The following is a 56027-nucleotide window of genomic DNA, read 5'->3' on the forward strand; positions in this document are numbered from 1 at the left end:
CGGCGCTGTATTGAGTGTGCCGAGTGGTCATCGGCCGGCGCCCGGAGCCGGGGTTCCCCCCGTCCCTAGGGCTCGTCCCCCTGCGCGCGGGCGGGACACGTCCCCCCGGTCCCGCCCGCGCCCCATCTTCCTCTCCGCGCCGTCACCAGGACACGACGACCTTGTCGCCGTCGCGGACCTGCGCGTAGAGCGCCGCGATCGCCGCCTCGTCCCGGACGTTGACGCAGCCGTGCGAGCCGCCCGCGTAGCCCCGGGCGGCGAAGTCCGCCGAGAAGTGCACGGCCTGGCCGCCGCTGAAGAACATCGCGTAGGGCATGGGCGAGTCGTAGAGCGTCGAGACGTGGTCGCGTGACTTCCAGTAGACGGAGAAGACACCCTCCCGGGTCGGGGTGCCGCTCGACCCGAAGCGGACCGCCATCGTCGACACCGTCCGGCCGTCGATCATCCAGCGCAGGGTCCTGCTGGTCTTGTCGATGCACAGCACCCGGCCGCTGCGGCAGCGCGCGTCCGGCGGGTCGGCCTGCTGGCCGCCCATCAGGTACAGGTCCCAGCGGCCCGGCTCGCGCGTCATGGCCAGCAGCCGCTGCCAGGTGACGGTGTCGGTCCGCCCGGTGCGCGGCAGCCCGCGCTTGCCCTGGAAGCCGCTGACCGCCCGCTGCGTCGGCTCGTCGTACGTCCCGGTCGGCCCCTCGAAGAGCCAGGCGACCTGGCGCAGCCGGGCCTGGAGCTCCCGGACGTCCCGGCCGGTGTCGCCGCGCGACCACAGCACCCGGGACGGGGTGGGAGCGGCAGGGGGCTTGCCGTCGTGGGACGGCGGTGCGGAGCGCGGCTCCGCACCGCCACCCGCGGGCGTGCGGCCCGGGGCCGGGGTGTCGTCGGGCCGCTCGATGTGCACCGGCGAGCGGTGCTCGCCCTCGCCGCCGGGGGTCTGCACCGTGCAGCCGGCCAGCGCGGCCACCACGGCGAGCCCCGCCACGCACGCTCTCCCCATGCCCGTACTACGCACACGGCCCCCCGCTCGTCTCACCGGCACCCCCGGATGTCACCTGAGATGTTCCCCGGGCGTGACCCGCGCCGAACCAGGGGGCATGGTGGTGAGCGAGGTCACTGCTCTGCGGGAGGCAATCCACCATGGCGCGTGAGTCGGAGTCCGGACTGCCCATCGAGCCGCTCTACGGGCCGCGGGACCTTCAGGGCTGGGATCCGGCTCAGAAGCTGGGGGAGCCGGGGGCGTTCCCGTACACCCGCGGCGTGTACCCGTCGATGTACACGGGTCGCCCCTGGACCATGCGCCAGTACGCCGGTTTCGGCACGGCCGCGGAGTCCAACGCCCGCTACCGGCAGCTGATCGCCCACGGCACGACCGGGCTGTCGGTCGCCTTCGACCTGCCCACCCAGATGGGCCACGACTCCGACGCGCCGATCGCCCACGGCGAGGTCGGCAAGGTCGGGGTGGCGGTCGACTCGATCGAGGACATGCGGGTGCTGTTCGGCGGGATCCCGCTGGACCAGGTCTCGACGTCGATGACGATCAACGCCCCGGCGGCCCTGCTGCTGCTCCTGTACCAGCTGGTGGCCGAGGAGCAGGGGATCCCGGCGGACCGGCTGACGGGCACGATCCAGAACGACGTGCTGAAGGAGTACATCGCCCGGGGCACCTACATCTTCCCGCCCAAGCCGTCCCTGCGGCTGACCGCGGACATCTTCCAGTACTGCCGGGCCGAGATCCCGAGGTGGAACACCATCTCGATCTCCGGCTACCACATGGCCGAGGCGGGCGCCTCGCCCGTGCAGGAGATCGCCTTCACCCTGGCCGACGGCATCGAGTACGTGCGCACCGCGGTCGCGGCCGGCATGGACGTCGACGACTTCGCCCCCCGCCTGTCGTTCTTCTTCGTGGCCCGCACCACCCTCCTGGAGGAGGTCGCCAAGTTCCGTGCCGCGCGCCGGATCTGGGCCCGGGTCATGCGCGAGGAGTTCGGCGCGCGCGACCCGAAGTCGCTGATGCTGCGCTTCCACACCCAGACGGCCGGGGTGCAGCTGACGGCCCAGCAGCCCGAGGTCAACCTGGTCCGGGTCGCCGTGCAGGGGCTGGCCGCGGTGCTGGGCGGGACGCAGTCGTTGCACACCAACTCCTTCGACGAGGCCATCGCCCTGCCCACCGACAAGTCCGCCCGCCTCGCCCTGCGCACCCAGCAGGTCCTCGCCCACGAGACCGACGTGACCGCCACCGTCGACCCCTTCGCCGGGTCCTACGTCGTCGAGAGAATGACCGACGACGTCGAAGCCGCCGCCGTGGAGCTGATGGCCAGGGTCGAGGAGCTGGGCGGCGCCGTCGACGCCATCGAACACGGGTTCCAGAAGGGCGAGATCGAACGCAACGCCTACCGCATCGCCCAGGAGACCGACTCCGGTGAGCGGGTCGTGGTCGGCGTCAACCGCTTCCAGCTCGACGAGGAGGAGCCCTACGAGCCGCTGCGCGTCGACCCGGCCATCGAGGCGCGGCAGGCCGAGCGGCTGGCGGAGCTGCGCGCGCGGCGCGACCAGCCGGCGGTCGACGCGGCCCTCGCCGCGCTGAAGAAGGCCGCCGGGGGCGAGGACAACGTCCTCTACCCGATGAAGGAAGCCCTCAGGGCGAGGGCCACCGTCGGCGAGGTGTGCGACGCCCTGCGCGAGGTGTGGGGCGCGTACGTCCCGTCCGACGCCTTCTGACCGAGGTCCCGGGCGAGGGTGCCGGATCCGCGTGCGAGACTCTTGCGCATGTTCGGTGTCGTCGATCTGCCCACCTACCTGGCGGGCCTCGTCCTGATCGTCCTGCTGCCCGGTCCCAACTCGCTGTACGTGCTGTCCGTGGCCGCCCGCCGCGGTGTGCGCGCCGGGTACACCGCCTCGGCCGGGGTCTGGTGCGGGGACGCGGTCCTGATGACGCTGTCCGCCGCCGGGGTCGCCTCGCTGCTCCAGGCGAACCCCGTGCTGTTCGCGGTCGTCAGGTACGCGGGGGCCGGATATCTCAGCTGGCTGGCCGTCGGCATGCTGCGGGCCGCGTGGGGCATGTGGCGGACCCGTGCGAGCCGGGCCGCCGCCGCTACGGAGACGCCCGCGCCCGCCGGGGAGCGGCCCTTCCGCCGCGCCCTCGTGGTCAGCCTGTTCAACCCCAAGGCGATCCTCTTCTTCGTGGCCTTCTTCGTGCAGTTCGTGGACCCGGGCTACGCCTATCCGGCTCTGTCCTTCGTCGTGCTCGGGTCCCTCGCCCAGCTCGCCAGCGCGCTCTACCTCAGCGCGCTGATCTTCGGCGGCACCCGGCTGGCCGCCGTCTTCCGCCGCCGCAGGCACCTGTCGGCGGGGGCGACCTCGGCGGCGGGCGCGCTGTTCCTCGGCTTCGCGGTGAAGCTGTCCCTGGCGAGCTCGTAGGCGCCTAGCCCTGGCCGAAGCGGGCCAGGTGGCCGGCGAGTGCGGCCGCGGTGTCCCCGGCCCAGCCGATGTGGCCGTCGGGGCGGACGAGGAACAGGCCGGGCCCGTACGGCCCGGGTGCGGGGCCCCGTACGACCGGGATCCGCGGGCCGAGGTCCGGTGCCTGCGCGTCCCCGAGGGCCAGCAGGGTCCAGTGCGGGCCGCGGAACGCGTCGAAGAGCCGGACGCCGGCCACGGACCCGTCGGGTGCGCGGTCACCCGCCCGCAGGGGACCGGGGGCGGTCCGGGTCTCGCGGGTGAGCGGTGAGCGCCGGTAGCCGATGCCGAGCTGGCCGGTCGCCTCGCCGCGCCGGGTCTCGCCGCGGTGCACACGGGTGGACAGCCCGAGCATCTCGGCGGCGACGGGCCGGCGTTCCTGCTCGTAGGAGTCGAGCAGGGCCGCGTCCGCGCCGTCGCGCAGCACCGCTCCCAGCTTCCAGCCCAGGTTGTAGGCGTCCTGCACGCTGGTGTTCAGGCCCTGGCCGCCGGCGGGGGAGTGGACGTGCGCCGCGTCACCGGCGAGGAGGACCCGGCCCGAGCGGAAGCGGTCCGCGAGTGCCGCCCGGGGGCGGAAGTCGGAGGCCCACCGCAGCTCCGTCACGGACTCCGGCGCGAGGTGCGACCGTGCGGCGACGACCTTGCGGACGCCCTCCAGGGAGAGGTCCGGTGCGGTGCCCTCCGGGAACCGGGCCACCAGCTGGAAGTCCTCGGTGCCGGCCAGCGGGCAGATCGCCAGGAAGCCGTCGCCCGCGCCGGGCGGGAAGACGTGCCAGTTGTCCCGGTCCAGGCCGGTGATCCGGACGTCCGCGACCAGGGTCGGGTGCGGGTCGACGGTCTCGCCCGCCATGCCGATGCCGAGCAGCCCGCGCACGGTGGAGCGGCCGCCGTCCGCCGCCACGGCGTACCGGGCGGTGACGGCCTCGCCCTCGGTGAACTCCGCGCGCACGCCGTCCTCGTCCTGGCTCAGCCCGACCACCTCCCGGCCGAAGGCGACCTCCCCGCCCAGCTCCTCCAGACGCGCCCGCAGGATCTGCTGCGTACGCCACTGCGGCACCATCCACGGCTCGGTGTACGGCGCGTCCTCGCTGGGCTCGACGGCGTCGAACATGCGGTGCTCGCCCGCCGGCCTGCCGTCCTGCCAGATCCGCCCCACCGGGTAGGGGCCGCCCGCCGCGCGGATCGCGTCGAGCACGCCCAGGTCGTCGAAGACCTCCATCGTGCGCGGCTGGATGCCCTTGCCGCGCGAACCGGGGAACAGCGCCCCGGCCCGCTCGACGACCAGCGCCGGCACGCCCCGCCGGGCGAGGTCGACGCCGAGCGCCAGGCCCGTCGGACCCGCGCCCACCACCAGCACGTCCGTGTCCATCACGCCACCCTCTCCTTAACGCTGTTAAGTACTCCTCGTTCCCGAGGGTCGCCTTAACGGTGTTAAGTTGTCAAGCGTGAGTACGGACCGACGCGAGCCCCTGGACCGCCGCCGGGTCGCGGACACCGCGCTGCGGCTGCTGAACGAGACCGGCCTGGACGGCCTGACGCTGCGGGCCATCGCCCGGGAGCTGGACGTGAAGGCGCCCGCCCTCTACTGGCACTTCAAGGACAAGCAGGCGCTGCTCGACGAGATGGCGACGGAGATGTACCGCCGGATGGTCGCCGGGGCCGCCCTCGACCCCGCCGACACCTGGCAGGACCGGCTGCGCAAGGCCAACCGGGGGCTGCGCGCGGCGCTGCTCGGCTACCGGGACGGCGCGAAGGTGTTCAGCGGCTCACGCTTCACCGGCATCGAGCACGCCGGGCAGATGGAGGACAACCTGCGCCTGTTCACGGCCGCCGGGTTCACCCTCGCCCAGGCGGCCCGCGCGCTCACCACGGCCTACCTGTACACGCTGGGCTTCGTCACCGAGGAGCAGGGCGTGCAGCCGCTGCCGGGCGAGCGCCGCGAGGGCTACGACATGGACGAACGCGCCCGCCTGATGGCCGACTTTCCGTTGTCGGCCCAGGCGGGCGCGGAGATCTTCGAGGATTACGACCGGCACTTCGAGGAGGGACTCGCCCTCGTGATCGGGGGGATCGGGGCGCGCTACGGGGTCTCATGACGCCCTCCGGCGCGTCAGGACCGTTTCGCGCGGGCCCGCCGCACGGCCCGGGTGACCACCGGCGGCAGCAGGTCCTTGGCGAGCCTGCGGGCCAGGGACGGGGCGGGCCGGGCCGGGCGCGCCGCACCCGGCACGCGGGCCTCGGGAGCGGCGGGGGCCGGCGCGGGTGCGGGCTCCTGGTAGTGCCGCGAGAGCGGGAAGGGCGGCGGCTTCATGCCCCGGGAACGGGTCCGGATCAGCCGGTGCCCGGCCGCCTCCTGCACGCTGAGCCCGACATCGGTGCGCAGCCGGAGCATGGCGAGCAGTTCCTCCTGGAGCGGCTCGGGATCGCCCCAGGTCGCGTACATCTTCTGCGTGCTGAGGCAGATCGGGCGCAGGCCGCGGTTGAGGACGGCCTCCCAGGCGGCGACCGAGACGCCCGGGGTGTGCTCGGAGCGGAAGTCGTCCAGCACCACGACGCCCTCGGGCAGCAGGATGTCGTGGGCCGCGCCGATGTCGCCGTGCACGTGTTCGTACAGGTGCGAGGCGTCGATGTGGATGAAGCGGCAGGAGTCCGGGGAGACCTTCTCGTCCACCAGCGAACTGGGGCCGGTGATCACCGTCGGCAGACGGTCGTGGAAGGAGAGGTAGTTCCGCTCGAACGCCTGCTGGGTGAGCGAGGCGTACGACTGGGAGGACTCCGCCTGGTTGGCGTCGTCGGGGGCGTCGCCCTCGAACAGGTCGCAGACCGTGAACCGCTCGCCGTCCTGGAGGTGGTGGCCGAGGAGGATCGCGCTCTTGCCCAGGTAGACGCCCAGTTCCAGCAGGTCGCCCTTGAGGCCGGCCTTCGTCTGCTGTTCGAGGAACCAGGTGAACAGCGTCTGGTCCAGGGCCGGGAACCAGCCCGGTACGTCGGCGAGTTCGCCGGGGTGCTTGTCGGTCGCTTGTGCGTGGGTCATGAGACGAGCCTTCTCTCGGAGCATTGCCCCGGTCGACGGCCGGTTGAACAGCCCGTGAACAGCGTCAGCGGGTCTTCGACAGGGCCGCCCGCAGCCGGGGCGTCAGCGGCTTCTCCACATACTTGTTCAGCAGCCACGCCAGCAGCAGCATTGACGCCACCGTCAGTGCGAAGGTCACCCCGGACGCCAGCCCCAGATTGCGGTGCAGGGCCTGGATCACCACCCAGCCGAGATGCTCGTGGACCAGGTAGAAGGGGTAGGTCAGCGCGCCCGCGACCGTCAGCCACCGCCAGTTCACCCGGCCCAGCAGGCCCAGCGCGATCGCGGCGACCGCCACGAACCCCAGGGTGACGACGGCGATGATCCCGAACGACGAACGGTAGGAGAAGGCCTGCGGGTCCGGGGCGTGCCACAGCGACTGCACCGCGTAGTGCTGGCCTATCAGCCAGCTGACGGCCACGATGCCCCAGCCGTACACGTCCCGCCGGTCGCGGTGCACGAGGTAGAGGCCGACACCGCCGATGAAGAACGGCGCGTACTCGGGCATCAGGACGATGTCGAGCAGCGGCATGTCCGCGTTCTCGGCGACCACGGCCGCCAGCATCCAGCCCGCGCAGAACATGATCACCCGGCGCCGGTCGGCCCCGGGCAGCACCACGCACAGGGCGAACAGGGCGTAGAAACGGACCTCGGCCCACAGGGTCCAGCACACACCCAGCACCCGGTCGACGCCCAGCGGCATCTGCATCATCGTCAGGTTGACCAGCGCGTCGCTCGGCGAGACGGCCCGGTAGGCGACCACCGGCAGCGCGAACACCGCCGTGACGAGGAGCACCGCCGCCCAGTAGGCGGGCAGCAGCCGGGAGGCCCGGGAGGCGAAGAACGACGTCAGGGGCCGGCCCCAGCCGCTCATGCAGATCACGAACCCGCTGATCACGAAGAACACCTGGACACCGAGGCAGCCGTAGGCGAACAGCGTGTGCAGGGTGGGGAACTGGTCCCGGGGCGAGGTGCCCCAGGCCTGGGCGACCTCACCGCCGCGCCCGCCGTAGTGGTACAGCGCCACCATGAGCGCGGCCACCAGCCGCAGTCCGTCCAGGGCGCGCAGCCGCCCGGCGGAGTCCCTCGCCCGTCGTGGGACGGTCGTGGCGCCCGATGGTTCGGCCGGCACGACGACGCCGGACTGTGCGACGCCGGACTGTGCGACGCCGGGCTGTGGCGTGCGGGTGCTGACGACCGTCTCGGTCACGCTGGAAACCTCTGTGTGGCTCGTATGTCCTTCGCCTGAGCCGCCTGTGGGCGGGCGCGCCTGTCACCCTAGGACGAGAGTTGACGCAATAACGTTCGATGGTGACAGGCTTCGCCTGACGGTCCCCATGGGTTCATCCGGACGTCACCGGAGCGGCCGGGCCGCCGGACGGGACCGGCTCAGCGGCGCACCGCCTTGCGCAGGGCCCGGGCCCTGCGGACCACCCGGCGCGCCGTGGAGTTGCGCGGCAGGAACGCCAGCCGCTGCGGAATGCCCCCGGGCAGCCCGAGCGCGGTCAGGCGGCGCTTCTTGAAGTAGCGCCGGGTGCGCGGCCCGAGGTGCCGGGCGAGGAACTGCTCGGCCTGCGGGCGCAGATCCGGGTAGATCTGCGGCTGCATGGTGAACCCGAGGGCCGTGACGAGCTCGGACCGTTGTGCGGCCGGCAGGACGTCACCCTCCGCGCCGCTCTCCAGGCCGGGCAGCAGCGCGTCCGCCAGGGCGGTCGGGACCCGGTTGCTGTTCTGGTACGGCGTCAGCCGCTCCAGCAGCAGCTCCGTTCCGATGCGCGCGACCGGCAGGTCGTAGAAGGCGGAGGCGGTGAACAGGGCGGTCGAGAAGCAGCCGACGACCAGCGCGGGCCGGGTCCGGTCGAACAGCACCTCGGCGAGCACGGGCGTGTCCAGGACCGTGAGGTCCACGCCGAGCTTCCCGGCCTCCGTCTCCAGGGCCCGGCTGTAGCGGGCCGGGGCGGTGGGGTGGGGCTTGAAGACGACGGTGCGGTGGCCGCGGGCGACGGCGCCCCGCATCATCCGCACGTGCAGGTCCTCTTCCTCCTCGGGGGAGAGGATGTTCAGCGCCGAGAGGTACTGGCCGAGCAGCAGCGCCGAGTCGCCCGGCAGGTCCGGCAGCTCGGGCACCGTCTCGGTGACCTCGCCGAGCACCTTCAGGAACGCGGGCGTCGGCACCAGGTGCGCGGGCACGCCGAACTCGGTGAGCAGCATCGGAGTGAGCCCCGGCACCAGATCCAGGTGCAGCAGCCGCCGCACCCGGGTGCCGACCAGCGGGTCGAGCTTGTTGCGCGTGGGGCCGTAGCTCATCAGCCCGTCGGCGTAGACGTCGACGGGCGCGTCGGTGAACAGCTGGGCCACCGTCAGGGCGGGCGCCACCTGGATGGACTCCAGGACCAGGCTCACCCGGTCGTCGCCGAGCCCCCACAGCAGCCGCAGATAGCGCTCGAAGAGCGGGATGTCGTCGGCGCGCGGCGTCCAGGCCCCCGGGTGGAAGGGGCGGATGGCCTCGTTCCAGGACAGCACCTCGTCGAAGTGCTCGCGCAGCGGCGCGAAGCCCGGCATCTCGTCGAGGGCCGGAGTGGTCTCCGGCGTCGCGGAGTTGTTGAACACCAGCAGCACCCGGCGGTCCGTCTCCTCGAAGAGGTCGGAGTCGATCGCGGCGGCCAGGGTGGCGACGCCGTACAGCGTCGAGGCGCAGAAGATCTGAGTGGGCATCAGGCGGCCGCTCCCGTCGTGGTCACCCGGCGCCGCAGCCGCCGCAGCTTGGACGAGCGGTCCATGTCCATGGCCTCCAGTGCGTCGGCGAGTGCGTCCTGCGGCATGCGCTTGATGGCCGCCGCGCTCATCGACCGCAGCTGCCTGGCCACGGCCGGTTCGAACCTGTCCTCGTTGGAGAGGTGGTGGGCGATGATCGCGCAGTAGGTGCGCACCGCCTTGGGCAGCAGCCGGTCGGCGTCGCGGTCCGCGGCCGTCTCCTCGATCACCTGGTCGAAGGCGCGGATGAAGTCGAGCTGCCGGACATCGCCGATCTGCGTCAGCGACGAGGCCACCCCCCGCCGGTAGAACACGCCCAGCAGGCTCACCACGGCGAACGACTCCGCCTCACGGTGCAGCTTCCAGATCCACGGCCGGTCCTCCGCCGTGCGCAGCCCGTGGGTGAAGTGGAGTACACCCTTGTCGACGAGCCGGCGGTGGTACGCGCCGGCCCAGGCGTAGGCGTAGTCCACGGAGGTGGAGCGGTGGGCGGGCAGGATCGCCTCCCGCGGGTCGAACGCCTCCCAGCGCCGCCCGACCGGCACCCGGTGCACGGAACGGGCGCGCGCGGTGGCCTGGACATGGTCGGTGCGCACGAAGTCGCACCCCAGGTCGTCCATCGCGGACACCAGTTCGGCGAGGTAGCCGGGGGCCAGCCAGTCGTCGCCGTCCAGGAACGTCAGGTACTCGCCCTGCGCCGCGTCCAGGCCGGTGTTGCGGGCGGTGGCGAGCCCACCGTTCTGTTCGTGGCGGATGTACCGCACCTGGGCGACATCCGACAGTTCCTCGGCCGCTCGTTCGAGAATGGCCGGGGTTTCGTCCTTCGAATGGTCGTCGACCAGGATGAACTCGAAATCGCGGTCGGCGTTCAACCGAAGGCTTCTGAGGGTGTCCGGGGCATATTGCTGCACGTTGTAGAACGGCACGATCACGGAAAGCTTAGGCACCCGCAAAACGTTAGGAGGCCGCCCGGCAGCGGAACTTTACGGTGAAGGTACACCGGGTGAACTCGATGTGTCAGAACGGTGCACCCCGTGTACTTCCCGCTTTCCGGCAGGCCAGTTCGGCTCTCGGTGGGCTGTTGTTAACTTTTCGTTGAGTCGCGGTTCCGCCATACCTAGGATTCGCTTCCTAGCGTCTTCGACGTGCCAGTAAGTACACCGAAGCGCCCGCGAATCGCCGTCCTCGCGGACTCCGACACCCGCTGGAAATGGGGTGCGCTGACCGCGGACCGCATCGCCCCGGAACCGTCCATGGAAGCCGCATCGCGCGACGCCGCGCAACCCGGCCCCCTCCTCGACGGCTTCCTGCTGCGCGGCCGGGCCACGCCCACCCCGCGCCAGCTGAGGGAAGTGGGCGTACGCGCCGACTCGCTGCGCGAGGTCACCGCCGTGGAGTTCCTGCGCGCCATGGCCGAGGAGTCCTACGACATCGTGCTCCTCTCCCTGGTCGGCGGCGGCGTACAGGCGATGCTGCACGGCCTGGCACGCGTCTGGGAACACCGCACGCAGCGGCCCGTCGTCGTCACCGGCTACGTCGGAGTCGTCTACGAGAAGCTCGCCGACGGCCTGCTGCTGCGGCACGGCGCGGACCTGGTCCTCGCCAATTCCCGCCAGGACGCGGACCGTTTCCGCGCCGTCTACGAGGGCGTGGGCGCCGACGCCTCCGCGGTGACGGAGGTCGCCCTGCCCTTCCTCGGCGGCGCGCCGTACGAGGGCCAACGCGAGCCCTGCACGGTCGTCTTCGCCGCCCAGCCGTCCGTCCCGGACAGCCGCAAGGACCGTACGTACCTGCTGAACCGGCTGGTCCAGCACGCCCGCCGGCACCCCGAGCGCGAGGTGCTGCTGAAGCTGCGCTCCAAGCCGGGCGAACACACCACCCACATCGAGGAGCTGCCGTACCAGAAGCTGGTGCAGCGCCTCGATCCGCCCGCCAACTTCCGCCTGGTGTACGGGAACATGGGCGAGGTCCTCGACCGGACCGACCTGCTGGTGACGGTCAGCTCCACCGCCGCCCTGGAGTCGCTGCACCGCCGCATCCCGACCGTCGTGCTGACCGACCTCGGCATCCGCGAGTCGCTCGGCAACCACCACTTCGTGGGCTCCGGCTGCCTCGCCTCCTGGGACCAGCTCGACGCCGGGCACCGGCCCGTGCCCGACGAGGAGTGGGTCGCCCGGCAGGGCGTCGCCGCCGACGGCTCCTACGACTCCGCCTTCGACGCGGCACGGGGGCGCATCGCCGAGCTGCTCGGCCGGCCCGGTGGCCTGCCCCCGCTGACCCCGTACTACACCCCCGTCACCGCGCCCGGTTACCTGCCCGGGATCCTCGCCCGCCACCACCTCGGCCCGGACGGCACCCCGCTGCCCGGCGCGCCCGCCGCCGACAAGGACCCCGGACCGGTCCGGCAGATCGTGCGCCGGGCGGCGCGCGGCGCCTACCGGCACGGCGTGCAGCGCGTGGCGCCCGTCATCCGGCGGATGGGCGAGCTGTGAGCCGCCCCGACCCCCCTGCCCAAGGAGTAGACCCCATGTCCCACCCGGAAGCGGGCCGAGGCGCCTCGGTGCGCCGCGTGCTCGCGGTGATCCCCGCGCGCGGCGGCTCCAAGGGCGTGCCCGCGAAGAACCTCCTGCCCGTCGGCGGGGTCCCGCTGGTGGCGCGGGCGGTACGCGAGTGCCGCGCCTCGCGGCTCGTGACGGACGTCGTGGTCTCCACCGACGACCAGGCCATCGCGGCCGCCGCCCGCGAGGCGGGTGCCGAGGTCGTACTGCGGCCCGCCGCCATCGCCGGCGACACCGCCACCTCCGAGGCCGCCGTCCTGCACGCCATGGACGCCCACGAGGCCCTCCACGGGGCGCCGGTGGACGTGGTCCTGCTCGTGCAGTGCACCAGCCCGTTCCTCGTCCGCGAGGACATCGACGGGGTGGCGGGCGCGATCGCCGAGAACGGCGCCGACACCGCGGTGACCGTGGCGCCCTTCCACGGGTTCGTCTGGCGCGACGCCGACGACGAGGCGGCGGCCGGCTCGGTGGCGGAGGCCGACGCCGCGGCCGGCGGCGGCTACGGCGTCAACCACGACAAGTCCTTCCGGCCCCGCCGCCAGGACCGCCCCCAGGACCTGCTGGAGACCGGCGCCGCCTACGCCATGGAGGCGACCGGCTTCCGCGAGCACCGGCACCGCTTCTTCGGCCGCACCGAACTGGTCCGCACGGACCCGGCGCGCGTCCTGGAGATCGACGACCCGCACGACCTCGCCCGCGCCCGGGCCCTGGCGCCGCTCTTCGACGCGGACCGCCCCGGCGCCCTCCCGACCGCAGACGACATCGACGCGGTCGTCCTCGACTTCGACGGCACCCAGACCGACGACCGGGTGCTCGTCGACTCCGACGGACGGGAGTTCGTCTCCGTGCACCGCGGGGACGGACTCGGCATCGCAGCGCTGCGCAGAAGCGGCCTGAAGATGCTGATCCTGTCCACGGAACAGAACCCTGTGGTCGCCGCCCGGGCCCGGAAGCTCAAGCTCCCGGTGCTGCACGGCATCGACCGCAAGGACCTCGCGCTGAAGCAGTGGTGCGAGGAGCAGGGCATCGCGCCGGAGCGCGTGCTCTACGTCGGCAACGACGTCAATGACCTCCCGTGCTTCGCCCTCGTCGGCTGGCCCGTGGCGGTCGCGAGCGCCCACGACGTCGTGCGCGGCGCCGCACGCGCGGTCACCACCGTCCCCGGTGGCGACGGCGCGATCCGAGAGATCGCCAGCTGGATCCTCGGCCCCTCTCTCGATTCCCTCACCAAGTAAGGACATCTCCTTCCATGAGCACCAACTCCCGTATCCGCCAGTTCGGTTCGCGCGAGGTCGGCCCGGGCCGTCCGGTCTACGTCTGCGGTGAGATCGGCATCAACCACAACGGCGAGCTCGAGAACGCCTTCAAGTTGATCGACGCCGCCGCCGAGGCCGGCTGCGACGCCGTCAAGTTCCAGAAGCGCACGCCGGAGATCTGCACGCCGCGCGACCAGTGGGACATCGAGCGCGACACCCCCTGGGGCCGGATGACCTACATCGACTACCGCCACCGCGTGGAGTTCGGTGAGGACGAATACCGCGCCATCGACGACTACTGCAAGTCGAAGAACATCGACTGGTTCGCCTCCCCGTGGGACACCGAGGCCGTCGCCTTCCTGGAGAAGTTCGACGTCCCCGCCCACAAGGTCGCCTCCGCCTCCCTCACGGACGACGAGCTGCTGCGCGCCCTGCGGGCCACCGGCCGCGCCGTGATCCTCTCCACCGGCATGTCGACGCCGAAGCAGATCCGCCACGCCGTCGAGGTCCTCGGCTCGGACAACATCCTGATGTGCCACGCCACGTCGACCTACCCGGCCAAGGCCGAGGAGCTCAACCTGCGCGTCATCAACACCCTCCAGCAGGAGTTCCCGAACGTCCCGATCGGCTACTCCGGCCACGAGACCGGCCTGCAGACCACCCTCGCCGCGGTCGCCCTGGGCGCCACCTTCGTCGAGCGTCACATCACCCTCGACCGCGCCATGTGGGGCTCGGACCAGGCCGCCTCCGTCGAGCCGCAGGGGCTGACCCGCCTGGTCCGCGACATCCGCACCATCGAGGCCTCCCTCGGCGACGGCGTCAAGAAGGTCTACGAGTCCGAGCTCGGCCCGATGAAGAAGCTGCGCCGCGTCGCCGGCGTGGTCGCCGAGGCGGAGATCGCCGACGCGGCGGGCGAGCCGGTCGGCGTCTGAGCGCACCACCCCCACCACCCCCCTTACGACGGGACGGTCGTACGTCGATGAGCCCCCGCGCCGGGAACGCCGGCCCCCACACTCTCGCCTTCGTCGAGAGCCCGGTACAGCTGCTGAACGTGCTGGAGTGGGCGCACGCGCATGCGCCCGGCGTGGGGCTCACCCTCGTGGTGCTGTCGCCCGTCGACCCGATGACGCGCGGCCAGCTGCGACGGATGTCCGACCTGGCCCGCGACGAGGGGCACGAGGTCCGCTGGGAGGAGGCCAGGGGCGGCCCGCTGGCCCCCTTCCAGACCATCGGCGGCCTGACCGGCCTGCTCCGCAGGGCGCACCGGGTCGTGCTGGGGGACCCCTTCTCCCGCTACGTCCAGCTGCTGCTGACGATCACCCGCGCCCGTGACCTGGTCGTCGTCGACGACGGCACGGCGACGATGGAGTTCGTCGGGCAGCTGGCCCGCGGTGAACGGCTGGTGCGCTGGCACCGCAAGGGCGGCCGTCCCGGCCCCCGGGACGTGGTCTTCGCACCGGTGTCCGCCTCGGCCCGCCGCCGGCTGACCCCCGGCGACCGCCGCCGTATCGAGATCTTCTCCTCCATGCCGATGGAGGAGACCCCGGTGGGCGTCACGGTCAGCGAGAACACCTTCGCCTGGACCCGGGCCCGCTTCGGCCCGCCCCGGATCACCAAGGGCGCCGACATGGTCGGCACGTCCCTGGTGGAGACGGGTGTGGTGGACGACGCCCGCTACCTGGAGGCCGTCCACGCCCTGGCCGCGGCGCACGGCGCCACCCGCTACTTCGCCCACCGTCGCGAGAGCACGGACAAACTCCACCGCCTCGCGGTCGGGACGGGCCTGGAGATCGTCCGCCCCGAACTCCCCCTCGAACTGATCGCCCGCCGCGGACCCATCGGCCGGACGATCCTCAGCTTCCCCTCCACGGTCGTCCACACCCTCCCGCTCGCCCTGACCGGCACGGGGGTGCGCGTGGCCGTCTGCGACATCGACCCCGCCTGGCTGACCGAGAACGCCTCCCCGCGCGCCCAGGGTTTCCTGTCCGGGGTCACCGGAACGGCCCGGGACGTCCACCGGCTGTCCCCGACGGACCCACCCACCGTCCCGAGGCAGGCGAGCCCACCCGACCCGGCCACCCCGGCACCCTTCACCGCCACGCAGCCGCCGTCCGCCGAATCCGCCCCGGCGCCTGCCCCGCCGTCGCAGCCTTCCGCCGGCCCTACCGCCCCGGCACCCTTCACCGCCACGCAGCCCTCCGCCGGTCTGGTCGGCCCGGCGGCGTCGTGACGCGTCCCGCTCACCGCTGCCGCGGTGCCCGAGCGGGCCGGCGCGCCAGCAGGAACGCGCGGGGCAGTTCCTCCCCGGCCTCCGGCTCGCGCAGCACGCGGGCGTGCAGTTCGAGCCCGGCCCCGGTGAGTTCCCCGATGACGGTGTCCGGCGTGCGCCAGTAGCAGTCGAGCGAGATCTCCTGCCCGAAGCGCTCGGTCTGGCGCCGGTGCCCGTCCTGCGCCCCGGACTGGAAAGCGAGCAGCACCGGTGCCCCCGGCAGCAGGACGCGGTGGAACTCGGCGAACACGGACGGCAGGTGATCGTCCGGCACGTGGATGATCGAGTACAGCGCGACGATGCCGCCGAGCGTCTCGGCCGGCAGGTCCAGGGCCGTCATCGACCCGACGTGGAAGCGCAGCTCCGGATGCGCCCTGCGGGCCAGGGCCACCATGCGGGGCGAGGCGTCGACCCCGAACACCGGCAGTCCCGCGTCGCGCAGCCGCGCGGTGACGTGCCCGGGCCCGCTGCCGAGGTCCGCGACCGGCGCCCGCCCCTGCCCGTCCGGCGCCCCGGCCAGTTCCACGAAGGCCGACAGCAGCGCCCGCTCCAGCGGTCTCCCCGCCAGACTGTCGGGGTGCTCGGCTGCGTAGGCCTCGGCGATGGCGTCGTACGAGGCTCGCGTGGACTCCAGGAACTCGGGGGCGCGCACGGGCGCACACTAGCGGTGGCGGGCGTCCGGCAGATGAACACGCCGGTGTTGGCCGCGCGGGGCGTGGTATCCGTGGAGAGGATGGATGGATACCGGAGTTCCGACGTCCATGTGGTCGAAGTCACACTCCGGGGGGTGGATGGCCCGGTCGGCCCCCAAAAGGCGGGCGAGTTTACCCATCTCACTTGATAGCTATGCGTCAGGCGGTCATATTTTCTTCCCCTATCGGGTTGAAGTTTTGTTGATCCAGGGTCAGCGGACCCCCCCGGCGCCCTACCCTTCAGAGGGTGAAGCCACTGATGTCACTGGAGTCCGAGGTCGATCTTCCCGGCGGAGCAGTCCTTCCCGGTGCACTGCCCGACGCTCTGCGGGCCGAGCTCATCGCGTTCCGGCGCGACCTCCACATGCACCCGGAGCTCGGCAACCAGGAGTTCCGCACGACCGCCGCGATCAAGGAGCGGCTCGTGCGGGCCGGCCTCAAGCCGCGCGTCCTCGCCGTGGGGACCGGACTCGTCTGTGACATCGGTGTGGAGGGCGAGCAGTGGGACGGCGGTCCCAGCATGCTCGCGCTGCGGGCCGACATCGACGGCCTGCCCATCCCGGACACCAAGGCGGAGTGCCCGTACCGCTCGACCGTGCCCGACCGCGCCCACGCCTGCGGTCACGACGTGCACACCACCGTCGTCCTCGGCGCCGGGCTCGTCCTCGCCGAGCTGCACCGTCAGGGAGCACTGCCCCGTCCCGTCCGGCTGATCTTCCAGCCCGCCGAGGAGGTGCTGCCCGGCGGTGCCGCCGACGCCATCAAGTGCGGGGCGCTGGAGGGCGTCGGCGCGATCATCGCCGTGCACTGCGACCCCCGGGTGGACGCAGGGAAGATCGGACTCCGCGAGGGCCCCATCACCTCCGCCTGCGACCGGCTGGAGATCGGCCTCGACGGCCCCGGCGGCCACACCGCCCGCCCGCACCTCACGACCGACCTGGTCACCGCCGCCGCCCGTGTCGTCACCGACGTGCCGGCGCTGGTCAGCCGGCGCTTCGACACCCGCAGCGGGCTCGCCATCACCTGGGGACGCGTGGAGTCGGGTCACGCGCCGAACGTGATCCCGCAGCACGCCGAGCTCTCCGGCACCGTGCGCTGCCTCGACCTCGAGGCGTGGCGGCAGGCGCCCGACGTGGTGGTCGCGGCCATCGACGAGATCGCCAACCTGCACCGGGCCAAGTCCGAGATCAACTACGTCCGAGGCGTCCCGCCCGTCGTCAACGAGCCCGGGGTCACGGAGCTGCTGCGCGAAGCGATGATCGCCCGGCGCGGGGTCGAGTCCGTGGAGGGCACCGAGCAGAGCCTCGGCGGCGAGGACTTCTCCTGGTACCTGGAGCACGTCCCCGGCGCGATGGCCCGCCTGGGCGTCCGCACCCCCGGCGAACGCCAGATCCGCGACCTCCACCAGGGCGACTTCGACGTCGACGAATCGGCCATCACGGTAGGAGTGGAACTCTTCACAGCAGCAGCCCTGGTCAACGGCCTCCGCTGACCGCCCTCTGGGGGCGCGGGGAACTGCGCGCCAAACCACGACGGCGCCGCACGGGCCCTCAGGGGCGCGGGGAACTGCGCGACAAACCGCGGCGCCGCACGGGCCCTCAGGGGCGCGGGGAACTGCGCGACAAACCGCGGCGCCGCACGGGCCCTCAGGGGCGCGGGGACCTGCGCGACAGCCCACGACGGCGCCGCACGGATCCTCAGGGGCGCGGGGAACTGCGCGACAGCCCACGACGGCGCCGCACGGGCCCTCAGGGGCGCGGGGAACTGCGCGACAAGCCACGACGGCGCCGCACCCGCTCGACGACCTCGCCCCCCAGCCCCGGCCCGGGGACACACACCCCCGGGCCCGACGGCCTGTCTCCGGTTGCGGGCGGCGCAGCCGCACGGCAGCCTGGTGCGCGTCACGAGGTAGGCACGCGCCGTGTTCCCGACTACACCTTTCGACCCCGTTCACTCCCGTGGTTCACAAGGGCGTAACCGGCCATCGGCACGAATGGATAACGGCCCCGCGGCGAACCGTTCCCAGGAGTGTCTACGCGCGTTAATGTGCGCCGAACCGAGCACCCATCGCGGGGCTTTGGAGAATGGGGAACTTCAGATGCGTCGGATTTCCAAACTGACCCGTGTCGCGGTGGGGGTCGCGTCGCTCGGGCTCGTCGCCACGGCCTGCGGCGGCACCAGCAGTGACAGCGGCGACAGCGACAGCAACGACAAGGGCCTGGCCATCGCGTACGACGTCGGCGGCAAGGGCGACCAGTCCTTCAACGACGCCGCCTACGCCGGCCTGACGAAGGCCAAGGACGAGTTCGGCTACAAGACGGCCGACATCGAGCCCACCGAGGGCGAGACCGACGCCGACAAGGAGCAGCGCCTGGCGTCGCTGGCCAAGCAGGGCTACAACCCGGTCATCGGCGTCGGCTTCGCCTACGGCCCGGCGATGAAGGCCGTCGCCGCCAAGTACCCGAAGACCACCTTCGGCATCGTGGACTCGGTCGTCGAGGGCAAGAACGTCGCCTCCCTCGTGTTCGCCGAGGAGCAGGCCTCGTACCTCGCCGGTGTCGCCGCCGCGAAGGCCACGAAGACCGACGTCGTCGGCTTCGTCGGCGGTGTCGACGTGCCGCTGATCCACAAGTTCGAGGCCGGCTACAAGCAGGGCGTGCAGGACACCAACTCCAAGGTGAAGGTCCTGTCCCAGTACCTGACGCAGACGGCCGAGGAGGGCGGCTTCTCCAGCCCCGACAAGGGCAAGGCCGCCGCCGAGGGCCAGATCGAGAAGAAGGCGGACGTGCTCTACGCGGCCGCCGGTCTGTCCGGTCAGGGCGTCATCGAGGCCGCCGCCAAGGCGAAGGTCTGGGCGATCGGCGTCGACTCCGACCAGTACAAGCAGGCCGCCCTGGCGCCGTACAAGAACTACATCCTCACCTCCGCGCTCAAGGACGTCGGCGGCGCGGTCTACACGCTGTCCAAGTCGGTCCACGACGGCAAGCCGCTGACCGGCACCCAGACGTTCGACCTGGAGGTCAACGGCGTGGGCCTGTCGGAGTCCAACCCGGAGTACGCGAAGATCGCGGGTCTCCAGGACGCCGTGAACAAGGCCAAGCAGGAGATCATCGACGGCAAGATCAAGGTCAACACCGAGTGAGCCGACCGGTCTGACCAGTCGAAGCGGGCGGGCACCCCCTGGGTGTCCGCCCGCTCCGCGTCTCCCGGCCGGCTGCCCGGGAACCGGATCACCCTGCGCCACACCCCGTTCGCGGTCGGCAACGGCCCGGCCAAGGACCGGTGAGGGCTTGGCCACGGGCGCATAACAAGGTGGACAGAAGGGGTTTTCAGGCAGGTCTACGCGCGTTAATCTGCGGCGAAGCCAGCGCTGAAGCTGAACCGTCCGGCGCTGTGCACCTCGGTTGTACGACAGGAGCACCCACACATGCGCCGGATATCCCGGATCACGGTCGCAGGCGCAGCGACCGCCTCCCTGGCCCTCGCGCTCTCCGCCTGCGGCGGCACCTCGACCTCCGCCGGGTCGTCGGACTCGAAGGGCGACAAGGGCCTCGCCATCGCCTACGACGTCGGCGGCAAGGGCGACCAGTCCTTCAACGACGCCGCGTTCGCGGGCCTGGAGCAGGCGAAGAAGGAGTTCGGGTACCAGACGGCCGACGTCGAGCCCACCGAGGGCGAGACGGACGCCGACAAGGAGCAGCGCCTGGTCTCGCTGGCCAAGCAGGGCTACAACCCGGTCGTCGGTGTCGGCTACGCCTACGCCGCCGCCGTGAAGGGTGCCGCGGAGAAGTTCCCGAAGACCACCTTCGGCATCGTCGACGACGCCACGATCAACACCGAGAACGTGGCCGACCTGGTCTTCAACGAGGAGCAGGCCTCCTACCTGGCCGGTGTCGCCGCCGCCAAGACCAGCAAGAGCAAGGTCGTCGGCTTCGTCGGCGGTGTGGACATCCCGCTGATCCACAAGTTCCAGGCGGGCTTCGCGCAGGGCGTCAAGGACACCGACCCGAAGGTCAAGGTCCTCTCGCAGTACCTCACCCAGACGGCCGAGGAGGGCGGTTTCGCCAGCCCCGACAAGGGCAAGACGGCTGCCGAGGGCCAGATCGAGAAGAAGGCCGACGTCGTCTACGCGGCCGCCGGCCTGTCCGGTCAGGGTGTCATCGAGGCCGCCGCCGCCGAGAAGGTGTGGGCCATCGGTGTGGACTCCGACCAGTACCAGCAGGAAGCGCTCGCCAAGTACAAGGACTCCATCCTGACCTCGGCGATGAAGGACGTCGCCAAGGCGGTGTACAACCTGGCGAAGTCGGTCGAGGACGGCAAGCCCGAGACCGGTATCGTTCGTGGCGATCTGAAGACCGGCGAGGTGAGCCTGTCGAACTCCAACCCGAAGTTCGCGGACGACGCCGACCTTCAGGCAGCCCTGAAGACGGCCAAGGAGAAGATCATCAGCGGCGAGATCAAGGTCAAGAGCAGCTGACGAGCGACTGCCTCGAAGCAGGCGGTGACCCCCGGGGTCACGTCCGCTCGACGGGGTACGGGGAGCCGCTCCCCGTGCCCCGTTGCCGCGGGGCGTAGGCCCCTCTGTATGCCCTAGGGGCGCTACGCGCGTAGACGGCCCCCGTCCCCAGGAGAGTGCGCCATCAACGCGTCCAGCAGCCCTCCGGCCGGAGCGGCGGTCAACGAATCGGTGACCGCCGTCGAACTCGCCGGGATCACCAAGCGTTTCCCCGGAGTCGTGGCCAACCACGACATCCACCTCAGCGTCCGCAAGGGCACCGTCCACGCCCTCGTCGGTGAGAACGGCGCCGGCAAGTCGACGCTGATGAAGATCCTCTACGGCATGCAGAAGCCGGACGAGGGCACCATCGCCGTCGACGGGCGGCAGGTCAGCTTCTCGTCGCCGGCCGACGCCATCGCCCGCGGCATCGGCATGGTCCACCAGCACTTCATGCTCGCCGACAACCTCACGGTCCTGGAGAACGTGGCGCTCGGCAGCGAGCAGCTCTACGGCATCGGCGCCAAGGCCCGCCGCAAGATCAAGGAGCTCTCCGACCGCTACGGCCTCGGCGTCGAGCCCGACCTGATGGTCGAGGAGCTCGGTGTCGCCGCCCGCCAGCGCGTGGAGATCCTCAAGGTCCTCTACCGCGGCGCGACCACCCTCATCCTCGACGAGCCGACCGCGGTCCTCGTGCCGCAGGAGGTCGACGCCCTCTTCGCGAACCTGCGCGAGCTGAAGTCCGAGGGTCTGTCGGTCATCTTCATCTCGCACAAGCTCGGCGAGGTGCTCTCCGTCGCCGACGAGATCACCGTCATCCGCCGCGGCACCACCGTCGGCACCGCCGTCCCGGCCGAGACGACGCCCCGTCAGCTCGCCGAGATGATGGTCGGCAGCGAGCTGCCGACGCCCGAGACGGCCGAGTCCACGGTCACCGACCGCCCGGTCATCACCGTCGACCGGGTGCGCCTCGCGGCCCCCGGTGGCAAGGCCCTCCTCGACGACATCAGCTTCACCATCCACGCGGGCGAGGTCCTCGGCATCGCCGGTGTCGAGGGCAACGGACAGACCGAACTCGTCGACGCGCTCATCGGCCTGCGCTCCGCCGACAGCGGCACCATCCGGCTCGCCGACGAGGAGATCACCGCCTGGCCCACCCGCAAGCGCCGCGAGCAGGGCATCGGCTACATCCCCGAGGACCGGCACCGCCACGGTCTCCTCCTGGAGGCACCCCTCTGGGAGAACCGCATCCTCGGCCACGTCACCGAGAAGCCCCTCGCCAAGGGCGTCTGGCTGGACCCGAAGGCGGCCCAGGAGGACACCCGCCGGATCGTGACGGAGTACGACGTCCGCACGCCCGGCATCGACGTCACCGCCGCCTCCCTGTCCGGCGGCAACCAGCAGAAACTGATCGTCGGCCGCGAGATGAGCCACAAGCCGCGCTTCCTCATCGCCGCGCACCCCACCCGGGGCGTGGACGTCGGTGCCCAGGCCGCCATCTGGGACCACATCCGTGAGGCACGCCGCGAGGGCCTGGCCGTGCTGCTGATCTCCGCCGACCTGGACGAACTGATCGGCCTGTCCGACACGCTGCGCGTGATCTACAACGGCAAGCTGGTCGCGGACGCCGACCCGGCCACCATCACCCCCGAGGAGCTCGGCTCGGCCATGACCGGTGCCGCCACCGGGCACCTCGCGCACGACGACACCCCCGAGATCTCGAAGGCCGACGCCCCCGAGTCTCCGGAAGACGAGGCCCGCTGATGAAGAAGTTCGACAAGGAGCGCGTGCTCCTCGCGGTGGCCGGACCGGTCATCGCGCTGGCCGTGGCCTTCGTCCTGAGCGCGATCGTGCTGCTCGCCTCGGGCAAGAGCCCCTTCGAGCCGTTCGCCCTGATGTTCGAGCAGCTGGGCTTCTCCGACATCCAGGTCCTGATCATCAACCAGGCCTCGATGTACTACATCGCGGCCCTCGCGGTGGCCATCGGCTTCCGGATGAACCTGTTCAACATCGGCGTCGACGGCCAGTACCAGCTCGGCGCCATGATGGCCGCCGTCGTCGGCGCCCATGTGAACCTGCCGGCCGCCCTGCAGGTCCCGCTGCTGCTCCTCACGGCCGTCCTCACCGGCGCCTTCTGGGCCGGCATCGCGGGCGTCCTGAAGGTCACCCGCGGCGTCAGCGAGGTCGTCGCCACGATCATGCTGAACGCGATCGCCACCTCCGTGATCGCCTACCTGTGGCTGCCGGACGTCTTCGGCGTCAAGGTCGGCAACAACAACACCACCGGCGAGATGTACGAGTCCGGCTGGATCCCCGGGATCAGCCTGGGCGACGCCGGTGAGATCTACGGCCTGGTGCTGCTGGCCGTCCTGCTCGGCATCGGCTACTGGATCGTCCTCAACCGCACCCGCTTCGGCTTCGACCTGCGCGCCTCCGGCGCCTCGCAGACCGCCGCCGCGGCCAGTGGTGTCGACCCCAAGCGCATGGTGCTCAGCGCCATGCTGATCTCCGGCGCCATCGCGGGCCTGGCCGGCCTGCCGATCCTGCTCGGCGACACCCACACCTACAGCCTCAACTTCCCCACCGGCATCGGCTTCCTGGGCATCGGCATCGCCCTGCTGGGCCGCAACAGCCCGGTCGGCATCGCCTTCGCCGCCCTGCTGTGGGCCTGGCTCGACAAGGCCTCGCCCGAGCTGGACTTCCACGGCTACGACAAGGAGATCGCGGTCATCATGCAGGGCCTGATCGTGCTCTCGGTCGTCGTCTCCTACGAGGCCGTCCGCGAATGGGGTCTGCGCCGCCAGCAGCGTCGCGTCGGCGCCGAACTCGCCGCCGGACACGTCCTCGGCGCTCAGAACACGAAGGAGGTGGCTGGCCGATGACCACCGCGACCGACGTCAACCAGCCCACGCTGCAGCCCGCGGCGCCGACCGGCCGCCGCCTGTCGTGGCCCGTCCTGCTGCTGATCATCGCCGGCGGACTGGCGCTCACCTCGATCGTCCGCCTCATCACCGGCGCCGACGGCATCACCAACGTCAGCCAGATGTCCACCGCACTCCAGCTCGCCGTGCCGATCGGCCTCGCCGGTCTGGGCGGTCTGTGGGCCGAGCGCGCGGGCGTGGTCAACATCGGCCTCGAGGGCATGATGATCCTCGGCACCTGGTTCGGCGCCTGGGCCGGCTTCCAGTGGGGCCCCTGGACCGGTGTCCTGGTCGGCATCCTCGGCGGCGCGATCGGCGGTCTGCTGCACGCCTTCGTGACCGTCACCTTCAACGTCAACCACATCGTCTCCGGTGTGGCCATCAACATCCTCGCCCTCGGCGCCACCCGCTACCTCGCGCCCCTCGCCTTCGAGGGCCACACCGGCGGCTCCGCCAAGCAGTCCCCGGCGGTCGACTCCCTCGGCCACTTCACCGTGCCCGGACTGTCCGACGCGCTGCGCGACCTGAACAACCAGGGCTGGTTCTTCGTCTCCGACATCGCGGGCCTGCTCGGCGGCCTGGTCACCAACGTCTCCTGGCTGACCCTGATCGCCATCGCGCTGATCCCCGCCACCTGGTGGATCCTGTGGCGCACCGCCTTCGGCCTGCGGCTGCGCTCCTGCGGTGAGAACCCGGTCGCCGCCGAGTCCCTCGGCGTCAACGTCTACAAGTACAAGTACATCGCCGTCGTCATCTCCGGCGGCCTGGCCGGCCTCGGCGGTGTCTTCCTGTCCATCGTGGCCAACCCCTTCTACCTGGAGGGCCAGGTCAGCGGACGCGGCTTCATCGGCCTCGCGGCGATGATCTTCGGCAACTGGATGCCGGGCGGCCTCGCCCTCGGCGCCGGCCTGTTCGGCTACACCGACAGCCTCAACCTGCGCGGCGGCTCCGCCAACGTGCACGCCCTGCTGCTGCTCGGCGCGCTGCTGCTGATCATCGGGGCGATCTTCCTGGTGGTCCGCAAGAAGTACGCCCCGTCGATGATCACCGCGGTCGTCGCCGCCCTGGTGTTCGCCTGGTACGCCTCCACCGACGAGGTCCCCAACCAGGTCGTCTCCGCCACGCCGTACGTCATCACCCTCATCGTCCTCGCCATGTCCGCCCAGCGGCTGAGGATGCCGAAGGCCGACGGGCTGCCGTACCGGAAGGGGCAGGGCAAGTGACCGACGCCGGTCCCGCCGTCGACTGGGAGCGGCTGCGCACGGCGGCCCGGGACGCCATGTCCCGGGCGTACGCCCCCTACTCCGGTTACCCGGTCGGTGTGGCGGCCCGGGTGGACGACGGCCGGATCATCTCCGGCTGCAACGTCGAGAACGCCTCGTACGGGCTCGGCCTGTGCGCCGAGTGCGGTCTGGTGTCGGAGCTGCACAACACCGGCGGCGGCCGGCTGACGCACTTCACCTGCGTCGACCGCAACGGCGACACGCTGGTCCCGTGCGGACGCTGCCGCCAGCTGCTCCACGAGTTCGGCGGCCCGGACCTCCTGCTGGAGACCCCGGCGGGGATCCTGCCGCTCTCGCAGATGCTGCCCCAGGCCTTCGGCCCGGAGCACCTCAGCAAGTAACTTCCGTGCGGCCCCTCTGAGTTGCTCACGCGACCGGCTCAGGGGGGCCGTACGGCTTCTGGAACCCTCGGAAGGAAGCCAAGCCATGGCCATGGACGTCATCTCCGTCATCCGCACCAAGCGGGACCGCGGTGAGCTCAGCGACGCACAGATCGACTGGGTCATCGACGCGTACACCCGCGGGGAGGTCGCCGACGAGCAGATGTCCGCTCTCGCCATGGCGATCCTGCTGAACGGCATGAACCGCCGCGAGATCGCCCGCTGGACGGCCGCGATGATCGCCTCCGGCGAGCGCATGGACTTCTCGTCCCTGTCCCGCCCGACCGCCGACAAGCACTCCACGGGCGGCGTCGGCGACAAGATCACACTGCCCCTGGCCCCCCTGGTCGCCGCCTGCGGCGCGGCCGTCCCGCAGCTGTCCGGCCGCGGCCTCGGCCACACCGGCGGCACCCTCGACAAGCTGGAGTCGATCCCCGGCTGGCGCGCGCTGCTGTCCAACGAGGAGATGCTGAACGTCCTCGACACCACCGGCGCGGTCATCTGCGCGGCGGGCGACGGCCTGGCCCCCGCCGACAAGAAGCTCTACGCCCTGCGGGACGTCACCGGCACGGTCGAGGCGATCCCGCTGATCGCCTCCTCGATCATGTCCAAGAAGATCGCCGAGGGCACGGGCTCGCTGGTCCTGGACGTGAAGGTCGGCACCGGCGCCTTCATGAAGACCATCGAGGACGCCCGCGAGCTGGCCTCCACGATGGTCGGCCTGGGCACGGACCACGGCGTGAAGACGGTCGCGCTGCTGACGGACATGTCCACCCCGCTCGGTCTGACGGCCGGCAACGCCCTGGAGGTCCGCGAGTCGGTCGAGGTCCTGGCGGGCGGCGGCCCCGCGGACGTGGTCGAGCTGACGATCGCCCTTGCCCGCGAGATGCTCGACGCGGCCGGCGTCAAGGACGCCGACCCGGCGAAGGCCCTCGCCGACGGCTCGGCGATGGACGTCTGGCGCCGCATGATCGCGGCCCAGGGCGGCGACCCGGACACGACGCTGCCGGTGGCCCGCGAGCAGCACGTGATCAAGGCTCCGGCCTCGGGCGTCCTGACCCGCCTCGACGCCTACGACATCGGCGTCGCCGCCTGGCGCCTCGGCGCGGGCCGCGCCCGCAAGGAGGACCCGGTGCAGGCGGGCGCCGGCGTCGAGATGCACGCCAAGCCGGGCGACACGGTGACCGAGGGCCAGCCCCTCCTGACCCTCCACACCGACACGCCCGAGCGCTTCGAGTACGCCCTCCAGTCGATCGAGGGCTCCTACGACGTGGCCGCGCCCGGCACGGACTTCACGGCGTCGCCGGTGGTGCTGGAACGTATCGCCTGACCAGGCGGTTTCCCCTTCGGGTGAGCGGGACCGGTGGACCCCCACCGGTCCCGTTCGGCATGCTGGGATCGGTGACGCACCGATTGGAGAACCGCCATGAGCGCACTCACCGTCGACCACTCGACGGCCGACGGCCACGAGTGGGACGACCTCGTTCGGATCTGGCAGGAGACGGACGCGCCCGAGGGCTGCAAGGTGGAGATCATCGAGGGGATCGTCACCGTGGCACCACCGCCGTCCAACGCCCACAACGGCATCGCTGACCTGGTTCAGCGAGCCCTGTACGAGGTCATCCCGAGGCACTGGGGCATCTACCAGACTCTGGGTACGGCCGTCCCGTCCCGCGACGGGCTCTACATTCCTGATCTCGCGGTAGCCCCCAGGCAGGTGCTGCGTGACGAGGGTGGCAACTTCATCCCAGCAGCTGCCGCCGAACTCATCGTCGAGATCACGTCCAAGTCGAACGCGGCGCACGACCGGATCAAGAAGGCAGCAGGCTGCGCCCAGGCGGGTGTCCCGCTGTATCTGCTCATCGACGGCTGGGCCCCCGGCGGCCCCACCATCACGCTCTACGGCGAACCGCAACGGGATGTCTACCGGGTTCTCGACGCGGGCAAGTTCGGAGAACGTATCGCGCTGCCCGAGCCCTTCGGCCTCGAACTCGACACCGGCGAGTTCGCCGAGAACTGAGTCACCCCAGCACCGCCGCCACGACCACCAGCACCGGCACCGCCAGCACCGTCGACAGCAGGATCGCCTCCCGCGCCAGTACCTCGCCCACCCGGTAGCTGCTCGCGTACGTGAAGAGGTTCTGTGCCGCCGGCAGCGCGGAGGTCACCACCACGTCGAGCAGCAAGGCACCGCGCAGACCGAAGACGCCCGCCGCCAGGGCCCAGGCGGCCACAGGCTGCACCACGGACTTCAGGGCGACCGCGAGGAGCACCGGGGCCCGTTCCGCACCGCGCAGCGGGAGCGTGCTGCCGCGCAGGGAGATGCCGAACGCCAGCAGGACCGCCGGGACCGACATGTTGCCGATCAGGGTCAGAGGATCCAGCAGAGGGCCCGGCACCGTGAGGCCGGACGCCGAGACCGCCACCCCGGCCAGGGAGCCCAGCGCGATCGGATTGCGCAACGGCGTCAGCAGCCGCTGCCACAGGGGCCGCTTCGCCCCGCCGCTCGCCAGGTCCAGGACCGTCAGCGCCACCGGCGTCACCCCGACCAGCTGGAACAGCAGCACCGGCGCGACCAGCGAGGCGTCACCCAGCACGTACACGGCGATCGGAATGCCCAGGTTCCCGGAGTTGACGTAGCTGGAGCACAGCGCGCCGATCGTGGTCCGGCCCACGCCCCACCCGCGCGCCGCGCCCACCGCCACGAAGACACCCGCCGCCGCTGCCGTGCTCATCGCCGTGACCAGCAGCCGGTCGGAGAAGATCACCGACAGGTCGGCCTGCGCGAGGGTCGTGAAGAGCAGCGCCGGGGACGCCACGTGGAAGGCGAGCTTGGTCAGGACCTCGCGGCCGCCGTCGCCCAGATACCCCCGGCGGCCGATCAGATAGCCGACACCGATGACGACGGCGATGACCGCGAACCCGCTCAGCACCCCCTGCACGGCGCCCCCTCACCGGCGGGGAAGGCATCGGGCAGCGCGGCGGGAGCGGGTGGTTGGGGCATACACCCAACCCTCTGGGGAAGACGCGGGCGGGGTCAATGTGATCCTCACGGCGCCGACCCGCCGTGACCGCGCCCCCCGGGAGGACGGGACATCGCGATGCGCCACCCCGCGATGAGTTACCGCTGTCCGCCCGGTCTACCGATCGTGGACGCCATGACACCGCCCGTACTCGTACTGCCCGGCCCCGTCACCCGGGACGAGGTGAGGGGGCTCAGCGACGATGTGCGGGCACTGCTGCACGGCAGCGGTGCCCGGGTCGTGGTGTGCGACGTCGGGGGACTGGGGCCGCCGGGCCTCGCCGCCGTCGACCTGCTGGCGAAACTCCAGCTGGCCGCCCGCCGCGCCGGGGGAGGCATCCGGCTGCGCGCCCCCGACCCGGCCCTACGCGCCCTGCTCGACCTGGTCGGGCTCCGCTTCGAGGTGGAGGGGGAGATCGAAGAGCGGGAACCAGCGCTGGGTGTCGAGGAAGCAGTGGAACCCGGTGATCCGGCCGTCTGAGATCTCCAGCACCTGCACCGCCCACGGGGTGAAGCCGCCCTTCTCCGGGTCCGGCTTGTACTGGGCGAACCCCGGCAGGCCGTTGACCTGCACCGGCACCAGCCGGGAGCCGGCGCAGGGCGCGCCGAGGGTGGTCATGAAGCCGGTGATGTCCCGCGTGCCGGTCAGCCAGAGGTCGAACGGCGGCATCGTCATGACCGCGTCCTCGTGCAGCAGGGCCGTCAGCGCCGTCATGTCGTAGCCCTCGAAGGCCGCCACGTAGCGGTCGAGCAGCTTCTTCTGGTCCTCGTCCAGTGGGTCGGAGACGGCCGCGTCGGCGCCCGGCTCCCGCCGCTCGGCCAGGGTGGCGCGGGCCCGCTGGAGGGCGCTGTTCGCCGACGCCACCGAGGTGTCCAGCAGCTCGGCGACCTCACTGGCCTTCCAGGCCAGGACCTCGCGCAGGATCAGCACGGCGCGCTGCTTGGCCGGGAGCTTCTGCAGGGCGGCCATGAAGGCGAGCCGCACGGACTCCTTGGCGACCGCCGCCTCCGCCGGGTCGCCGGTCGTGGGCAGCACACGGGCGTCCGGCATGGGCTCCAGCCAGGTGTTGTCCGGTCGGGGGGAGAGGGCGGCCCGGGCGAGCGGGGTGGACTCGGTCAGATCCATGGGCCGGGCGCGCTTGTTGCCCGCGTTCAGCATGTCCAGGCACACGTTGGTCGCGATGCGGTAGAGCCAGGAGCGCAGGCTGGAGCGGCCTTCGAACTTGTCGTAGCTGCGCCAGGCGCGGACCATCGTGTCCTGCACCGCGTCCTCGGCCTCGAAGGAGGAGCCGAGCATGCGGTAGCAGTAGCCGGTCAGCTCCGTGCGGTGTGCCTCCAGCCTGGTGTCAAGGTCCGTCGGTGTCGCCGTGCCGTTCGCCATCTCCACCCACCCCTGTGGACGTTCTGTTCACGCGCCGTTGCGCCCCAGCACTTCGGAAGCTACCGCAGCCCACTGACAACGGCCCCCCGGGCGCACGAAAGCGCAGGTCGAAGCAGTCCGACAGAAATCCCCCTGCCCCGGTCCGGTGGTCAGCCGGCGCGGACGGTGTCCGCACCCACTGACCACCGGACCCGAACAGGGGGACCGGCGCCGAGGCTCAGGCCGCCGCGGCCAGGTGGCGGCGTTGCAGGCGGGCCGCCCGGGTTCCGAAGACGATGATCGTCACGACGCCCAGGACCGCCAGCAGGCCGACCCCGACCGTCCCGGCCCAGCCGCCCGCGTGGAAGGCGATCGCGCCGAGCGTGCTGCCCGCGCTGGAGCCGATGTAGTACGCCGACTGGTACAGCGCCGAGGCCTGGGCGCGGCCGTGCGTGGCCGTCTTGCTGACCGCAGAGGAGGCGACCGCGTGGCCCGCGAAGAAGCCCGCCGTGATCAGGACCAGACCCAGCAGGACCAGCGGGAGGGAGCCCGCCAGGGACAGCAGCAGGCCCGCCGCGGTCGTGCCGCCGCCCGCGTACAGCGCGCCCCTGCGGCCCAGCCGTCCGACCAGCCGGCCCGCGGTCGACGCCGACACCGTGCCCACCAGGTACACCAGGAAGATCGAGCCGATGATGCCCTGCGGCAGCGAGAACGGGGCCTCGGTCAGCCGGTAGCCGATGACCGTGTACACGCCGCCGAACACCGTCATGAACAGCGCGCCGATCGCGTACAGCCGGCACAGCAGCGGGTTGGACAGGTGGTCACGGACCGTACGGGCCAGGACCCGCGGGCGCAGCGAGCCGGCCTTGAAGTGCCTCGGCGCGGGCAGCAGCAGCCGGAAGGCCACCGCGCACGCCACGGCGATCACCCCGATGACTCCGACGGCGACCCGCCAGCCCCACTCCTGCGCGACCCAGCCGGTGATGACCCGGCCGCTCATCCCGCCCACGCTGTTGCCCGCGACGAACAGGCCGATCGCGGTGACCAGCGCCTTGGGGCTGACCTCCTCCGCGAGGTACGCGGTCGCCGACGCCGGCAGGCCGGCCAGGGCCGCGCCCTGCAACGCCCGCAGCGCGACCAGCACACCGAGGGAGGGGGCCAGGGGCACCAGCAGCCCGAGCGTGACGGCCACGGCCAGCGACGCGGTCATGACCGCCCGGCGTCCGAAGCGCTCCGACAGGGCGCTCATCGGCAGCACGAACAGCGCCAGCCCGCCCGTCGCGGCGGCCACCGTCCAGCTCGCGTCGCTCGCCGCCACCCCGAACTCGCCGGAGATCAGCGGGAGAAGGGCCTGGGTGGAGTACAGCAGCGCGAAGGTCGCGACACCCGCGAGGAAGAGGGCGAAGCTCATCCGGCGGTAGCCGGGGCCACCCGGGGAGACGCGTGAGTCGACGGCAGGGACAGAGGCATCGGCGCCCACGACGGTGGACGCCCCGGTACTGGCGGGAGACATGCCTCGAACCTACGGACGCCCGCACTCATCCGTCCAATGCATGGAACGGTGATAATCGTTCCCATGGCGCATCAACGAAGCTCACAGCCTCGCCTGTCACCAAGCAGTGACACAGAAGGCAGGGCGGAGATGTCGAAACTGCTGGCTCCGCGCCTGGCGTACTTCGCGGGCGTCGCCCGCACCGAGCACGTCACGCGCGCCGCCCAGGAGATGAACGTCCCCCAGTCGACCCTCTCGCGCTCCATGGCCCGCCTGGAGCAGGACCTGGGCGTCGACCTGTTCGCCCGGCACGGCCGCACCGTCTCCCTCACCCCGGCCGGCCGCACCTTCCTCGCCTCCGTCGAACGGGCCCTCGCCGAGGTCGAGCGCGCCGCCGAGGAGGTGCGCGCCGACGCCGACCCCACCACCGGCAAGGTCGCCTTCGGCTTCCTGCACACCATGGGCGCCGAGACCGTACCGGGCCTCCTGCACGCCTTCCGCGCCGACCACCCGCGCGTGCGCTTCAGCCTCGTCCAGAACTACGGCGAGGCCATGCTGGAAGGCCTGCGCGCCGGCGAGCTCGACCTGTGCCTGACGTCCCCGGTGCCGGACGCCCCCGACCTGGTGGCCCGCCGCCTGGACGAGCAGAAGCTGCGTCTGGTCGTCCCCGCCGACCATTCCCTCGCGGGCCGCCGCCGCATCCGCCTCGCCGAGGCCGCCGACGAAACCTTCGTCACCCTGGAACCCGGCTACGGCCTGCGCCGCATCACCGACGACCTCTGCAAGGAGGCCGGTTTCAAACCCCGCATCGCCTTCGAGGGGGAGGAGGCGGAAACGCTGAGGGGCCTGGTGGCGGCGGGCCTCGGCGTGGCCCTCCTGCCCCCACCGGCCGTCCCCCGCCCGGGCGTCGTGGAACTGACGGTCACGGCACCGAGAGCCGTCCGCGAGATCGGCGTCGCCTGGCTGGAAGGCCACCCGGACACACCCCCGGTGGCGGCTTTCAAGAGGTTCCTGCTCTCGAGAAGGGGCAGTCTGCTGCCGACTTGAGGGGCGCGGGGAACTGCGCGACGAGCCACATGCGACCGGCACGGGCCGCCGGACAGGCACCCCAGCGGCGCTACCGCCTCGAAGGACTGAACCCCGCGGCCAACGGCATCCGCAACCCCAACGGCGGCGGAGCGGCGAACGCATCCCGCACCGGCCGCGACACCGCCCGCCCGAACAGCGCCCCCATCACGAAGTCCTCGGCCAGTGCAAGCACTTCGTCCCGGTACTGATGCAACCCGTGCCCGTCCGCGTGCACTTCGAACCGGCACACGTCCCGGTTCGCCTTCTTCGCCCGCGCCGCCAGCCGGAACGACAGCTCCGGATCCGTCCGCCCGTCGTTCGTGCCGTGCACGATCAGCACCTGGCGCCCGACCAACTGTTTCACCGGTTCGGGTGGCGCCGAGATGTCCTCCTCCGGCAGCCAAGGGGCGAGCGCCAGCACGGAGTTGACGGCGTCGTGACCACCCGCCCGCAGCCCGGCCCGGCCGCCCATCCCGAGACCGAGCAGGCAGACCGGGACGTCCCCGTACCGCCGTACGACCTCGTCGGCCGCCCATGTCGCGTCCTGCGCGAGGTTGGCGTCGCTGCCGTTCCAGCCACGGCAGCGGTAGTGCACGACGTGCGCGGCGAGGCCCTCGTCCCGGCCCGCGCGGGCCAGCCGGCGTCCGACGGCGCGCACCGAGGCGGTCGCCAGCAGGGGCGACGGTCTGCGGCCGGAGACCTCGTCGCCGCCCGGGAGCAGCAGCACCACGCCGCTCACCGCCGTCGGTTCCGGACCGAGTGCCCTGCCCAGCCGTGCCCTGCGAACCGGCGTCACTTGGTGTGCCATGACAGAACAGTGTCAGAAGCGCGGGTGTACGCGACCCGTCGCCGGGGTCACCGTTGCGTATCGACGAAAACGCACGGGGTACGGCAACGCGCCGTCTACGCGCGTAGGAGTTAGAGTGCGGAAATGACGAGCCAGACCATTGCGAACACCCCGACAACGGACCAGATCCGCCGGGCGCCCAAGGTTCTGCTGCACGACCACCTCGACGGCGGTCTGCGCCCCGGCACGATCGTCGAACTCGCCCGCGAGAACGGCTACACCCAGCTCCCGGACACCGACCCCGACAAGCTCGGCGTCTGGTTCCGCGAGGCCGCCGACTCCGGTTCCCTGGAACGGTACTTGGAGACGTTCTCCCACACCGTCGGCGTCATGCAGACCCGGGACGCCCTGGTCCGGGTCGCCGCCGAGTGCGCCGAGGACCTGGCCGCGGACGGCGTCGTCTACGCCGAGGTGCGCTACGCCCCCGAGCAGCACCTGGAGGGCGGCCTCAGCCTCGAAGAGGTCGTCGAGGCCGTCAACGAGGGCTTCCGGGAAGGGGAGCGGCGCGCCCGGGAGAACGGCGCGCGCATCCGCGTGGGCGCGCTGCTCACCGCCATGCGGCACGCGGCCCGCGCCCTGGAGATCGCCGAACTCGCCAACCGATACCGGGACCTGGGCGTCGTCGGCTTCGACATCGCGGGCGCCGAGGCCGGCTACCCGCCCACCCGGCACCTGGACGCCTTCGAGTACCTCAAGCGCGAGAACAACCACTTCACCATCCACGCCGGGGAGGCCTTCGGGCTGCCCTCCATCTGGCAGGCCCTCCAGTGGTGCGGCGCCGACCGGCTCGGGCACGGCGTGCGGATCATCGACGACATCCAGGTCCACGAGGACGGCCGGGTCGAACTCGGGCGGCTCGCCTCCTACGTCCGGGACAAGCGCATCCCGCTGGAGCTGTGCCCGAGCTCCAACCTCCAGACCGGGGCCGCGTCCTCGTACGCCGAGCACCCCATCGGTCTGCTGCGCCGGCTGCACTTCCGGGCCACGGTCAACACGGACAACCGGCTGATGTCCCACACCAGCATGAGCCGGGAATTCGAGCATCTCGTCGAGGCATTCGGATACACACTCGACGACATGCAGTGGTTCTCTGTCAATGCGATGAAATCAGCGTTCATTCCTTTCGATGAACGACTGGCCATGATCAATGACGTCATCAAGCCCGGATATGCCGAGCTGAAATCCGAATGGTTGTTCCGTCAAACCGCCTCCACCAGCGGTTCCGCCCCCTCGGACGACTGAATCGGAGGTATTCGGCTCACGACGGGCGCCGACCGTGTTCACAATCCGTCCGCATTTCGATGTTTGCGGCGGGTGGTGCCGGGTGTCTACGGTCGCTGGACCGCTCACCCACTTTCGTCATCCCGTTACGAGGACGCATTTCATGAAGCAGTCTGCTGCCAAGTCCCTCGGTGTCGCCGCTCTCGGTGCCGCCTTCGCCGCTTCCGGTGCGGGCGCCGCCAACGCCGCCCTCCCGGACACCGCCCAGACCCTGGAGACCGTCACCGCGGCGCTCCCGGCGGAGCAGCTCTCCCAGACGCTGCCGGGCTCGGGTGAGGCGCTGGGCCAGGGGCAGACGGCGGCCGGTGCCGGTCTCGCCGCCGCCCAGCCGATCGCCGAGCAGATCCTCGCCCACGGCCCGACGGGCCCGGCCGCCAAGCTGCTGGGCGGGCTCCCGGTGCAGGGGCTGCCCACGCACGGCCTGCCGGTGAACGGCGTGCCGGTCGGCTGACCCGCCGCCCACGCGGACACACCTGCCGATGGGGCGCACCCGCTCGGGGTGCGCCCCATCGGCGTTCTCGCGTACGGGCGTTACCAGGCCGTTCGGGCCTTGCCGTGGGTCGTGTCCTCCGCGGGCAGCAGGATCCACAGCGCGATGTACAGCAGGAACTGCGGGCCGGGCAGCAGGCACGAGATCAGGAAGATCACCCGCATCGTGGTGGCCGAGGTGCCGAAGCGCCGTGCCAGTGCGGCGCACACTCCGCCGATCATGCGGCCGTGGGTGGGGCGGGCGAGGCGGGACATGTGCGACTCCTTCGTGAGGGTGTGTGAGGCCTCTCGTCCGAGTACCCCATCTGCCCTCCACGCTACGGAGACGAAGGGGGCAAAGCGTCGCTCCACGGGGCGATCCCGACCCTGGGAATCGTCGGGGTCCGACCCTGAGCCGGCTCCTCCGCGAGCAGGGGCGTGCGCGGTGGCCGGGCGGTGGTGCGGCGGCGCAGCCAGGAGCGTCCCGCCGGGACCAGCGCGAGATGCGTGAGGGCCACGCCCAGGGTGTTCAGGAACAGCGAGTCGACGTCGACGACCTGACCGGGCACGCCCGTCTGCAGCAGCTCGATGCCCCAGGAGAGCAGCGCGGCGGCCGCGACGGTGCGCAGCAGGGACGCCAGCGGCGAGACGTCCAGTCTGCCGCCGGCCAGCGGCAGCAGCACACCCAGCGGCGCGAGCAGGGCCAGCCCCTCTCCGATCCGGCGGGCCGCCTCGGGCCAGCCCAGGGCGAGATCGGCCCGGATACCCGCGAACGGCCTGAGATTCGCCGGCATCACCCAGGGCACGTCCAGCGGCCGCAGCGTGAGCCAGGCGACGAACGCCAGGTGTGCGACGAGGAGGACACCTCCTGTCACACGGATGCGGGACGCGGCGCTGCCGCCGATGGAGCCTTGACGCTGCACGCCCCCCAAGACGCCGCCTCCGACGCCTTCGGTTCCGGGATCGACCCCGCCGACCCCATGAGTCATACGCCACAGCCCCGAGGGGGCCCCTTCCCGGGACGGGCGTACGCAACGGTCCCGGGCGAACGACCCTGCCGGGCCACGGGCATGCGCCACAGCCCCGGCAGGTCACCCTCCGGCCACGGGAACCACTACAGCCCCGGGCGGGTCCCCCGAGCACAGGCATGAGCGGCAGCCCCAGCCCGGTCACCGTCGGCTACGGGTATGTGCCGCAGCCCCGGCCCGGTCACTCCCCGGCTGCGTCCTTCGACGGTGGCTCCGTGCTGCCCGGGCGGGCCCGTACCTCGTCGGTGCACTCGTAGCGGCGCGGGCTCTCGGCGCCGGGGCCGCCCAGCACGACCGAACCGTCGCCGTCGGCCGCCGCCGAGTCGGAGAAGGTGCACACGATCTGCGCGAGGGCGTACGAGGTGAGACCGGCCGGCGCCGTGCTCAGCCGCAGCGTGTCGTCCGGGTCACCGGGGCGCGGCTCGCCGACGGTGATGCCGCCGCGGACGTCCGTGCTGTAGCCGGCTTCCTTCTCGGCGGTCGACGGCGGTGCGGCCAGCTGGTCCAGCAGGCCCTGCGCGACGAGCAGGCGCCGCTCGGAGTCCGCCGCGCCCTCCGGGACCCGCACGGTCCGGTCGACCGTCACCAGCGAGGACCCGCACAGCAGGAACACCTGCACCGGCAGCCCCCGCGCCGCCTGGGCGGAGACGTCCGGCTCGGAGAGGGAACACTGCACCCGCGAGGGCGCGGGCCCGAAGTTCGTCGGCACCTCCGTGGCCCGGATCCCGCAGCCGGCCAGCAGCACGGCGAGCGCCGGAACGGCGAGCAGCCGGGATACGGCCGCCCCACGCGCGGTCCTCATACGTCCCCCTTCGCGTCCTCGCCCCGGGGCCGGTCGCCACCGCTCCCCGGCGCCGGCTCGTCCTCGGCGGGCTGCTCCTCCGCCGGCGACGTGCCGCGCGGCAGCCGCAGCGTGAACACCGCGCCCGAATCGGGCGAGTTCGCCGCGGTGATCTCACCGCCGTGGATGTGGGCGTTCTCCAGCGCGATGGACAGTCCCAGGCCACTGCCCTCGGACCGCGGCCGCGAGGCGCTGGCCTTGTAGAAGCGGTCGAAGACGTGCGGCAGGACGTCCTCCGGGATGCCGGGCCCGTGGTCCCGCACCTCGATGACGATCGAGTCGTCCGCCTCCCGCACGGACACCCGCACCGGGGAGCCGCCGTGCTTGAGCGCGTTGCCGATGAGGTTCGCCAGGATGACGTCCAGGCGCCGCGGATCCAGGCGGGCGTGCAAGCCCCGCTCGGCGTCCAGCTCGACCGCGTCCAGCCAGGCGCGGGCGTCGATGCAGGCGGTGATCTGGTCGGCGATGTCGACGTCGTCCAGGACCAGCCGGGCGGTGCCCGCGTCGAAGCGGGTGACCTCCATCAGGTTCTCCACCAGGTCGTTCAGCCGCCGCGTCTCGCTGACGACCAGCCGGACGGCGGGCTCGATCATCGGGTCCATGCTCCCGGTCTCCGCCTCCAGCTCCTCCTCCAGCACCTCCGTCACGGCGGTGATCGCGGTGAGCGGCGTCCGCAGCTCATGGCTCATGTCCGCCACGAACCGCCGGGACGCCTCGTCCCGCGCGGCCATCTCGGCGACCCGCTTCTCCAGCGCCTCCGCGGCGTTGTTGAACGTCCGCGACAGATCAGCGAGTTCATCGGTCCCGGACACCCTGAGCCGGGTGTCCAGCTTGCCCTCGCCGAGCCGCCGCGCGGCCGTCCCGAGCCGCTGCACCGGCTTCAGCACGGTCGTCGCCGCGGCCTGCGCCAGCAGCGCCGAGCCGATCAGCGCGAGCCCCGTGGCGATGCCCAGCGACCAGGCCAGCGAGTTGAGGTCCTTGGCCTCCGGCTCCAGCGACTTGAGCATGTAACCGGTCGGGCCGCCGCCGATCACCCGCGTACCGGCGACCAGGTACGGGGTGTCGTGGTCGACTATCCGCTGCCAGTACAGGTGATAGGGGTACTTGTTGGCCTCGTCGACCTGCTGCGTCCTGTTGACCGCCGTGCGCAGCGACTCGGGCACGTCACGCAGCGAGAAGCCGTTCAGCCCGCCGGAGCTGCCGTAGACGGTCCGGCCCTCGGCGTCGCGGCCGACCAGCAGCACGCTGAAACGCTGGTCGCTGCCCGCCATCTGGCCCGCCGTGTGCTGCAGCTCGTCCTGCGTGGGACGCTCGGGAAGCGCGCCCGCCCGGTTCTGCATCTCCTGCTCGAAGTCGTGCAGCACGGCGTCCTGGGTGCGGGTGAGCACGGCCTCGCGGTTGAGCCAGTACGCGATGGCCGACGCGGACACGGCGGCCGTCAGGGCCACCAGACCGAACACGACGACCAGCCGCAGCCGCAGGCTGGTGAAGCGCAGCCCCGACAGAACTCCCTTGCGCGCCCCGGTCCAGCCGCGGGCCCCCCCTTGGTGCGCCTGGGTCACTGAGGCGCGTCCAGCCGGTAGCCGACACCCCGCACGGTACGGATCAGCGTCGGGGACGACGGCACATCCTCGACCTTGGCCCGCAGCCGCTGGACGCAGGCGTCCACGAGCCGCGAGTCGCCCAGGTAGTCGTGCTCCCAGACCAGGCGCAGCAACTGCTGGCGGGACAGCGCCTGGCCCGGCCGCCGGCTCAGCTCCAGCAGCAGCCGCAACTCGGTCGGCGTGAGCTGGAGGTCCTCGCCGTTCTTCGTGACCGTCATCGCCGAGCGGTCGATGACGAGGCTGCCGAAGCTCGCCGCGTCGTTCGACTCCCGCTCGCCGCGCCGCAGCACGGCCCGGATCCGGGCGTCGAGCACCCGCCCCTGCACCGGTTTGACGACATAGTCGTCGGCGCCGGACTCCAGCCCGACCACCACGTCGATGTCGTCGCTGCGCGCGGTCAGCAGGATGATCGGCAACTGGTCCGTGCGCCGGATGCGCCGGCACACCTCGAACCCGTCGATGCCGGGCAGCATCACGTCCAGCACGATCAGATCCGGCCGCTGCTCGCGGAGCAGCTTCAGACCGTCCTCACCGCTGGCAGCGGTCGCCACGCGGTGGCCCTGGCGCGTCAGTGAGAGCTCCAGGGCCGTCCGGATGGCGTCGTCGTCCTCGATCAGCAACAGGGAAGGCACGCGCTCATTCTGGCCCATGGAGGGGCCGGGGTTCGACCGGTGGGTCCCACTCGATGCGGGCCGGTACCGCCGGGGTGTGTGGACGACCTGTGGACGAGGTGTGGCCGACCCTTGTGACAGGTCTGTGACAGTCGGCGGACACGGCCATGAAAGTGCCGCGGCAAGCTTTTCGGCACAGGCAAGGAAGCCCGCCCAACCGGCGGGCCGCACATCGGAAGTCCACGACGGGGGGCGCGAGATGAACACGCTGCACGGCATCAGCACCAGCGCAGTTGTCACGCGTCTGCACGACGTGCACAGGGGGTCCGAGAAGTCCGGTGCCACGAGCGGGCGGGGGTGCGCTCGCGGTACCGGGCGTCAGCACACCGGGTTCATGACGGTGGTCGACGCACACACGGGGGAGAACAAGGGGACGGGGGCGGCTCACGGGGGAGCCGCGTACAGGGAGGGCTCGGGGGAGCGCCGCTCGCTGACGGAGGCGGAGTTCACCGCCTACGTCCAGGAGCGTCGCGCCTCCCTGTACGCAACCGCCTACCACCTGACCGGCGACCGCTTCGAGGCCGAGGACCTGCTGCAGAGCGCGCTGTTCTCGACCTACCGGGCGTGGGACCGGATCAGCGACAAGGCCGCGGTCGGCGGATACCTCCGCCGCACCATGACCAACCTGCACATCAGCGCCTGGCGGCGCCGCAAGCTCAACGAGTACCCGACCGAGGAACTGCCGGAGACGCCCGGCGACACGGACGCGATGCGCGGCACCGAGCTGCGCGCGGTCCTGTGGCAGGCGCTGGCCCGGCTGCCCGAACTCCAGCGCACCATGCTGGTCCTGCGCTACTACGAGGGCCGCACGGACCCGGAGATCGCGGAGATCCTCGACATCAGTGTCGGCACGGTGAAGTCCAGCATCTGGCGGTCGCTCCGCCGGCTGCGCGAGGACGAGGTCCTCAGCTTCGGCCGTGACGAGGAGGACGCCTTCGGCGAGCTCGTCGCCTGAAGGTTCGGGGGGGAGCACCACAAGGGGGCCCCACGGGGGAACCGCGGGGACGCCGGGGGGCGTCCTGGTAGGAGAGTGGGGACTGCAGAGACGCTGGGGGGTGTCTCCGCAGGACAGCGGGGGGACTCGGGGGAGGACAACGGGGGAGTACGGAAGCGGGACTGGAGGGCCGGGGGGTCCGTCCAGTCCCGCTTCTCATGCTGTGTGCTCCCGCGGCTGAGTCGGGCGGCTCAGTCCCACCAGAAGAACCAGAACCGCGTCGGCGCCTGGTGTGCGGCGACCTCCGGCAGCCCGCCGATGAGCTGGTCGAAGTCGGGGCAGTACGCGTAGTGCTCGATCGCGACCCGCGCCACCTGGAGCGGATCCGTCGGAGGGTTCCGGACCGACAGCAGGAGCGCGTCGGTGTCGAGGTAGCAGATCTCGGCCCCGAACCGGTCGTGCCACTCGCGCAGGACGTCGGCGTGATCCCGGTACGAGAGGGACTCCCGGCCCGGGAACGGGGTGTGGTTCGGTGTGTCGGGAGCGTCCAGGAGTTCCGGCAGCCCGGCCGGGTCCCCGGTGGGGACGAGGCAGATCCACTCCGGCGGCCCCGCGAAGAAGGTGGCGAGGCGTGTTTCCGCGGGCCGGGGCGGCGCGGAGTGCGGAACGGCGGCGACGAGTCGTCCGGCCAGGTCGTCCAGGTCCCGCACGGGCAGGCGTCCCGTCGGCGGCCGGAACGTCTCCGCCTCCTTGAGCAGTTCCCCCGCCTGAAGCTCCACCAGTCGGGCGACGAACGGCCCGTGGGTCTCGCCGCGGTGACTGCCGTCCGGTAGGTCTGCCCACTCCCAGTCCGACGGCTGAGTGTGGGTGATGAACGGCCACCATCCCGTGTCCGCGTGGCGCTCACGGGCGCGCCGCCACACGTCCAGGCACGCGTCCGGCGTGCACCGGAAGCCCAGGAGGGTGCCCCCGCGCGGGGTGCGCACCCGTTGGACGTCCTGTGCCCGCGCGCCCAGTTCGGTCGCGAGCGTGGTCCCGGCGTCCGCCCGGGGCATCAGGCCGCCGTGCCGAGCCCCGCGCACCGGCCGGCCGCCGCTGCCGCCAGTCGGCCCATCGCCTCGTCGCGGTCGCAGGCGTACGCGCCCAGCGCCGTCTGACGGGCGACGATCGTGCGCTCCTGCCGCATCAGGCGCCAGCCGCGGCGCAGCAGGAACGGCACGGACTTGCGGCCCTCCCTGAGGTCCCGCAGGAAGCGGCGGCGGAACGTCTGCACCGGGCCCCGGCTCAGGCACAGCGCGTCGGCGAGGACGCCGAGTTCACGGCAGCGCGTGACGATCTCCGCGGCGAAGATGCCCTCCGCGATGAACAGCCGGGTCCGCCCGATGTCGACCGTGTCGGCGCCGGTACGGGCGCTCAGCGAGAGATCGTAGACGGGGACGTCCGTACGGCCCGTGCCGCACAGCTCCACGATGGCGGCGACGGCCGCGTCCGCGTCCCACGAGCCGGGATGGTCCCAGTCGATGTCGGAACTCTCCGCCACCAGGGGCAGGGTCGGGTCGTCACCCTCCTTGTAGAAGTCGTCGAGCCGCAGCACCGGAAGGCCGGAGCGGGCCGCGAGGAGGGACTTGCCGGAGCCGGAAGGGCCGCAGAGCAGCACGACGCGCGTCGATAGGGGCAGAGGAGAACTCACGGGACACCAGTGTGAGGCATCCACCGGGGGCCGTACGACCCCGCGGGTCGGCTTTGATGCGCGCGTCACACCTCAACTACCCTCGGTCCCGACACGATTACCCAGTGCAGTAGAAGGTGGCAGTCATGGCCCGACACGACTCTCCCAAGAAGCCGGCCGCCCAGCGTGCCCTGGCCGTCCTCGCGACCGCGGGCGTGGCGCTGGGGGCGGGCGCCGCGTCGGCCGCGGCGGACACCGAGTCGGTCTTGGGCGTGGTGAACTCCCGTCCCACCTCCCTCGGCAAGATCGACCCGCAGTCCGGCCTCCAGGCCGTGACCGGCACCGTCGGCTACGTCACCGGCCCGGTCGCCGGCCTCAAGCCCAATCCGCTCGCCGGTACGGGAGTCGACCCGCTCGACAACGGCATCGGCACCGGCCTCGCCGACTTCAAGCCGATGACGTCCCAGGCGCTGACGGGTCCCGTGGCGCAGGCGCAGTCGATCGGGAGCATCCCGGTGGTGGGGCAGGCGGTCGGGCTGCTGTCGCAGCAGCAGTAGGCGCGGGCACGGAAGAAGCCCCGGCCCTCCCGGACGGAGGAGGGCCGGGGCTTCGGCTGTGAGGTGCCCGGGGGACGTGCCCGCCGGAAGGCTCCTAGTAGGAGGAACCCGACGCGCCGAGCGAACCCGTGGGGTGCCAGACCGTCTTGGTCTCCAGGAACGCCGTCATGCGGTCGGTGCCGGGCGTCTCCGTGTAATCCACAGGCTGTGGACGGAGAACCCGCTTGAGGTTGTCGGCCGCGGCGATCTCCAGCTCCTTCGCCAGCACCTCGTCGGCGCCCGCGAGGTCGATCGCGTTGACGTCCTGGTGGGACGCGAGCGGGGTGGCGATCTCCGCCGTGCGGCCCGACAGGACGTTGACCACGCCGCCGGGGACGTCCGACGTGGCCAGCACCTCGGCCAGGGACAGCGCGGGCAGCGGGGCCTTCTCGCTGGCCACCACGATCGCCGTGTTGCCGGTCGCGATCACCGGGGCGAGCACCGACACCAGGCCCAGGAACGACGACTCCTGCGGCGCCAGCACCGCGACCACGCCCGTCGGTTCGGGGGAGGACAGGTTGAAGAACGGACCCGCGACCGGGTTGCCGCCGCCGACCACCTGGGCGATCTTGTCGGTCCAGCCCGCGTACCAGACCCAGCGGTCGATCGTCGCGTCGACGACCACGCCCGCCTTGGACTTGGACAGGCCCTCCGCGTCGGCCACCTCGCGCGTGAACTGGTCGCGGCGGCCCTCCAGCATCTCGGCGACGCGGTATAGCACCTGACCGCGGTTGTACGCCGTCGCCCCCGACCAGCCGCCGAACGCCTTGCGCGCCGCGACGACCGCGTCCCGGGCGTCCTTGCGGGAGGACAGCGGTGCGTTCGCCAGCCACTTGCCCTTCGTGTCGGTCACCTCGTACACCCGGCCGCTCTCGGAACGCGGGAACTTCCCGCCGACGTACAGCTTGTAGGTCTTGAAGACGCTCAGGCGCTGCTGCTCGGACTTGTCAGACATCGAGGTACGCCTCCAGGCCGTGGCGGCCGCCCTCGCGGCCGAAGCCCGACTCCTTGTAACCGCCGAACGGCGACGTCGGGTCGAACTTGTTGAACGTGTTGGACCAGACGACACCCGCGCGGAGCTTGTTCGCGACCGCCAGGATGCGCGAGCCCTTCTCCGTCCAGATGCCGGCGGACAGGCCGTACGGCGTGTTGTTGGCCTTGGCGACCGCCTCGTCCGGCGTGCGGAACGTCAGCACCGACAGCACCGGCCCGAAGATCTCGTCGCGGGCGATCCGGTGCGCCTGGGTGACGTTCGTGAACAGCGTCGGGGCGAACCAGTAGCCGCTCTCCGGCAGCTCGCACGCCGGCGACCAGCGCTCGGCGCCCTCCGCCTCGCCCTGCTCGACGAGCGAGGTGATGCGGGTGAGCTGCTCCTCGGAGTTGATCGCGCCGATGTCCGTGTTCTTGTCCAGCGGGTCGCCGAGGCGCAGCGTGGACAGGCGGCGCTTCAGGGACTCCAGGAGCTCCTCCTGGATCGACTCCTGCACCAGCAGGCGGCTGCCCGCGCAGCAGACCTGGCCCTGGTTGAAGAAGATGCCGTTGACGATGCCCTCGACGGCCTGGTCGATGGGGGCGTCGTCGAAGACGATGTTCGCGCCCTTGCCGCCCAGTTCGAGCGTGACCTTCTTGCGGGTCCCGGCGACCGTGCGGGCGATCTCCTTGCCGACGGCCGTGGAACCGGTGAAGGCCACCTTGTTCACGTCCGGGTGGGCGACCAGCGCCGCGCCCGCGTCGCCGTAGCCCGGGAGGATGTTGACGACACCCTTGGGCAGGCCGGCCTGGCGGCAGATGTCCGCGAAGAACAGCGCGGACAGGGGGGTCGTCTCGGCCGGCTTCAGGACGACCGTGTTGCCCGTGGCGAGCGCCGGGGCGATCTTCCACGCGAGCATCAGCAGCGGGAAGTTCCACGGGATGACCTGGCCCGCGACGCCGAGCGGCCTCGGGTTCGCGCCGAAGCCGGCGTGGTCGAGCTTGTCGGCCCAGCCCGCGTAGTAGAAGAAGTGCGCGGCGACCAGGGGGAGGTCCGCGTCGCGGGTCTCCTTGATCGGCTTGCCGTTGTCGAGGGTTTCGAGGACGGCGAGCTCGCGCGAACGCTCCTGGATGATCCGAGCGATGCGGAACAGGTACTTCGCGCGCTCCGCGCCCGGCAGCGCCGACCACTTCTCGAACGCCCGGCGCGCGGCCTTCACCGCGCGGTCGACGTCCTCGGAACCGGCCTGCGCGATCTCGGACAGGACCTCCTCGGAGGACGGCGAGACGGTCTTGAAGACCTTGCCGTCGGCCGCCTCGACGAACTCGCCGTCGATGAACAGGCCGTAGGAGGGCGCGATGTCGACGATCGCGCGCGACTCGGGGGCCGGGGCGTATTCGAATACCGATGCCATGGTGATCAGTCCACCGTCACGTAGTCGGGACCGGAGTAGCGGCCGGTGGCCAGCTTCTGCCGCTGCATCAGCAGGTCGTTCAGCAGCGAGGAGGCGCCGAAGCGGAACCAGTGGTTGTCCAGCCAGTCCTCGCCCGCGGTCTCGTTGACCAGCACGAGGAACTTGACGGCGTCCTTGGAGGTGCGGATGCCGCCGGCCGGCTTCACGCCGACCTGGATGCCGGTCTGCGCCCGGAAGTCGCGCACCGCCTCCAGCATCAGCAGCGTGTTCGCCGGGGTCGCGTTGACCGCGACCTTTCCGGTGGAGGTCTTGATGAAGTCCGCGCCCGCCAGCATGCCGAGCCAGCTGGCGCGGCGGATGTTGTCGTACGTCGAGAGCTCGCCGGTCTCGAAGATGACCTTCAGGCGCGCCGAGGTGCCGCAGGCCTCCTTCACGGCGGTGATCTCGTCGTACACCTTCAAGTATCGACCCGCGAGGAACGCTCCGCGGTCGATGACCATGTCGATCTCGTCCGCACCAGCGGCGACGGCGTCCCGCACGTCGGCCAGCTTGACGTCGAGCGCGGCGCGTCCGGCCGGGAACGCCGTGGCCACCGAGGCGACCTTCACGCCGGAGCCGGCGACGGCCTCCTTGGCCACGGCGACCATGTCGGGGTAGACGCAGACCGCGGCCGTCGCGGGCGTCGTACGGTCGGTCGGGTCGGGCTTGACCGCCTTCGCGCCGAGCGCCCGGACCTTGCCCGGGGTGTCCGCGCCTTCCAGCGTCGTCAGGTCGACCATCGAGATGGCGAGGTCGATGGCGTACGCCTTCGCGGTCGTCTTGATCGAACGGGTGCCGAGGGAGGCCGCACGGGCCTCGAGCCCGACCGCGTCGACGCCGGGGAGCCCGTGGAGGAAGCGGCGCAGCGAGCTGTCGGACGCGGCGACGTCCTTGAGGGGGTGAGCTGCGGTGAGTGCAGAACTGGGCATGGTCACCAGACGAGCATATCTACGCGCGTAGCGGCTGTACAGCCCCCGATTCTTCCGAAGCGGATCCGCCGCTGCTCCCCGGGCGGATGAAGGGCCGGAGGAAGGGTCCGGCAGAATCGAGACATGACCAGCCCCGAACCCCAGTCACCGGCGCCGCAGCCCTCGGAGCCCGAGTCCAAGGACCGGGTGTACCGGTCGGTCCCGGCCATCGCCGGTGGTGTGCTGCTGCTCGCCATCGCCGGGTGGCTCGGCATCGACGCGGTGCTCTCCGGCGAGGGACGCACGCCCTGGCTCGCGCTCGCCGTGCTGCTCCTCGTCGTACCGCTGGTCGTCGCCTTCACCCTGCGGCCCGCCGTGTACGCCGGCGACGACCGGCTGCGGATCCGCAACCCCTTCCGGCTCGTCGTCGTGCCTTGGGGGCAGGTCGCCTCGCTGCGCTCCTCCTACTCCAACGAGGTCCTCACCGAGTCCGGCGCGAAGTACCAGCTGTGGGCCGTGCCCGTGTCGCTGCGCGCCCGCAAGAAGGCCGCGCGGCGCGAGATGAGGGCGACGGCACAGGCCCGGCGGGAGATGGGCCGGGACGAGGGCCGCGGCAGTGCGCTCGGGATGCGGGGCCTGGGCGGCGGCCTCGGCGGGGACTCCGTCTCCGAGGGGCCCGTGCGGGCCGAGACCGACCGGATCATGGACGAGCTGCGCGGACTGCACGAGGCGCGGCACCGGGCGGAACCGGCGCAGGGCGAGATCACCGTGCGGTGGGCCTACGAGGTGCTGGCGCCGGCGGTGGTGGGAGCCGTGCTGGTGCTGATCCTGGTGGCGCTGGGCTGAGGTCCGCGGGGAGCCGGTCTGCGGGGCCCCGTGCGGGGCCCTCGCCTCAGATGCCCGCCGCCGCCGACAGGTCGCGCTTGACCGCCTCCAGCAGGGCCGTCGCCTGCGCCCGGGCCGCCGGGAGGTCGTCGTGCGACCCGACCGGGATCACGACCTCCAGGTAGCACTTCAGCTTCGGTTCCGTACCGCTCGGGCGGACGATCACGCGGGCGCCGTCGAGGGTGTAGCGCAGACCGTCCGTGGGCGGGAGGTCGGCCGTGCCCTGGGTGAGGTCGTCCGTGCGGGTGATCGGCAGGCCCGCCAGTTCCGTCGGGGGCTGCTCGCGCAGGCGCCGCATCGCGGCGGCGATGAGGGACAGGTCCTCGACGCGCACCGAGAGCTGGTCCGTCGCGTGCAGGCCGTGCTCCACCGCCAGGTCGTCCAGCAGGTCGAGGAGCGTGCGGCCCTCCTCCTTGAGCCCCGACGCCAGTTCCGTGATGAGCAGCGCGGCCGTGATGCCGTCCTTGTCGCGTACGCCCTCGGGGTCCACGCAGTAGCCGAGGGCCTCCTCGTAGCCGTAGCGCAGGCCCTCGGCGCGGGCGATCCACTTGAAGCCGGTGAGGGTCTCGACGTGCGGGAGGCCCGCCTTCGCGGCGATGCGGGCGAGGAGGGACGAGGAGACGATCGACTCCGCGAAGGTGCCGGTCGCTCCGCGGCGCACCAGGTGGGCGGCGAGCAGGGCGCCCACCTCGTCGCCGCGCAGCATGCGCCAGTCGGCGCCGTCCTGGACGGCGACGGCGCAGCGGTCCGCGTCCGGGTCGTTGGCGATGATCAGGTCCGGGGCGGACTCGCCGGCGCGTGCGGTCGCGAAGGCCAGGTCCATCGCGCCGGACTCCTCCGGGTTGGGGAACGCGACGGTCGGGAACTCCGGGTCGGGTTCGGCCTGCTCCGCGACGAGGACCGGCTCCGGGAAGCCGGCGCGGGCGAAGGCCGCCAGGAGGACGTCCTTGCCGACGCCGTGCATCGCCGTGTACACCGTGCGGGCGGTGCGGGGGGAACCCTCGGCCAGGACGGCGTCCGTGCGGGCGAGGTAGGCGTCGAGGACGCTGTCGTCGAGGACGTCCCAGCCCTCGGTGGGGCGCCGGACCGTGGTGAGGGACGGGACGGCCGCGATCTCCGCCGCGATGTCGATGTCCGCCGGGGGGACGATCTGGGAGCCGTCGCCGAGGTACACCTTGTAGCCGTTGTCCCGGGGCGGGTTGTGGCTGGCGGTGACCTCCACGCCCGCGACCGCGCCGAGGTGCCGTATGGCGAAGGCGAGCACGGGGGTCGGGAGGGGGCGGGGCAGGACGGCCGCGCGCAGGCCCGCGCCGATCATGACGGCGGCGGTGTCCTGGGCGAAGTCGTGGGACTTGTGGCGGGCGTCGTAGCCGATGACGACGAGGCCGTTGTCGTGGCCCTGCTTCTTGAGGTACGCGGCGAGGCCGGCGGCGGCGCGGATGACGACCGAGCGGTTCATGCGCATGGGGCCGGCGCCGAGTTCGCCGCGGAGGCCGGCGGTGCCGAACTGGAGGGTGCCGCTGAAACGGGCGGCGAGTTCGGTCTCGTCCTTGGCCTCGATGAGGCGGGCGAGTTCGGCGCGGGTGTCCGGGTCGGGGTCCTCGGTGAGCCACGCCTGGGCCTGTGCGATGAGTTCGTCGTGCACGGTGTGGTGTCAGCCTCTCCGGTGTGGTGGCGTGCGGGGCGGTGCGGTGTCATGTGCCTGCGGGGCTGGTGGGGGTGCGCGCTCGTTTCGCCTTCGCGCGGGGTGGGGTCGGGGCCGCGCCGGGGGGTGTCCGTCCTCGGAACGGCGCGATGGGGTTGCGTACCGACTGACCGTCCGTTGACGCGCCAACCGCTGCGGGCGGACACCCCCCGACACGGCCCCTTCCCGCCGTACGCGGGTGCGGGTGCGTCCCCATGGCGTCGGGGGGGCGCGAGCACTGCGCGGCCGGTCACCACGGACCCGCAGGCGCGATCCGGCTCAGAGGCGGCCGAGGACCTGCGCGAGCAGGGAACCCATGCGGGTCGCGGAGTCGCGGCCGGCCTGCAGGACCTCCTCGTGGTTCAGGGGCTCGCCCGTCATGCCCGCGGCGAGGTTGGTGACGAGGGAGATGCCCAGGACCTCGGCGCCCGCCTCGCGCGCGGCGATCGCCTCGAGGACCGTCGACATGCCCACCAGGTCCGCGCCGATCACCCGGGCCATGCGGATCTCGGCCGGGGTCTCGTAGTGCGGGCCGGGGAACTGGGCGTAGACGCCCTCCTCCAGCGTGGGGTCGACCTCCTTGCACAGGGCCCGCAGGCGCGGGGAGTACAGGTCGGTGAGGTCGACGAAGTTCGCGCCGATGATGGGGGAGGTGGCGGTGAGGTTGATGTGGTCGCTGATGAGGACCGGCTGGCCGGGGCGCATGCCCTCGCGCAGGCCGCCGCAGCCGTTGGTGAGGACGACCGTCTTGCAGCCGGCCGAGACCGCGGTGCGGACGCCGTGGGAGACGGCTGCGACCCCGCGGCCCTCGTAGTAGTGCGTGCGGCCGAGGAAGACCAGGGCGCGCTTGTTGCCGATCCGGTACGAGCGGATCTTGCCGCCGTGACCCTCCACCGCCGGGGGCGGGAAACCGGGGAGCTCGGTGACCTGGAACTCGGCCTCGGGGGCGCCCAGCGCGTCCACGGCCGGGGCCCAGCCGGAGCCCATCACGAGGGCGACGTCGTGGGTCTCGGCGCCCGTCAGTTCGCGCAGGCGGGCCGCGGCGGCGTCGGCGGCCGCGTGGGGGTCGCCCTGGATGTCGTCCGGAAGAAGAGATGCGTTCACGCCGACGAGGGTAGCCGGTGAATGCCTACGCGCGTAGATGGCAGAGCTCACGGGGTGGCGATCGTTGTCTTGTCGTTTCCGACGAGAGGCCTCGGTGCGGGACGCCGTCAGCAGGGGCGCTTGCGGAGTTCCATCACGTAGTCGTGGGGGGCGCCGGCCGACTCCGCCGCGTCGGCGATCTCGCCCAGGTAGCGGGCGGAGGGCAGACCGCCCTCGTAGGCGTTCAGGGCGAAGGCCCAGGCGGTGTCCTCACCGTCCAGGGTGTGGACCCGTACGCGCGTACGGCGGTAGATGTCGAGGCCCACGCCCTCCCAGCGGTCGAGTGACTCCTCGTCCATGGGGGCGATGTCGTAGAGGGAGACGAAGACCTGGGAGAGCGGGTCCTCCACGATCGTCGGCAGGGCGCCCTCCCAGCCCATGTGCTCGCCGCCGAAGGTCAGTCGCCATCCGTTCAGCCAGCCGGTGGCGCGCAGCGGCGAGTGCGGGGCGCGGCGGGACATCAGCCGCGCGTCGAGGTTGCCGGCGTACGCGGCGTAGAGCGACATGGGGGAAGGGTACGGCAGGTGGTCCGGCGTCACTCGTGTAACGACCGGCGCACGGGTGGGCCCCCGGGCGGTGTCACGTTGTTGCGTGCGGGACAATGGAGTACGTGACTCGGATCGTGATCATCGGTGGCGGACCCGGCGGATACGAAGCGGCGCTGGTGGCCGCTCAACTCGGCGCGGAGGTGACCGTCGTCGACTGCGACGGTCTGGGCGGGGCGTCGGTGCTCACCGACTGCGTGCCGTCGAAGACCCTGATCGCCACGGCCGAGGTGATGACCACCTTCGACTCCTCGTACGAGGAGCTGGGCATCATCGTCGCCGACGACACCCCTCCCATGGAGCAGTCCGCCCGGGTGGTGGGCGTCGACCTGGGCAAGGTCAACCGGCGTGTGAAGCGGCTCGCGCTCGCCCAGTCCCACGACATCGCGGCCTCCGTGACGCGTGCCGGGGCGCGTGTCATGCGCGGGCGCGGGCGGCTGGAGGGCATGCAGGCGCTCGACGGGTCGCGCAAGGTGGTGGTGCGCGCCGCCGACGGCAGCGAGGAGACCCTGACGGCGGACGCCGTGCTCATCGCGACCGGCGGGCATCCCCGTGAGCTGCCCGACGCGCAGCCGGACGGCGAGCGGATCCTGAACTGGACCCAGGTGTACGACCTCGACGAGCTCCCCGAGGAACTGATCGTGGTCGGATCCGGTGTGACCGGCGCCGAGTTCGCCGGTGCCTACCAGGCGCTGGGTTCCCGCGTGACGCTCGTGTCGTCGCGGGACCGCGTGCTGCCCGGCGAGGACCCGGACGCGGCGGCCGTGCTGGAGGACGTCTTCCGGCGGCGCGGCATGAACGTCATGGGGCGCTCCCGCGCGCAGTCCGCCAAGCGGGTGGGCGACCGGGTCGAGGTGACCCTCGCCGACGGGCGCGTCATCACCGGCTCGCACTGCCTCATGGCCGTCGGCGCCGTCCCCAACAGCGCCGGGATGGGGCTGGAGGAGGCCGGTGTCCGGCTGCGCGAGTCCGGCCACATCTGGACCGACAAGGTGTCGCGTACGACCGCTCCCGGCGTGTACGCGGCCGGTGACGTGACCGGTGTGTTCGCCCTCGCGTCCGTGGCCGCCATGCAGGGCCGCATCGCCATGTACCACTTCCTGGGTGACGCGGTGGCCCCGCTGAACCTGAAGACCGTCTCCTCGAACGTCTTCACCGACCCGGAGATCGCGACCGTCGGCTACACCCAGGCCGACGTCGACGCCGGGAAGATCGACGCGCGGGTCGTGAAGCTGCCGCTGCTGCGCAACCCGCGCGCGAAGATGCAGGGCATCCGCGACGGCTTCGTCAAGATCTTCTGCCGTCCGGGCACCGGGATCGTGGTCGGCGGTGTCGTCGTGTCGCCGCGCGCCTCGGAGCTGATCCACCCCATCTCGATCGCGGTCGACAACAATCTGACCGTCGAACAGATCGCGAACGCCTTCACCGTCTATCCCTCGTTGTCGGGCTCGATCGCCGAGGTGGCACGGCAGTTGCACACCCGCAAGGAGACGGCCGAGGGCTGAGGCCGGAATCGACTCCTCCCTGGTCACGGGGAGTGTTCGACCATTCGTACGGCATAGGCGGCGGGACTAGGCCCTATACCACTTCCCGCTGCCTGGTGCGAACATCTTCTGCTATTCAGCGCAAACTGCTGAAAGCAGACGGTCGCTGGCGTTACTGTCAGTTTCGTGTTCGCTGCAGAACGTCGCCAATTGATCCTCGAAATGGTGCGAGCGAACGGGGCCGTGTCGCTCCGTGAGCTCGCCCGCGTCGTCCAGACCTCCGAAGTGACCGTACGGCGGGACGTGCGCGCGCTGGAGGCAGAAGGACTCCTCGACCGCCGGCACGGCGGTGCGGTACTGCCGGGCGGTTTCACGCGGGAGTCCGGCTTTCCGCAGAAGTCTCATCTCGCGACCGCCGAGAAGACCGCCATCGCCGACCTCGCCGCGAACTTCGTGGAAGAGGGCGAGGCGATCGTGGTCGGGGCGGGTACGACGACCCAGGAGCTGGCCCGCCGGCTCGCCCGGGTGCCCGGCCTCACGGTCGTCACCAACTCCCTCCTCGTCGCCCAGGCGCTGGCCCATGCCAACCGGGTCGAGGTCGTGATGACCGGCGGTACGCTCCGCGGTTCGAACTACGCGCTGGTCGGGAGCGGTGCGGAGCAGTCCCTGCACGGGCTGCGGGTGTCGCGTGCGTTCCTGTCCGGGGCAGGGCTGACCGCCGAACGCGGGCTGTCCACGTCCAACATGCTGTCGGCGTCCGTCGACCGGGCGTTGGTGCAGGCCGCTGCGGAGGTGGTGGTGCTGGCCGACCACACGAAGCTCGGCACCGACACCATGTTCCAGACCGTGCCGACGGATCTCATCACGCGCCTCGTCACGGACGAGCCGCCGGCGCATGACGACCGTGCCGCCACGGAACTCCAGGCGCTTGCCGACCAGGGCGTGCAGATCGCTGTCGCCGGGGGGCAGGGGGGTTCCGCCGGCGCGGGGGCGGGGGGCCCGGGGGGTGATGCGGTCCCGGCACGCCAGCAGCGCCGGGATGTGCCGTTGCCCGGGCCTCGGCGGCAGGTGCCGGGGGCTGGTGGGCAGTTGAGGTCCGCCTCTGCCTCGATGCTGGGTGAGCAAGGGCCCGGGTCCGAGCGGGCGAGGGTGGCTGATCTGCGGCGCCGATGACGTCGGCGGCGGCTGACCCCCGGCGCTGGTGCTGAGGCCGGGTGGGGTCCGCAGCCCGGCATAGCGGGGTGCCGCTGCGCCCACCCGTGCCGCCCCTAGCGGCACGCATGCCCGCAGCGGCGGCGGGACGGGCGCCGGCCTCGCCTCCCCGCGGCGCGCGAAGCGAGACGTGCCCCCAGCCCTAGACCTGCGCGGCGCCTGGCGCGCCACGACGCTCCCGCACCCGCCGGACCACGTAAGGGGTCGTGTCGGGGGGTGTCCGCCCGCAGCGGTTGGCGCGTCAACGGGGAGTCAGTCGGTATCCGACCCCATCGCGCCGTTCCGAGGACGGATACCCCCCGGCGCGGCCCCGACCCGGGACCGCGTCGTAGGCGTTCGTCCACCCAGTCGACGCAGCCGCCCGTCCCCGACCCGGGATCGTGGCGTACACGTCCCTCCACGCAGTCGGCGCGGCCCCCAAGCCCGGGGCCGCGCCGAAAGGGTCCTTCCGCCCAGGGGCGGTCAGTCCTTGATCTCGCAGATCGCCGCGCCCGACGTCACCGACGCGCCGATCTCGGCCGACAGGCCCTTGATCGTGCCCGAGCGGTGCGCGTTCAGGGGCTGCTCCATCTTCATGGCCTCCAGGACGACGACCAGGTCGCCCTCCTTGACCTCCTGGCCCTCCTCGACGGCGACCTTGACGATGGTGCCCTGCATCGGGGAGGCGAGGGTGTCACCGGACGCCACCGGGCCCGACTTCTTCGCCGCGCGGCGCTTCGGCTTCGCGCCCGCCGCGAGACCCGTACGAGCCAGGGACATCCCCAGCGACGACGGCAGGGAGACCTCGAGGCGCTTGCCGCCGACCTCGACGACGACCGTCTCGCGGCCCGGCTCCTCGTCCGCGTCCGCACCGTCCGCCGGCGCCGTGAACGGCTTGATCTCGTTGACGAACTCCGTCTCGATCCACCGGGTGTGCACCGTGAACGGGTCGGTCGAGCCCGTGAGCTCCGGCGCGAACGCCGGGTCCTTCACCACCGCACGGTGGAACGGGATCGCCGTCGCCATGCCCTCGACCTGGAACTCCTCCAGCGCACGGGCGGCCCGCTGGAGGGCCTCCTTGCGCGTGCGGCCGGTGACGATCAGCTTGGCCAGCAGGGAGTCCCACGCCGGGCCGATGACCGAGCCGGACTCCACGCCCGCGTCCAGCCGGACACCCGGGCCGGACGGCGGCGCGAACGTCGTGACCGTGCCGGGAGCCGGGAGGAAGTTGCGGCCCGGGTCCTCGCCGTTGATGCGGAACTCGAAGGAGTGACCGCGCAGCTCCGGGTCGCCGTAGCCGAGCTCCTCGCCGTCGGCGATACGGAACATCTCGCGCACGAGGTCGATGCCGGCGACCTCCTCGGTGACCGGGTGCTCCACCTGGAGACGGGTGTTGACCTCCAGGAAGGAGATCGTGCCGTCGAGGCCCACCAGGAACTCGACCGTGCCGGCGCCGACGTAACCGGCCTCCTTGAGGATCGCCTTGGAGGACGAGTACAGCTCCTCCATCTGCGCCTCGGACAGGAACGGCGCCGGGGCCTCCTCCACCAGCTTCTGGTGGCGGCGCTGCAGCGAGCAGTCACGGGTGGAGACGACGACCACGTTGCCGTGCTGGTCGGCCAGGCACTGGGTCTCCACGTGCCGCGGCTTGTCCAGGTAGCGCTCGACGAAGCACTCGCCCCGGCCGAACGCGGCGACGGCCTCACGGACCGCCGAGTCGTACAGCTCCGGCACCTCTTCGAGGGTGCGGGCGACCTTCAGACCACGACCGCCACCACCGAAGGCGGCCTTGATCGCGATCGGCAGGCCGTGCTGCTCGGCGAACGCGACGACCTCGTCGGCACCGGACACCGGGTCGGGCGTGCCGGCCACCAGCGGGGCACCCGCGCGCTGCGCGATGTGCCGGGCGGCGACCTTGTCGCCGAGGTCGCGGATCGCCTGCGGCGGCGGGCCGATCCAGATCAGGCCCGCGTCCAGGACCGCCTGAGCGAACTCGGCGTTCTCGGAGAGGAAGCCGTAGCCGGGGTGGACCGCGTCCGCGCCCGACTCGCGGGCGGCGCCCAGCACCTTCTCGATGTCGAGGTAGCTGGTGCCCGGCGTGTCACCGCCCAGGGCGAACGCCTCATCCGCGGCGCGGACATGCAGAGCGTCCCGGTCCGGGTCGGCGTATACGGCCACGCTCGCGATACCGGCATCCCGGCAGGCCCGGGCCACGCGGACAGCGATTTCGCCACGGTTGGCGATGAGCACCTTGCGCACGATTGAGGCTCCCTCCTTGAAACAAGCCGAGTTTAGGGACAGCCGACACGACACTTCGACCCGTCCACAGTGGTGAGCTTGCCCACACGGAGCGTGATGCGTGGCTCGCTCGACCCGCGGAATCCCTTGTCGCACCGCGGTACGCAGTACTCCTTCGGGAAACCCTAGCCGTCCTCTGTGGTCAAGGTCTCTGTCATCACGTGCTGCGGGCCACTCGGTTTCTTTGTCGAGTCCCTACGAATGGCCCAATGATTCTTTGCCCGCCCCCGGACCCTTGTCCCCCGGTTTACCGGTGAGTAGCGTTCATGGTGTCTTCGGAGGGAAGAGGGTGGGCCCGGTGATACGCAGGCCGGTGGCGTGGGTCGTGGCGGTGCTGCTGTTCGCGGAGGCGTTCGGCGTCGCGGCGCTCAACTGGTTCCTGGGGGTCGTCGTCGACCGGCAGGACATGTCGCTGGCCGGCCTGGACCCGCACATGATGTCGGTGTCCTCGAAGATCGGCGGGATCGTCTTCGGCCTCTACTTCGCGCTGTGCGGCCTGGTCGCCCTGCTGGTGGCGCTGCGGGACCGGCCCCCGGCGGGCTTCGGACGCGTGCTGCTGATCAGCGCCGCCGTCGTGCACGGCGTGCTGGGCGCCTTCACCTGGGGGCTCGTCGGCTGGCCCGCGTTCCTGTTCATGGTGCTGGTGCTCGCCCTGATCGTGCTGCTGCTGATGACGTACGACCGTCCGGCGGAACCCGTCGACGCCGCGCCCGGAGGCGGGAAGAGCGGCGACGGGCCCGCGGTCAGCGCTCCGCCGGCGCCCACAACTCCGTGATGCCGACGCCCAGGCGGGCCAGCAGCCGCCGCAGGAGCGGGAGGCTGAGGCCGATGACGTTGCCGTGGTCGCCGTCGATGCGGTCGATGAACGGGGCCGAACGGCCGTCCAGGGTGAACGCCCCGGCGACGTAGAGGGGTTCGCCGGAGGCCACGTAGGCGGCGATCTCCTCGTCGGAGGGGTCGCCGAAGTGCACGACGGTGGACGCGGTGGCGGAGACGTAGCGGCTGGTGAGCGTGTCGTAGACGCAGTGGCCGGTCTGGAGGGTGCCGGCGCGGCCGCGCATCGACTTCCAGCGGGCGGTGGCCTCCTCGGCGTCCGCGGGCTTGCCGAGGGCCTCGCCGTCCAGGTCGAGCACCGAGTCGCAGCCGACCACGAGCGCGCCCTTGGCGTCCGGCCGGGCCGCCACGACGGAGGCCTTCGCCTCGGCCAGGGCCAGTGCCAGCTCGGCGGGGGTGGGGGCGGTGACGGCGTCCTCGTCGACGCCGCTCACGATCACCTCGGGGGTGAGCCCGGCCTGACGGAGCAGCCCGAGCCGGGCGGGGGACTGGGAGGCGAGGACGAGTCGGCGGCGCGGCTGATCTGTCATGCGTTCAGCGTATCGGCGTCCGGGCGCGTCTCACCTCACGCCGATCACGATCATCACCAGCACCATGGCCAGGGCCAGGAGAACGCTCAGCCG

Annotated in this window: 51 protein-coding genes and 2 pseudogenes (1 of these 53 cut by a window edge); 26 read left to right on the top strand and 27 right to left on the bottom strand. The window is 71.8% G+C overall.

Annotation, left to right across the window (positions count from 1 at the left end):
• Positions 1-142: 142 nt before the first annotated feature.
• On the bottom strand, positions 143-991 hold the full coding sequence (locus ACFV20_RS00375; RefSeq protein ID WP_385650609.1) for a L,D-transpeptidase family protein: 849 nt from the start codon (positions 989-991) through the stop codon (positions 143-145).
• A gap of 140 nt (positions 992-1131) precedes the next feature.
• On the opposite strand from ACFV20_RS00375, the gene ACFV20_RS00380 reads away from it, so the two are divergent.
• Together ACFV20_RS00380 and leuE are read left to right on the top strand one after the other, a co-directional pair.
• On the top strand, positions 1132-2712 hold the full coding sequence (locus ACFV20_RS00380; RefSeq protein ID WP_385650611.1) for a methylmalonyl-CoA mutase: 1581 nt from the start codon (positions 1132-1134) through the stop codon (positions 2710-2712).
• Positions 2713-2760: 48 nt separating this feature from the next.
• The gene (leuE, locus tag ACFV20_RS00385) at positions 2761-3411 is read left to right on the top strand and encodes a leucine efflux protein LeuE (protein ID WP_385650613.1); all 651 of its coding nucleotides are present in this window, start codon (positions 2761-2763) and stop codon (positions 3409-3411) included.
• A gap of 4 nt (positions 3412-3415) precedes the next feature.
• On the opposite strand, the gene ACFV20_RS00390 is transcribed toward leuE, so the two are convergent.
• A complete protein-coding gene (locus ACFV20_RS00390; RefSeq protein WP_385651252.1) occupies positions 3416-4816 on the bottom strand; it encodes an FAD-dependent oxidoreductase in 1401 nt (466 codons plus the stop codon).
• A 76-nt stretch (positions 4817-4892) separates the two neighbouring features.
• On the opposite strand from ACFV20_RS00390, the gene ACFV20_RS00395 reads away from it, so the two are divergent.
• Positions 4893-5543 carry a TetR/AcrR family transcriptional regulator C-terminal domain-containing protein gene (locus ACFV20_RS00395; RefSeq protein WP_385650615.1) on the top strand — a complete coding sequence of 217 codons (651 nt, stop codon included), beginning with the start codon at positions 4893-4895 and terminating at the stop codon, positions 5541-5543.
• 14 nt (positions 5544-5557) lie between these two features.
• Here the strand turns inward: ACFV20_RS00395 and ACFV20_RS00400 are convergent, their stop codons facing one another.
• The 4 genes from ACFV20_RS00400 to ACFV20_RS00415 form a co-directional block, all read right to left on the bottom strand.
• Positions 5558-6481, bottom strand: a complete 924-nt coding sequence (locus ACFV20_RS00400; RefSeq protein ID WP_385650617.1) for a class I SAM-dependent methyltransferase — start codon at positions 6479-6481, stop codon at positions 5558-5560.
• A 64-nt stretch (positions 6482-6545) separates the two neighbouring features.
• Positions 6546-7730, bottom strand: a complete 1185-nt coding sequence (locus tag ACFV20_RS00405; RefSeq protein ID WP_385650620.1) for an acyltransferase family protein — start codon at positions 7728-7730, stop codon at positions 6546-6548.
• A 179-nt stretch (positions 7731-7909) separates the two neighbouring features.
• Complete coding sequence (locus tag ACFV20_RS00410) at positions 7910-9235, bottom strand: alpha-2,8-polysialyltransferase family protein (RefSeq protein WP_385650622.1); 1326 nt, start codon at positions 9233-9235, stop codon at positions 7910-7912.
• Positions 9235-10221, bottom strand: a complete 987-nt coding sequence (locus tag ACFV20_RS00415; protein ID WP_385650625.1) for a glycosyltransferase family 2 protein — start codon at positions 10219-10221, stop codon at positions 9235-9237. Before ACFV20_RS00415 ends, ACFV20_RS00410 begins: the two co-directional genes overlap by 1 nt.
• Positions 10222-10419: 198 nt before the next feature.
• Here ACFV20_RS00415 and ACFV20_RS00420 point away from each other — a divergent pair, with 198 nt between their 5' ends.
• The 4 genes and pseudogenes from ACFV20_RS00420 to ACFV20_RS00435 form a co-directional block, all read left to right on the top strand.
• Entirely contained in the window at positions 10420-11766 is a 1347-nt protein-coding gene (locus tag ACFV20_RS00420; RefSeq protein ID WP_385650628.1) for a DUF6716 putative glycosyltransferase, read from the top strand.
• Positions 11767-11801: 35 nt separating this feature from the next.
• Positions 11802-13067 carry a cytidylyltransferase domain-containing protein gene (locus tag ACFV20_RS00425; RefSeq protein ID WP_385650630.1) on the top strand — a complete coding sequence of 422 codons (1266 nt, stop codon included), beginning with the start codon at positions 11802-11804 and terminating at the stop codon, positions 13065-13067.
• Positions 13068-13081: 14 nt separating this feature from the next.
• Positions 13082-14020, top strand: coding sequence for an N-acetylneuraminate synthase family protein (locus ACFV20_RS00430; RefSeq protein ID WP_385650632.1), 939 nt, complete (start codon positions 13082-13084; stop codon positions 14018-14020).
• Between the two features lie 47 nt (positions 14021-14067).
• Positions 14068-15114: pseudogene (locus tag ACFV20_RS00435) on the top strand (hypothetical protein); the annotation flags it as partial.
• 214 nt (positions 15115-15328) lie between these two features.
• On the opposite strand, the gene ACFV20_RS00440 reads toward ACFV20_RS00435, so the two are convergent.
• Positions 15329-16009 (bottom strand): class I SAM-dependent DNA methyltransferase, encoded by a 681-nt coding sequence (locus tag ACFV20_RS00440; RefSeq protein ID WP_385650635.1) that lies wholly within the window; start codon positions 16007-16009, stop codon positions 15329-15331.
• A 299-nt stretch (positions 16010-16308) separates the two neighbouring features.
• Here ACFV20_RS00440 and ACFV20_RS00445 point away from each other — a divergent pair, with 299 nt between their 5' ends.
• The 9 genes from ACFV20_RS00445 to ACFV20_RS00485 all read left to right on the top strand — a co-directional run bounded on the left by ACFV20_RS00445 (position 16309) and on the right by ACFV20_RS00485 (position 27148).
• Positions 16309-17541 carry a M20 family metallopeptidase gene (locus ACFV20_RS00445; protein WP_385651255.1) on the top strand — a complete coding sequence of 411 codons (1233 nt, stop codon included), beginning with the start codon at positions 16309-16311 and terminating at the stop codon, positions 17539-17541.
• A gap of 606 nt (positions 17542-18147) precedes the next feature.
• A complete protein-coding gene (locus ACFV20_RS00450) occupies positions 18148-19191 on the top strand; it encodes a BMP family protein (protein WP_385650637.1) in 1044 nt (347 codons plus the stop codon).
• 285 nt (positions 19192-19476) lie between these two features.
• Positions 19477-20526: a BMP family protein gene (locus ACFV20_RS00455; protein WP_385650639.1), complete on the top strand. Its 1050-nt coding sequence runs from the start codon at positions 19477-19479 to the stop codon at positions 20524-20526.
• A gap of 210 nt (positions 20527-20736) precedes the next feature.
• Positions 20737-22308 carry an ABC transporter ATP-binding protein gene (locus ACFV20_RS00460; protein ID WP_385650641.1) on the top strand — a complete coding sequence of 524 codons (1572 nt, stop codon included), beginning with the start codon at positions 20737-20739 and terminating at the stop codon, positions 22306-22308.
• Complete coding sequence (locus ACFV20_RS00465; RefSeq protein WP_385650644.1) at positions 22308-23426, top strand: ABC transporter permease; 1119 nt, start codon at positions 22308-22310, stop codon at positions 23424-23426. The genes ACFV20_RS00460 and ACFV20_RS00465 overlap by 1 nt, the downstream gene beginning before the upstream one ends.
• Positions 23423-24688, top strand: a complete 1266-nt coding sequence (locus ACFV20_RS00470; protein ID WP_385650646.1) for an ABC transporter permease — start codon at positions 23423-23425, stop codon at positions 24686-24688. Before ACFV20_RS00465 ends, ACFV20_RS00470 begins: the two co-directional genes overlap by 4 nt.
• Positions 24685-25089: a cytidine deaminase gene (locus tag ACFV20_RS00475; protein ID WP_385650648.1), complete on the top strand. Its 405-nt coding sequence runs from the start codon at positions 24685-24687 to the stop codon at positions 25087-25089. The genes ACFV20_RS00470 and ACFV20_RS00475 overlap by 4 nt, the downstream gene beginning before the upstream one ends.
• Before the next feature lie 85 nt (positions 25090-25174).
• Positions 25175-26458, top strand: coding sequence for a thymidine phosphorylase (locus ACFV20_RS00480; protein WP_385650650.1), 1284 nt, complete (start codon positions 25175-25177; stop codon positions 26456-26458).
• Between the two features lie 96 nt (positions 26459-26554).
• On the top strand, positions 26555-27148 hold the full coding sequence (locus ACFV20_RS00485) for a Uma2 family endonuclease (protein WP_385650652.1): 594 nt from the start codon (positions 26555-26557) through the stop codon (positions 27146-27148).
• Position 27149: 1 nt separating this feature from the next.
• On the opposite strand, the gene ACFV20_RS00490 is transcribed toward ACFV20_RS00485, so the two are convergent.
• Complete coding sequence (locus ACFV20_RS00490; protein ID WP_385650655.1) at positions 27150-28070, bottom strand: AEC family transporter; 921 nt, start codon at positions 28068-28070, stop codon at positions 27150-27152.
• A 174-nt stretch (positions 28071-28244) separates the two neighbouring features.
• Between ACFV20_RS00490 and ACFV20_RS00495 the strand changes: the two genes are divergently transcribed.
• Positions 28245-28631: an STAS domain-containing protein gene (locus ACFV20_RS00495; protein WP_385651258.1), complete on the top strand. Its 387-nt coding sequence runs from the start codon at positions 28245-28247 to the stop codon at positions 28629-28631.
• Here the strand turns inward: ACFV20_RS00495 and ACFV20_RS00500 are convergent.
• Complete coding sequence (locus tag ACFV20_RS00500) at positions 28515-29531, bottom strand: sigma-70 family RNA polymerase sigma factor (protein ID WP_385650657.1); 1017 nt, start codon at positions 29529-29531, stop codon at positions 28515-28517. The two genes, ACFV20_RS00495 and ACFV20_RS00500, sit on opposite strands and share 117 nt — an antisense overlap.
• A gap of 217 nt (positions 29532-29748) precedes the next feature.
• Entirely contained in the window at positions 29749-31023 is a 1275-nt protein-coding gene (locus ACFV20_RS00505) for an MFS transporter (RefSeq protein ID WP_385650659.1), read from the bottom strand.
• A 63-nt stretch (positions 31024-31086) separates the two neighbouring features.
• Between ACFV20_RS00505 and ACFV20_RS00510 the strand changes: the two genes are divergently transcribed.
• The gene (locus ACFV20_RS00510; protein WP_385650661.1) at positions 31087-32049 is read left to right on the top strand and encodes a LysR family transcriptional regulator; all 963 of its coding nucleotides are present in this window, start codon (positions 31087-31089) and stop codon (positions 32047-32049) included.
• A 70-nt stretch (positions 32050-32119) separates the two neighbouring features.
• Here ACFV20_RS00510 and ACFV20_RS00515 read toward each other — a convergent pair whose 3' ends face one another.
• On the bottom strand, positions 32120-32878 hold the full coding sequence (locus ACFV20_RS00515) for an alpha/beta hydrolase (RefSeq protein ID WP_385650663.1): 759 nt from the start codon (positions 32876-32878) through the stop codon (positions 32120-32122).
• 123 nt (positions 32879-33001) lie between these two features.
• On the opposite strand from ACFV20_RS00515, the gene ACFV20_RS00520 reads away from it, so the two are divergent.
• Both ACFV20_RS00520 and ACFV20_RS00525 read left to right on the top strand, forming a co-directional pair.
• Entirely contained in the window at positions 33002-34159 is a 1158-nt protein-coding gene (locus ACFV20_RS00520) for an adenosine deaminase (RefSeq protein WP_385650665.1), read from the top strand.
• Between the two features lie 142 nt (positions 34160-34301).
• Positions 34302-34649, top strand: coding sequence for an ATP-binding protein (locus ACFV20_RS00525; RefSeq protein ID WP_385650667.1), 348 nt, complete (start codon positions 34302-34304; stop codon positions 34647-34649).
• Positions 34650-34729: 80 nt separating this feature from the next.
• Here the strand turns inward: ACFV20_RS00525 and ACFV20_RS00530 are convergent, their stop codons facing one another.
• From ACFV20_RS00530 to afsQ1, 5 genes are all read right to left on the bottom strand, one after another.
• A complete protein-coding gene (locus ACFV20_RS00530; protein WP_362234956.1) occupies positions 34730-34942 on the bottom strand; it encodes a PspC domain-containing protein in 213 nt (70 codons plus the stop codon).
• 62 nt (positions 34943-35004) lie between these two features.
• A complete protein-coding gene (locus ACFV20_RS00535) occupies positions 35005-35589 on the bottom strand; it encodes a VanZ family protein (protein WP_385650670.1) in 585 nt (194 codons plus the stop codon).
• A gap of 286 nt (positions 35590-35875) precedes the next feature.
• Positions 35876-36496 carry a hypothetical protein gene (locus ACFV20_RS00540; RefSeq protein ID WP_385650672.1) on the bottom strand — a complete coding sequence of 207 codons (621 nt, stop codon included), beginning with the start codon at positions 36494-36496 and terminating at the stop codon, positions 35876-35878.
• Entirely contained in the window at positions 36493-38097 is a 1605-nt protein-coding gene (locus ACFV20_RS00545; RefSeq protein WP_385650675.1) for an ATP-binding protein, read from the bottom strand. Before ACFV20_RS00545 ends, ACFV20_RS00540 begins: the two co-directional genes overlap by 4 nt.
• The gene (afsQ1, locus tag ACFV20_RS00550) at positions 38094-38771 is read right to left on the bottom strand and encodes a two-component system response regulator AfsQ1 (RefSeq protein WP_053675520.1); all 678 of its coding nucleotides are present in this window, start codon (positions 38769-38771) and stop codon (positions 38094-38096) included. The genes ACFV20_RS00545 and afsQ1 overlap by 4 nt, the downstream gene beginning before the upstream one ends.
• Positions 38772-39009: 238 nt before the next feature.
• Here afsQ1 and ACFV20_RS00555 point away from each other — a divergent pair, with 238 nt between their 5' ends.
• Positions 39010-39765 carry a SigE family RNA polymerase sigma factor gene (locus ACFV20_RS00555; protein ID WP_385650679.1) on the top strand — a complete coding sequence of 252 codons (756 nt, stop codon included), beginning with the start codon at positions 39010-39012 and terminating at the stop codon, positions 39763-39765.
• 230 nt (positions 39766-39995) lie between these two features.
• On the opposite strand, the gene ACFV20_RS00560 is transcribed toward ACFV20_RS00555, so the two are convergent.
• Together ACFV20_RS00560 and ACFV20_RS00565 are read right to left on the bottom strand one after the other, a co-directional pair.
• Positions 39996-40799 carry a DUF4253 domain-containing protein gene (locus tag ACFV20_RS00560; RefSeq protein WP_385650681.1) on the bottom strand — a complete coding sequence of 268 codons (804 nt, stop codon included), beginning with the start codon at positions 40797-40799 and terminating at the stop codon, positions 39996-39998.
• Positions 40799-41503, bottom strand: coding sequence for a uridine kinase (locus ACFV20_RS00565; protein ID WP_385650683.1), 705 nt, complete (start codon positions 41501-41503; stop codon positions 40799-40801). The genes ACFV20_RS00560 and ACFV20_RS00565 overlap by 1 nt, the downstream gene beginning before the upstream one ends.
• 56 nt (positions 41504-41559) lie before the next feature.
• Here ACFV20_RS00565 and ACFV20_RS00570 point away from each other — a divergent pair, with 56 nt between their 5' ends.
• Complete coding sequence (locus tag ACFV20_RS00570) at positions 41560-41970, top strand: hypothetical protein (protein ID WP_385650686.1); 411 nt, start codon at positions 41560-41562, stop codon at positions 41968-41970.
• Between the two features lie 94 nt (positions 41971-42064).
• Here the strand turns inward: ACFV20_RS00570 and ACFV20_RS00575 are convergent, their stop codons facing one another.
• Genes ACFV20_RS00575 through deoC form a run of 3 tightly spaced genes read right to left on the bottom strand, consistent with a single transcriptional unit; the run spans position 42065 to position 45361 of the window.
• A complete protein-coding gene (locus ACFV20_RS00575) occupies positions 42065-42964 on the bottom strand; it encodes an aldehyde dehydrogenase family protein (protein WP_385650689.1) in 900 nt (299 codons plus the stop codon).
• A complete protein-coding gene (locus tag ACFV20_RS00580) occupies positions 42957-44393 on the bottom strand; it encodes an aldehyde dehydrogenase family protein (RefSeq protein ID WP_385650692.1) in 1437 nt (478 codons plus the stop codon). Before ACFV20_RS00580 ends, ACFV20_RS00575 begins: the two co-directional genes overlap by 8 nt.
• Positions 44394-44398: 5 nt before the next feature.
• Positions 44399-45361, bottom strand: coding sequence for a deoxyribose-phosphate aldolase (deoC, locus tag ACFV20_RS00585; RefSeq protein WP_385650695.1), 963 nt, complete (start codon positions 45359-45361; stop codon positions 44399-44401).
• A gap of 123 nt (positions 45362-45484) precedes the next feature.
• Between deoC and ACFV20_RS00590 the strand changes: the two genes are divergently transcribed.
• The gene (locus ACFV20_RS00590) at positions 45485-46186 is read left to right on the top strand and encodes a PH domain-containing protein (protein ID WP_385650698.1); all 702 of its coding nucleotides are present in this window, start codon (positions 45485-45487) and stop codon (positions 46184-46186) included.
• A 46-nt stretch (positions 46187-46232) separates the two neighbouring features.
• Here ACFV20_RS00590 and ACFV20_RS00595 read toward each other — a convergent pair whose 3' ends face one another.
• The 3 genes from ACFV20_RS00595 to ACFV20_RS00605 form a co-directional block, all read right to left on the bottom strand.
• Positions 46233-47870 carry a phospho-sugar mutase gene (locus tag ACFV20_RS00595; protein ID WP_385650701.1) on the bottom strand — a complete coding sequence of 546 codons (1638 nt, stop codon included), beginning with the start codon at positions 47868-47870 and terminating at the stop codon, positions 46233-46235.
• A 318-nt stretch (positions 47871-48188) separates the two neighbouring features.
• A complete protein-coding gene (locus ACFV20_RS00600; protein ID WP_385650704.1) occupies positions 48189-49013 on the bottom strand; it encodes a purine-nucleoside phosphorylase in 825 nt (274 codons plus the stop codon).
• A gap of 107 nt (positions 49014-49120) precedes the next feature.
• A complete protein-coding gene (locus ACFV20_RS00605) occupies positions 49121-49558 on the bottom strand; it encodes a gamma-glutamylcyclotransferase (protein WP_033311347.1) in 438 nt (145 codons plus the stop codon).
• An 86-nt stretch (positions 49559-49644) separates the two neighbouring features.
• Here ACFV20_RS00605 and ACFV20_RS00610 point away from each other — a divergent pair.
• Both ACFV20_RS00610 and ACFV20_RS00615 read left to right on the top strand, forming a co-directional pair.
• A pseudogene (locus ACFV20_RS00610) lies at positions 49645-51102 on the top strand (NAD(P)H-quinone dehydrogenase); the annotation flags it as partial.
• 165 nt (positions 51103-51267) lie between these two features.
• A complete protein-coding gene (locus ACFV20_RS00615) occupies positions 51268-52254 on the top strand; it encodes a DeoR/GlpR family DNA-binding transcription regulator (RefSeq protein WP_385650707.1) in 987 nt (328 codons plus the stop codon).
• Positions 52255-52755: 501 nt separating this feature from the next.
• Here ACFV20_RS00615 and ACFV20_RS00620 read toward each other — a convergent pair.
• Positions 52756-54531 (bottom strand): acetyl/propionyl/methylcrotonyl-CoA carboxylase subunit alpha, encoded by a 1776-nt coding sequence (locus ACFV20_RS00620; protein ID WP_385650709.1) that lies wholly within the window; start codon positions 54529-54531, stop codon positions 52756-52758.
• Positions 54532-54868: 337 nt separating this feature from the next.
• On the opposite strand from ACFV20_RS00620, the gene ACFV20_RS00625 reads away from it, so the two are divergent.
• A complete protein-coding gene (locus ACFV20_RS00625) occupies positions 54869-55345 on the top strand; it encodes a hypothetical protein (RefSeq protein ID WP_385650711.1) in 477 nt (158 codons plus the stop codon).
• Here ACFV20_RS00625 and ACFV20_RS00630 read toward each other — a convergent pair.
• Both ACFV20_RS00630 and mmpB read right to left on the bottom strand, forming a co-directional pair.
• Complete coding sequence (locus ACFV20_RS00630; protein ID WP_385650714.1) at positions 55314-55934, bottom strand: nucleoside triphosphate pyrophosphatase; 621 nt, start codon at positions 55932-55934, stop codon at positions 55314-55316. The two genes, ACFV20_RS00625 and ACFV20_RS00630, sit on opposite strands and share 32 nt — an antisense overlap.
• Before the next feature lie 30 nt (positions 55935-55964).
• Positions 55965-56027: the end of a morphogenic membrane protein MmpB gene (gene mmpB, locus ACFV20_RS00635; RefSeq protein WP_086025112.1), read on the bottom strand. It continues 66 nt past the right edge of the window; 63 of the gene's 129 nt are visible here — the last part of the coding sequence; its start codon lies off the right edge, out of view; the stop codon is at positions 55965-55967.

Origin of the sequence: Streptomyces sp. NPDC059696 (genome assembly GCF_042733745.1) — a bacterium.
Taxonomy (GTDB): domain Bacteria; phylum Actinomycetota; class Actinomycetes; order Streptomycetales; family Streptomycetaceae; genus Streptomyces.

Excerpts from the sequence above, each read along its gene's own strand:
- deoC (WP_385650695.1), bottom strand. The coding sequence starts at position 45,361 with ATGCCCAGTTCTGCACTCACCGCAGCTCACCCCCTCAAGGACGTCGCC.
- ACFV20_RS00470 (WP_385650646.1), top strand. The coding sequence starts at position 23,423 with ATGACCACCGCGACCGACGTCAACCAGCCCACGCTGCAGCCCGCGGCG.
- ACFV20_RS00380 (WP_385650611.1), top strand. The coding sequence starts at position 1,132 with ATGGCGCGTGAGTCGGAGTCCGGACTGCCCATCGAGCCGCTCTACGGG.
- ACFV20_RS00575 (WP_385650689.1), bottom strand. The coding sequence starts at position 42,964 with ATGTCTGACAAGTCCGAGCAGCAGCGCCTGAGCGTCTTCAAGACCTAC.
- ACFV20_RS00580 (WP_385650692.1), bottom strand. The coding sequence starts at position 44,393 with ATGGCATCGGTATTCGAATACGCCCCGGCCCCCGAGTCGCGCGCGATC.
- ACFV20_RS00480 (WP_385650650.1), top strand. The coding sequence starts at position 25,175 with ATGGCCATGGACGTCATCTCCGTCATCCGCACCAAGCGGGACCGCGGT.
- ACFV20_RS00375 (WP_385650609.1), bottom strand. The coding sequence starts at position 991 with ATGGGGAGAGCGTGCGTGGCGGGGCTCGCCGTGGTGGCCGCGCTGGCC.
- leuE (WP_385650613.1), top strand. The coding sequence starts at position 2,761 with ATGTTCGGTGTCGTCGATCTGCCCACCTACCTGGCGGGCCTCGTCCTG.
- ACFV20_RS00605 (WP_033311347.1), bottom strand. The coding sequence starts at position 49,558 with ATGTCGCTCTACGCCGCGTACGCCGGCAACCTCGACGCGCGGCTGATG.
- ACFV20_RS00495 (WP_385651258.1), top strand. The coding sequence starts at position 28,245 with ATGAGTTACCGCTGTCCGCCCGGTCTACCGATCGTGGACGCCATGACA.
- ACFV20_RS00510 (WP_385650661.1), top strand. The coding sequence starts at position 31,087 with ATGGCGCATCAACGAAGCTCACAGCCTCGCCTGTCACCAAGCAGTGAC.
- ACFV20_RS00410 (WP_385650622.1), bottom strand. The coding sequence starts at position 9,235 with ATGCCCACTCAGATCTTCTGCGCCTCGACGCTGTACGGCGTCGCCACC.
- ACFV20_RS00455 (WP_385650639.1), top strand. The coding sequence starts at position 19,477 with ATGCGCCGGATATCCCGGATCACGGTCGCAGGCGCAGCGACCGCCTCC.
- ACFV20_RS00570 (WP_385650686.1), top strand. The coding sequence starts at position 41,560 with ATGGCCCGACACGACTCTCCCAAGAAGCCGGCCGCCCAGCGTGCCCTG.
- ACFV20_RS00530 (WP_362234956.1), bottom strand. The coding sequence starts at position 34,942 with ATGTCCCGCCTCGCCCGCCCCACCCACGGCCGCATGATCGGCGGAGTG.
- ACFV20_RS00560 (WP_385650681.1), bottom strand. The coding sequence starts at position 40,799 with ATGCCCCGGGCGGACGCCGGGACCACGCTCGCGACCGAACTGGGCGCG.
- ACFV20_RS00485 (WP_385650652.1), top strand. The coding sequence starts at position 26,555 with ATGAGCGCACTCACCGTCGACCACTCGACGGCCGACGGCCACGAGTGG.
- ACFV20_RS00590 (WP_385650698.1), top strand. The coding sequence starts at position 45,485 with ATGACCAGCCCCGAACCCCAGTCACCGGCGCCGCAGCCCTCGGAGCCC.
- ACFV20_RS00425 (WP_385650630.1), top strand. The coding sequence starts at position 11,802 with ATGTCCCACCCGGAAGCGGGCCGAGGCGCCTCGGTGCGCCGCGTGCTC.
- ACFV20_RS00525 (WP_385650667.1), top strand. The coding sequence starts at position 34,302 with ATGAAGCAGTCTGCTGCCAAGTCCCTCGGTGTCGCCGCTCTCGGTGCC.
- ACFV20_RS00555 (WP_385650679.1), top strand. The coding sequence starts at position 39,010 with ATGAACACGCTGCACGGCATCAGCACCAGCGCAGTTGTCACGCGTCTG.
- ACFV20_RS00520 (WP_385650665.1), top strand. The coding sequence starts at position 33,002 with ATGACGAGCCAGACCATTGCGAACACCCCGACAACGGACCAGATCCGC.
- ACFV20_RS00430 (WP_385650632.1), top strand. The coding sequence starts at position 13,082 with ATGAGCACCAACTCCCGTATCCGCCAGTTCGGTTCGCGCGAGGTCGGC.
- ACFV20_RS00465 (WP_385650644.1), top strand. The coding sequence starts at position 22,308 with ATGAAGAAGTTCGACAAGGAGCGCGTGCTCCTCGCGGTGGCCGGACCG.
- ACFV20_RS00515 (WP_385650663.1), bottom strand. The coding sequence starts at position 32,878 with ATGGCACACCAAGTGACGCCGGTTCGCAGGGCACGGCTGGGCAGGGCA.
- ACFV20_RS00400 (WP_385650617.1), bottom strand. The coding sequence starts at position 6,481 with ATGACCCACGCACAAGCGACCGACAAGCACCCCGGCGAACTCGCCGAC.
- ACFV20_RS00445 (WP_385651255.1), top strand. The coding sequence starts at position 16,309 with ATGTCACTGGAGTCCGAGGTCGATCTTCCCGGCGGAGCAGTCCTTCCC.
- ACFV20_RS00390 (WP_385651252.1), bottom strand. The coding sequence starts at position 4,816 with ATGGACACGGACGTGCTGGTGGTGGGCGCGGGTCCGACGGGCCTGGCG.
- ACFV20_RS00540 (WP_385650672.1), bottom strand. The coding sequence starts at position 36,496 with ATGAGGACCGCGCGTGGGGCGGCCGTATCCCGGCTGCTCGCCGTTCCG.
- ACFV20_RS00630 (WP_385650714.1), bottom strand. The coding sequence starts at position 55,934 with ATGACAGATCAGCCGCGCCGCCGACTCGTCCTCGCCTCCCAGTCCCCC.
- ACFV20_RS00505 (WP_385650659.1), bottom strand. The coding sequence starts at position 31,023 with ATGTCTCCCGCCAGTACCGGGGCGTCCACCGTCGTGGGCGCCGATGCC.
- ACFV20_RS00450 (WP_385650637.1), top strand. The coding sequence starts at position 18,148 with ATGCGTCGGATTTCCAAACTGACCCGTGTCGCGGTGGGGGTCGCGTCG.
- ACFV20_RS00500 (WP_385650657.1), bottom strand. The coding sequence starts at position 29,531 with ATGGCGAACGGCACGGCGACACCGACGGACCTTGACACCAGGCTGGAG.